This is a genomic window from Marivirga sp. (assembly GCF_035704835.1).
GTDB lineage: Bacteria > Bacteroidota > Bacteroidia > Cytophagales > Cyclobacteriaceae > Marivirga.
Genome location: NZ_DASSWQ010000024.1, coordinates 1 through 57,671, shown reverse-complemented (window position 1 = coordinate 57,671; position 57,671 = coordinate 1). Strand labels below are relative to the sequence as shown.

The following is a 57,671-nucleotide window of genomic DNA, read 5'->3' as shown; positions in this document are numbered from 1 at the left end:
AATGGGCACAGTATTCAATCTATAGTACAAATCTTCCCTGAACTTTCCTTTTTCGACTGCTTGAATTAGGTTTACATTTGTAGCAGCTACTACCCGAACATCGGTTTTCACCACTTTTGAAGAGCCTACTCTTATAAATTCCCCATTTTCCAACACCCTTAACAAACGCGATTGTGTTTGGAGCGGCATTTCACCTATTTCATCTAAAAAGATTGTTCCACCATCCGTAACTTCAAAATATCCCTTTCTTGCATCATAGGCGCCCGTAAAAGAGCCTTTTTCATGCCCGAAAAGTTCGGAATCAATGGTTCCTTCAGGAATTGCTCCACAGTTCACAGCAATAAATTGTCCGTGTTTTCTGGCACTTAATTGATGAATAATTTTAGAAAATGATTCTTTACCCACACCGCTTTCTCCCGTTATGAGCACCGTCATATCGGTAGGAGCAACCTGCATGGCTACTTTTATGGCAAAGTTCAAATGATCGGAATTTCCGATTATGCCAAATCTATTTTTGATAGTTTGTATATCCAATGCAAATAGTATTTAAACTGCCTTACCAATTAATGTCGCACCTGTACATTCGTCCACATACACCTCTACATAATCTCCTTTTTTATAATTTTCTCTTGGGAAGATAACCACTTTATTGGCTGAATTTCTTCCTTGTAATTGTTCTTCAGATCTCTTTGAAGTACCTTCTACTAAAACTTTATGGACTTTGTTTATTAATAAGTGATTTCTTTCTGAAGAGTGCGCTCTTTGTTTATCTATGATTTCCTGCAATCTTCTTTTTTTAGTTTCCAAAGGCACATCATCCTCATATTTCTTTTCAGCTAAAGTGCCTGGTCTTTCAGAATAATAAAACATATAAGAGAAATCGTATTTCACATAGTCCATCAAGGTTAAAGTGTCTTGATGTTCTTCTTCTGTCTCCGTGCAGAAACCTGAAATCATATCAGAAGAAATCCCACATTCTGGTCCTAAAATAGCACGGATGGCATCAACCCGGTTGATGTACCACTCTCTATCATAAGTACGGTTCATCATTTTTAAAATGCGTGAATTTCCGCTTTGAGCAGGTAAGTGAATGTATTTACATATGTTTTCATACTTTTTCATGGTATGTAACACTTCATCCGTAATGTCTTTTGGATGAGAAGTAGAGAATCTAACTCTCAAATCAGGAGAAACATTGGCTACCATTTCAATCAAATTGGCGAAATTGATAACTTCAACTTCCTCTTTTTCCTCAATTTTTTCTAATCGTGCTTTATTGTTAATTTCTTCAGACCATTTATAGGAATCCACATTCTGACCTAACAGTGTCACTTCTCTAAAACCTCTGTCAAATAAATCTTGTGCTTCTTTCACAATTGAAAAGGGGTCACGGCTTCGTTCTCTACCTCTGGTGAATGGCACCACACAGAAAGAACACATATTATCACAACCGCGCATGATCGATATAAATGCAGTTACACCATTTGAATTTAGTCTAACAGGACTGATATCCGCATAAGTTTCTTCTCTGCTCAAGAAGGTATTAACTGCTTTTTCACCCTCATCAACCGTTTTTACCAAATTAGGTAAATCGCGGTAGGAATCAGGTCCAGCTACGATATCAACCATTTTCTCTTCTTCTAAAAGTTTGGTTTTCAAACGTTCGGCCATACATCCCAAAATTCCGATTTGCATTTCAGGCTTGCTCTTTTTTACTTTATTAAAGTCTGTTAGCCTTTTTCTAACAGTTAACTCAGCTTTTTCTCTGATGGAACAAGTGTTGAGAAAAATTACATCGGCATTATTGAAATCATTGGTCGTGTCAAAACCATTTTCTTTCATAATGGAGGTGACAATTTCGCTATCAGAGAAATTCATCTGACAGCCGTAGCTTTCAATATATAATTTTCGGCTTTTGCCTGTATTTTCTTCTTTAGATACCTGAACAGCACAAGATTCATCCGTTTTGGTCTCTTCTGCAATGATGTCCAAATCTTTAATCAATTCACTCATATTATGTAATTATAAAGTGCTTTGTATATTGTTAATTTATAACTGGCAAAGGTAGCCAATAATTCTTGAAAATGACATTATGGCAGTAGTTTTTCCTACGGAAATTTAATGTTCTAGAGAATACCGAGTGTTTTTTCTATTGCTTTGGCTTTCAAAAGACATTCTTCATATTCAGCTTTTGCATCGGAATCGTAAGTTATAGCACTTCCGACTTGATAATTTACCGCTTCGGTTTCTTCATCATAATAAATACTTCGAATCAAAACGTTGAAGTCGAATTCATTTTCTCCATTAAAATAACCTATACTTCCTGAAAATACATTTCTTTTGCTGTTTTCATAGTCTTCAATCAATTGCATAGCCCTGATTTTGGGTGCACCCGTCATGCTTCCCATCGGAAATGCATTTCTAATAACATCCACAGGATGAATTTCACTTCTCTTTTTGGCTGAAATAGTGCTTATCATTTGATGCACTTGCTGAAAACTGTATATACCAAAAATCTCTTCTACTTTAACACTTCCGCTTTCTGATGACTTGGCTAAATCATTTCTCACCAAATCCACTATCATCATATTTTCGGCTCGTTCTTTTTCACTTTCTGATAATTGCTTTTTCTTATCCTTATCCTCTAGCTCTGTTTTTCCTCTGCTTGCAGTTCCTTTTATGGGTTGGCTAATGATTTTATTATCTTGTAATTTGATAAATCGTTCTGGAGAAGCTGAGATAATATATTTTTTGTCCATTTTTAGAAAGGAAGCAAATGGAGCAGGGGAGTTCTTGCATAGCTGTTGGAATGCTTGAATAGGATTTAAGTTTTGGCCAGTTGCAGAATAATTCATGCAGTAATTGATTTCGTATATATCACCTTCTTCAATGTGGTTTCTCAATTGATTTACTCTATCAATATATTCCGCTTTACTTGTCCAAGTTTTTAAATTACTAATCGAGGTTTTTATATCATTTTGAATAGTGTTATTATAAAGTACGTGTTCAATTTCCTGTTGAAAATATTCAGTTTTTTGACTTTGAATAATTAGGTGACTTCCATCAAATGAAATCAAGCACTCAGGAGTGAAGAAATTCATGAGTTCCCAATTGATAAAAGAAGCGTTGTCACTGGATAGATTTTCTATTTCATTCTTTAAATCGTATCCCAAATAGCCAAATAGCTTTCTCTCAGGATTTCTTTTTAAATAAGCTTTTAGAGATTGGAAATATGGGGAAATCAGCTTTAATTTCTTATTACTAACTGCTATGCTTTTAGGAAATGCACCAAAAGGATATTGCTCAACTTGTTGTGGATTGAAAATAGCAACATATTGAAATTGCATAGTCCATTTCAAAAGAGAATTCCAGTAATCAGGAAATGACGAGATGTCGATTTTTATGGATTTCAATGTGGGTTATTTTGCTCTTAAAATTGTAAAAAAAAAGGTTGCTAAAAAAAATAGCAACCTTCAATTTTATCTTAAAAGGATATTAATTACATATTTTCAGCTTTTGCATCAATTTTAAATCCAATACCCACAGTATTGTAGATGAACTGGTCTTTAGCTTTGTCTACAGCTTTAGATTCATCACCATACATTAAGCCCCATTTGGTTCTGTCAATGCTAAAATTAGAGAATGCTGTAACTCCATTTTCTGTAACGTCAACTTTTGCAGGAACAGTGATGGCTAAAGTTTTGCCTCTCATTGTTAAGTTTCCAGTTATTTCATGAGTAGCACCTTCTAATTCATAGTCAGGTAATTCCATGATTTTTTCGTTCTCAGCTGGCTGCTCCATATTATCTTGATAAGAATCATAACCAGCAGCTGTTTTTTCTGGATTTAACGACTTAACAGAAACTAATTCGAAAGTAACTTGCGGATGATTTGCAGCATCAAAGAAATCGTCTGATTGTAAATGACCAACTAATTTGTCATGATTTTCTTGGTCATCTTTCAAATCGGTAATGGTGATTTGATTTAAATCAAAAACAAATTTTCCACCAGTAACTTCACCGTCTTTAACTGTGATAGAACCATCAGAAAGAGCAATATTTCCATAATGCCTTCCAGTAGGTTTTGTTCCTACAAATTCCATTTCAGCTTCGTCTGCCGAAACTGCTATTTCCATACCTTCAGCTTCGGTTACTTCCTCTGCTTCACTTACTTTTGCTTCATCTCCTTTTGGATTTGAAGTACATGCTACTGCCATTATAACGGCTAGAGCTAATGCGCTTGTTGTTTTTAAAATTTTCATAGATTAGTGGTTTTTAATGATTCACACGAATAACGCTTGAACTTTTATAAAGTTTATAAAATTATGAAAAAAATACACTAATATGAAATGTAGATACATATATAACTTTAAAACAATTAAAAATGGGAATAATAAAAAAATGCGATGGTAAAACTCCTTCGATTGGAGAAAATACTTACATAGCAGATAATGCTGTTGTAGTAGGTGATGTAATTATAGGTAAAGAATGTAGTATATGGTGGAGTGCTGTAGTGAGAGGTGATGTAAATAATATTAAAATTGGAGATAAAACCAATATTCAGGATGGTGCTGTTATTCATTGCACCTTCAAAAAAGCCTCCACCACAATTGGTAATAAGGTTTCCATTGGACACAAAGCAATTGTCCATGGTTGCACTATTGAAGATTCTGCCTTAATTGGAATGGGAGCAATAGTGATGGACAATGCGATTGTTCAAACAGGTGCAATAGTGGCAGCTGGTGCTGTTGTGTTAGAAAACACAATTGTAGAGTCTGGATATATCTATGCTGGTGTACCTGCCAAAAAGGTTAAAAAGATAGAAGGTGAAATGCAAGAGATTTTCGAAAGAACAGCCAAAAATTATACGCTTTATAAAACTTGGTTTGAAGAGTCGTAAATCCAATGAAGTAAATTTTAGAAATACGCTGCATGACTACTACTTTTGATAAGGATTTAATATTGCTCTATATTGGGGCGCATTTTGAAAAATATCTTTATTTCAATTGCATGAGGAAACGATAAAGAAGTAAAATTAATATGAAGAATTCAAAAATAGTGGGTTTAGGTCATGCTGTTCCCAAAACAGTTGTAACCAATGAAGATATAGCGAAGTGGATTGATACAACGGATGAATGGATTACAGAACGGACAGGAATAAAGGAAAGACGTTTTTTTGATCCTGAAATAGAAGGCTCTTTAGCTAAAATGGCCAAAACAGCAGCTGATATGGCCTTGAAGAATGCTAAATTGAAAAATGAAGATATTGATTTCATCATTTTTGGCAGTATTACGCCTGATTATTTCTTTCCGGGCTCAAGTGTTTTGCTACAACGTGAAATGGGAATGGGAACAATTGGTTGCTTGGATATCCGAAATGCATGCTCTGGTTTTGTGTATAGTTTGTCGGTAGCTGACCAATTTATCAAAACCGGAATGTATAAAAACATAATGGTAGTAGGTGGTGAGATTCAGTCAACTGCTATTGATATGTCTGACAGAGGACGTTCTACAGCTGTGATTTTTGGTGATGGGGTAGGTGTTGCCATTATGAGCGCTTCTGAAGAGCAGGGTGTTTTATCTACTCATCTTCATGCGGAAGGAACATATGCCGAAGAATTATATGTGAAAGATCCTGGTAGTAGCCGGCATAGAGAGGAAAGACAACCTGAGCAAATATTAGACACTTCAGGATATAAAGTCTATATGAATGGAAATATGGTTTTTAAGCATGCTGTTGTTCGTTTTCAAGAAGTTATCAATGAAGCATTAGAAGCGAATAATTTGAAAGCTTCGGATATTGATATGCTTGTTCCTCATCAAGCTAACTTGCGAATATCTAAATTCATTCAATCCAAATTGGGATTGTCTGATGATAAGGTTTATAATAATATCCAGAAATATGGAAACACTACTGCTGCATCTATTCCTATTGCATTAAGTGAAGCTTGGCATGAAGGAAAAATAAAAGAGGGGGATTTAGTCTGTTTGGCTGCTTTTGGAAGTGGGTTTACATGGGGCTCAGCCCTTATAAGATGGTAATTATTTGATATCAAATATTATTTTTCTATTTAAATTATTAGATTTAAGAAAACAGAAAGAATCATGATAACACAACAATATAATCCGAGTAAAATTGAAGTTGAATTGGCAAAAGCAATTAAGGAATTGGCTCCTGAAATAGAAGCTAAACTAAGTCAGTTTAAAATCACTGAGATTGAAGATAAAATCAAAGCTGATAATCCTATGGTGAAGATTAAGTTAACGGATAACGATAATGACAAGCATGAAGTAGTCTTAAAAATCATCCAAAAGCCTGATCAGGTTTAATTATCGAAATTAAAATTTCCTGGGGTGGATTATTTAATTCACCCTTTTTATTTATGTCAAAATTCACCACCCAAGAATTAGATTTGGCCTCGGACCCTACCATTCTCTTGATTAAATACAGAATGATGGAAAAAGTATGGGATTTCCTGGAGGAGATGCAAGAAGAAATTAGAATTCAGTTGCTTCCTTTTCATAATAAACTGCCCAAAGAATTAAATCTAATCCATGGTAAAATATCCAAAGGAGAAAATTATAAGCGTTTACCTTTTATGATGCTTGATTTTCCTGCCTTTTTTACTAAGGAAGATATTCTGGCATTTCGAACCATGTTTTATTGGGGGAATTTCATTTCTTCTACTTTTCACTTGCAAGGAAAATTTATGAAAGATTATGGAAAACCTTTAATTGAAAGGTTTAGAGATGCTGATGGGGTCTATTTTTGTGTGAATAACTCACCGTGGGAATACGATTATAAATCAAATAATTATGTACTCTTAAAGGAATTGAGGCCTGAAGAGATTGAAGATCACCTCCTAAATATGAGTTTTATAAAGCTCAGTATTAAATTTCCCGTAGAGAAAATGCCAGATAGAAAACAAAATATGATAAATTTCCTATTGGACGGATTGAAAGTAATTCAAACAAATTGAAAAAGCTGCTGTTTGCAAACAAAAGAAAAAACTATGTTTGGATTATTTAAAAAGAAGTCAGAAAAAGAAAAGTTAAACGAAGAATATAAAAAACTTTTAGCAGAATATCATAAATTGAGCAGTATTGACAGAAAGAAGGCAGACCAAAAAATGGCAGAGGCTGAAGAGGTAGCGAAAAAAATGGATGCCATCAAAGAATAAAATAATTTAGATATGAATTTAGTACACGCTCCTTTTTATCAGGGTTATGTTGATTTAGTGAAAGGTAATATTGAAACTGAACTCAAACACCAGATAAGCGAAATATCTGTTTTAATCAATAATGTTCCAGATGAGAAATGGAAATACAGATATGAAAAAGGGAAATGGACCGTGGCTCAATTATTACAACATTGTATCGATACAGAGCGAATTATGGTGTTTCGTGCACTTTCTCTTGCTAGAGGGGAAACTGCCTCACTTCCAGGGTTTTCTGAAAACGATTACGCTGCTATCTCCGAATATGCTCGTCAGGATAAATCAAAAATGGCTGAAGAATTTTATCATTTAAGAAAAAGTCACTTATCTTTATTCCAATCAATGCCTGAAAAAATTTTAAAAAAAGAAGGAGAAGCTGATGGTAAACCCATTTCTGTTATGAGTTTGTGGTATATCACGGTAGGGCATTGGAAACATCATCAGAAGGTGATAGCAGAAAGATACTTTTAAATAAACTTTTTCAAATGAACTTTTTAATCAAATTACTTTTATCATCATTAGCAGTAATTGTATCTTCTTACATACTCCCTGGAGCACATGTAGAAGGTTTTTTTGACGCACTTGTAGTCTCCTTATTTTTAGCTCTTTTCAGTGCTACTCTCAAACCTTTATTAATTATCCTTACAATTCCTGTCACTGTATTTACTTTAGGGTTTTTCTTACTGGTAATCAATGCTTTAATGATTATGCTGGCAGATTATGTGGTGGATGGTTTTTATGTAGAGGGCTTTTGGTGGGCATTATTGTTTGGAGTCATATTAGCAATTGTCAATAGCATTTTTGAAGCGGTTAGTAAAAAGAGTGAATAAGTTTTAATTTATTGTGATTTTTGAAAAAATATTGTAATTTATTTCCTCAATACTAACCAGTAAACTATGAGTGCTCAAAATCCAGGCTTTGATGCCGCAGAAATTGATAAATTGAAGCAGAAAATTGCTCAGCAGAAAAATAAATTTGTATTGGTTGATACAGATGACAATAATGATGAGTATAAGCATTTTCGCTTTACAGGAATGTATGAAGGAAAAGAAGTTATTTATGATGCAGTAATTTACACATTGCGCCTTCATCATGCTAGCGAGGTTTATGAATTAGCTGAACACAAAGCCGCTCAGAAATTCCCTAATTTCAAGCCCATTAAATTTCAAGAAGATGAGAATGGCGATCTAAGGACATTAGACAATGTTGAAGAAGAAATTGGTCTTTACATTGCAGAAATGATTGATGATATTGAGGATGAAGAACTGGTAAAAGTTCAAGAACATGTAGATATGGATAATGGTGGGGAATTTGGTATTGGATTGGATATCGGTTTGAATGTTGAAGAGGTTGATGATAAGGTGATGAATAAATTTGTAACCGATTTTAATGAAGATAATCTGAAATTAGATGACACCTTATACTCTTTTGTTTCGGATGAGGAGGAATATGATGTAGAGTAGTTGCATTTCAGTAAAATCTATCTTTTTATAAATTATAAGAGTCTTTAGTACTTAATCAATGATTGTTTTAAGATGAGCAAAAAGAATATTATTTATATAACAATGATCATATTGGGTCTTGCTTTAAATTTTTCTTTAGAAAATGAAGGCGTTGATTTTCTGACAGGTCTTTTGATAGGTGGGGGAGTTTCTTTACTATTTACCTCTAAGTTTAAAACTAAGGTCACAGACTAATTTTCCGATATATTAATATCCTATCTCTTATTTTATTTTTGTTGTAGAATTAAAGGTGTCAAGACATAGCCAAATTGATTTTATTTAGTTTTTATTTCTGATATTTAGTTAGCGTCTAGTATATAACCCTATAGGTCAATTTCGTAATCTTTTATCTTTTATACTCGTACAAAAGAATATAATTCTGATAAACTATCATTTTTTAACCTTAAAACTACACTATGTTACGATGGATTGTAATTTTTCTAATTGTTGCGCTAGTTGCAGCTGTATTAGGATTTGGAGGCATAGCCGCTGGAGCCGCGGGAATAGCAAAAATAATTTTTTATATATTTTTGGTATTACTGGTCATTTCTGTAATTGCTAGATTAGTAAGAGGCAGGTGACAAGGTGTGAAATTATCAAATAAAATAAGATGCTGACTCGAAAGAGTTAGCATTTTTTTATTCTATAGTTTTAATCGATTATTACTTTTATCTAAGAATTTTAAACACACTGAAATTCCTTCAGTTATCTTAGCATATGCTCAAAATCGCTTGGAGAAAAGAATACGCTCATCCACTACCTGAAAATCATCGTTTTCCAATGGAAAAGTATGAATTGCTGCCAGGACAGTTGCTTTACGAGGGTACTGTGTCAGAAAGTAATTTCTTTTCACCTGAATTGCTGTCCGAGGAAGATATTTTGGCCATTCATAAGGAAGAATACTGGCAAAAGCTAAAAAATTTGTCATTAAGCAGAAAAGAAGAGAGAAGGACAGGATTCCCTCTATCCGCTGCCTTGGTGGAAAGAGAGCGAATAATCAATCAAGGAACTATTGATGCAGCTAACTATGCTTTAGAATTTGGAGTTGCTATGAATATTGCAGGAGGGACACACCATGCCTTTACAGACAGGGGCGAAGGTTTTTGCTTATTAAATGATATAGCCATTGCAGCTCATTATTTATTGAAGAATAGCAAAGCTAAAAAGGTTTTAGTTGTTGATTTGGATGTACACCAAGGCAATGGAACCGCTGAAATTTTTCAAGACAATCCAAATGTTTTCACCTTTAGTATGCATGGAAAAGGGAACTATCCAATGCATAAAGAAACCTCAGATTTGGATATTGAATTGGAAGATAAGACGGATGATAAGACCTATCTCAATATATTAAAAGAGACACTTCCCAAATTGATTGATGAACAAGAGCCTGATTTTATCTTTTTTCAATCTGGAGTAGATGTTTTGGCTACAGACAAATTGGGCAGATTAGGAATGAGTATCGCTGGATGTAAGGAAAGAGATAAAGTAGTTTTTGAACTTTGTTATAAAAATGAAATTCCCGTTGTAGCTAGTATGGGAGGAGGTTATTCAGAAAAAATAGCTCATATTATTGAGGCTCACGCCAATACTTATCGGTTAGCTCAAGACATCTACTTTTAATAATCAAGACCTTTATTCAAGAATTTCGTATCTTTAGTGTATGTCAAAAGAAAAATCTCTTTTTCGGCAAAGTGTAGTATTTGGTAGCTACATTATTTTAATCCTATGGCTGGTTAAAGCTGCAGAATGGGGATTTGCTACTAATTTTGCTCATTTTGGCATCATGCCTCGTCATTTATTAGGGACAATAGGGATATTCACATCTCCATTCATTCATGGTGATTTTTTGCATTTGCTCTCCAATAGTTTCTCTCTGATGCTATTGATAATCATATTGTTTTTCTTTTATGATAAAATAGCCCTCAAGGCATTGCTATATATTTATATTGTAACCGGAGTTTTTGTATGGATAATTGCTCGTGAAGCCTATCATATTGGCGCAAGTGGAGTAATTTACGGAATAGCTTCTTTCATCTTATTCAGTGGGCTATTAAGGAAAAATCAATCTTCTTTAGCCCTTTCCTTTGTAGTACTATTATTATATGGTGGAATGTTCTATGGAGTATTACCACAAGACAGTCATATTTCTTGGGAATCGCATCTGATGGGCTTATTAAGTGGTCTTTTAGTTGCACTATGGATGAAAAATGAATTTGCAGGACAGGCAGAATTGAAATTGTATTTTGAAAAAGATTGGGAAGAAGAGGAGTTTGAAGATGACGGTGAGCATTACAATTTTACCAACCCAGACCACCAATTTCTATATGAATATAAGGAGTCGAAAAAAGAGCAAGAGAACAAAGATGAAAAATTAGGATGAATCCAAAATCTATTCGCTTTGCACTTTAATTTGTTTGATTAACTTTGCAAGCGTTTATAAAACCTAATCTAAATTTTAAAATTCGTGAAATGAGCATTAATAATTTAAACTTGGATTTTAATACCAATAAGTTTAAATTTTAATGAGAATTCCATGTGACCTAAAAAAACTCTTAAAAACAGATGAAAAACTTATCATTAGTACTTAATGTCATCTTGATTGCTGCAGTTGCTTATTTGTTTATCGACAAATTCACCGGTAATGGAGAAGTGGAAGATAATACTTCAACAGAACAAAAAGATGATAAAATCTATCAAAATGTAGCCATAGCTTATGTTCATTCTGATTCTTTATTAGCAAAATACGATTTCATGAAAGAAATTGAATCGGAATTAGGCGAACTTTCTCAGAAATATGAGAAAGAATATCAGAATAGAGCTCAAGGTTTACAAAATGAAATCAGTGATTTCCAAAGAACTGCTCAAAACCTGACAGTAGCTCAAGGGAAAGCTTTGGAAGAAAACTTAATGAAGAAACAACAGAATTTAAGGATTTATCAAGAAGATTTATCCATGAAGTTGCGTCAAAAAGAAGCTGAATTAAATAATGAGTTATATAAAACCATCAGTGATTATTTGAAAGAATATGGCGATGCAAATAATCTTCAATTGGTTTTGACTTACTCAAGAGGTAGTGATGTATTATATGCGAACGAAGGATTGGAAATTACAAATGAAGTAATTGAGGGTTTGAATAAAGCTTATAATGAGAAAGCTGATACTGAGGCTTCAAAATAAAAAAATTAAAATTTAATTGCTTTAGCCCGTTCCTTAAATGGTGCGGGCTTTTTAATTTTCCTAAATTTAAAACATTAGGAAAGTTTTCGAGTATTCTTAATACTTTACTTCAATTAATTTGAATTAAGGTTGAATTCCCATTATTTTTGACAAGTTTAATAGAAATCGACATATATGGCTGAAGTAATAAAAATGCCCAAAATGAGTGACACCATGGAGGAGGGAGTGATTGCCTCATGGTTGGTTAAAGAGGGCGATGAGGTATCATCAGGAGATATATTGGCTGAGGTAGAGACCGATAAAGCCACAATGGAATTAGAATCTTACGAAGACGGAGTCATTTTATACATCGGCATAAAGGAAGGTGATGCTGTTCCCGTTGATGGTGTAATCGCTATCATAGGTGAAAAAGGTGAAGACATTAAAGATTTATTGAAAGAAATCGAAAATGGAGGGAGCTCTGATAAATCTGAAAAGTCAAAGGAAAGTAAATCTGAAGACAAAGATAAATCGGATGATAAGAAATCAGAAAAAGACAGTGAAGAAAAAATTGATGCTTCAGATGTAAATGCTACCCTTATCACCATGCCTAAAATGAGTGATACCATGGAAGAAGGCGTAATTGCTTCATGGTTGAAAAAAGAAGGCGATACGGTAGAAGCTGGAGATATCTTAGCTGAGGTAGAGACTGATAAAGCCACTATGGAATTAGAGGCTTATGAAGATGGAACATTATTATATATCGGAATAAAAGAAGGTGATGCTGCCCCAATTGATGGCGTTATTGCTGTGATTGGTGAGGAAGGTGCTGATTATGAAAAATTAATAAAAGCCCATGAGCAGAAATCTTCAGGCGGAGGAGAAAGCAAGAAAGAAGATAAAGAAGAAAGGTCTGAAGATATAAAATCATCTGAAAGCAAATCTGATTCAGGAAGTCCAAAGCCGACCCCTCCATCAGAAGCTGTTAATAAAGAGAAAAGCGGAAAAGGAAAAGATAACGGGAGAATTTTTGCGAGTCCATTAGCTAAGAAAATTGCCAAAGATAAGGGAATTGATTTATCTGAAGTTGATGGTTCAGGAGGGAATGGAAGAATCATCAAATCAGATGTTGAAAACTTTACTCCTAAGCAAAAATCTAAAGAATCTCCAAAGAAAGAATCATCATCTGAAAAGTCAATGAGTATTCCTCAAGTAGTGGGTGAAGAAAGCTATGAAGAGGTGAAAGTGTCTCAAATGAGAAAAACGGTAGCTAAGAGACTTTCCGAGAGTAAGTTTACGGCTCCGCACTTCTATGTGACCATGGAAATAAATATGGATAAAGCCATGGAAGCTCGTAAGAGCATCAATGAAGTGAGTCCAGTGAAAATATCTTTTAATGACATGGTGATTAAAGCTGTAGCTTCATCCTTACGTCAACATCCTAAAGTGAACAGCTCATGGATGGGAGATAAAATCAGAAGGAATAATCATATTCATGTGGGAATGGCAGTAGCTGTAGAGGAAGGTTTATTAGTACCAGTAATTCGTTTTGCCGATAATAAATCATTATCTCACATTGCAACAGAGGCTAAAGATTTTGCTCAAAAAGCAAAAAACAAAGAATTAGAACCAAAAGATTGGGAAGGTAATACTTTTACAGTTTCTAACTTAGGAATGTTTGGTGTGGAGGAATTTACAGCAATCATCAACCCACCTGATGCTTGTATTTTGGCAGTTGGTGGAATAAAACAAACTGCGGTTGTGAAAGATGGTCAATTAGTTCCTGGAAACGTGATGAAAGTAACGCTTTCTTGCGACCACAGAGTGGTTGACGGAGCAGTTGGTTCCGCATTCTTGCAAACGTTAAAAGGATTGTTGGAAGATCCAGTAAGAATATTGATTTAAAAATTATATTAACTTGTATTATGAAGTCTCGTTGTTTTATAGCGAGACTTTTTTATTAATAATATTTAAGCCAAAAATTTAAGATGTCAAAAATAAGATCAACAACCGTATGTGCGGTAGTCCATAAAGGCCAGGTAGCCATTGGAGCAGATGGACAAGCAACAATGGGTAATACTGTTGCGAAAAGTAATGTAAAAAAAATCAGAAAGCTGCAGAACGGTAAAATCATTACAGGTTTCGCTGGCTCCACAGCTGATGCTTTCAATTTATTAGAAAAATTCGATGAAAAACTCAATGCATTTGGAGGCAATATGAAACGTTCTGCCATCGAATTAGCCAAAGACTGGAGAACAGACCGTTATCTTAGAAAGCTGGAAGCCATGATGATTGTAGCTGATAAAGATGAGGTTTTAATTATTTCCGGGACAGGTGATGTATTGGAACCTGATAATCAAATTGCGACTATAGGTTCTGGAAGTATGTTCGCACAATCTGCTGCAATTGCTTTGAAGAAGCATGCAGGGGATAAATTATCTGCTGAAGAAATTGTACGGGAAAGCTTGAATATAGCAGCTGATATCTGTATTTATACTAACCATAATTTGGTAGTGGAAACGATAGGTTAATTTTTTAAGAGTTAACCCTTTACACAGTTTTAAAAGTAAATTTTATAAATTAATGTACTATGAAGTTTTATCATAATCCTAAGTGCGGAAAAAGCAGGGAAGCTTTGAAACTATTGCAAGAAAAAGGAATAGAACCTCAGATTATTGAATATCTAAAAGAAATTCCAAGTCATGCTGAACTAGATGATGTCATTAGGAAACTTAATATCTCTGCGGAAGAACTATTAAGAAAAAATGAATCAATTTTTAAAGAAATGTACAAGGGAAAGAAATTATCCCAATCTCAGTGGATAGAGGCCATGATTGCTGAACCCAAATTAATTGAAAGACCTATTTTTATTAATGGCAATAAAGCTGTGGTGGGAAGACCCCCAGAAAAAGTATTGGAAATAATTTAGTAGTATAAATTTTTGAATTGAAAAGGGTGATAGACTAAAAGGTTTATCACCCTTTTTTTATCATTAATTTAATTTCAACTTAATCTGTTAACTTTTCAATTAAACAGTAATGTAACTGGTAGATTCATTAAAAAGATTAACCGCCTCTGTAATTTATATTACTTTTTATAGCTATAATTTCTAAATTAAAAAATATACAGACTATCTATTATAGATTTAATCTATAGTATAATAAATATTATAGATAAAAATAATCAATTATTTAATCGTAAATTACAATTAATAACTAAAAACAAATTTTTATTATGGAACATATGAACAATCTCGGAGATGTAGGAAAGTGCCCCGTAATGCATGGTGGAAATACCAAAATCGGTGGTAATGGAACTGTCAATAAAGATTGGTGGCCAAACCAATTAAATTTGGGAATTCTACATCAACATTCTTCAAAGTCAAATCCATTAGGAGAAGATTTTGATTATGCTGAGGCATTTAAAAAAGTAAATCTACCAGAATTAAAGAAAGATATCGAGAAGGTTTTGACTACTTCTCAAGATTGGTGGCCAGCAGATTACGGTCATTATGGTCCGTTTATGATTAGAATGGCATGGCATAGTGCTGGTACTTACAGAACAGGTGACGGCCGTGGTGGTGCAGGAACGGGAAACCAAAGATTCGCACCCCTCAACAGCTGGCCTGACAATGGTAATTTAGATAAAGCAAGAAGATTACTTTGGCCAATTAAGCAAAAATATGGTAATAGCGTTTCTTGGGCAGATTTATTTATCTTGACTGGTAATGTTGCCTTAGAGTCCATGGGATTCAAAACATTTGGTTTTGGCGGTGGACGTGAGGACATATTCCAGCCAGAGGAAGATATTTACTGGGGAGCTGAGGAAACCTGGTTAGGAAATAACAGATATACTGGAGAAAGAAAGTTAGAAAATCCGTTAGCCGCAGTGCAAATGGGATTGATTTATGTGAACCCTGAAGGGCCAGACGGAAATCCTGACCCACAAAAATCTGCTAATGATATCCGTGAGACTTTCAAGAGAATGGCCATGAATGATTATGAAACAGCAGCATTAACAGCTGGTGGTCATACATTTGGTAAAACGCACGGTGCTGGAGATGCAGCTTTAGTCGGTCCTGAGCCAGAAGCAGCTCCAATGGAGCTAATGGGTTTAGGTTGGATGAGTAGCTATAAAAGTGGAAAAGGTAGAGATACCATAACTAGTGGATTGGAAGGATCATGGACACCAACTCCAACTCAGTGGGACATGAGCTATTTTGATGTTCTATTCGGTTACGATTGGGAATTATCTAAGAGTCCAGCAGGAGCACATCAATGGGTGCCAAAAAATCTTGCAGATAAAGATAAAGCTCCTGATGCAGAAGATGCTTCAATGAAAGTTGGTATTATGATGTCTACTGCTGATATGGCCATGAAAGTTGATCCTGATTACCGCAAAATTTGTGAGCACTTTCACAAAAACCCTGAAGAATTTGCAGATGCTTTTGCCCGAGCCTGGTTTAAATTAACGCATAGAGATATGGGTCCGAAAGTGAGATATTTAGGACCAGAGGTTCCAGCGGAAGATTTAGATTGGCAAGATCCAATTCCAGCTGTTGATTATGAAATAATTGACAGTAAAGATGTTAAAGAACTTAAAGCTCAGATTTTAGAAACTGGTCTTTCTGTTTCCGAGTTGGTTTATACTGCATGGTCATCGGCTTCAACTTTCAGAGGGTCTGATAAAAAAGGTGGTGCAAATGGAGCTAGAATCGCATTAACTCCTCAGAAAGATTGGGAAGTTAATCAACCGGCTCAATTATCTAAGGTGTTAAATGCACTTACTGATATTCAGAATAAATTCAATGAAGCGCAGCCTGGAAACAAAAAAGTTTCTTTAGCAGATTTAATTGTACTAGCTGGTTGTGCAGCAGTTGAAAAAGCAGCTAAAGATGCTGGTCATAACATCGAAGTTCCATTTACTGCAGGTCGTGCCGATACTACTCAGGAATTAACGGATGCAGAATCTTTCGAATGGTTAAAGCCTGAAGCCGATGGATTCAGAAATTACAGAAGAGCAGCTTTTGTAGTTCCAGACGAAGAAATGTTAATCGATAAGGCTCAGCTTTTAGAGTTAAGTGCTCCAGAAATGACTGTTTTGGTTGGTGGAATGAGAGCACTTGGTGCTAATTACAATAATACAAAACATGGTGTTCTGACTAATAGTCCTGGAAAATTGACAAATGATTTCTTTGTAAATATTACAGATATTAATACCATTTGGTCTCCTGCAAAAGAAGAAGATACTTTTGAAGGTAAAGACAGAAATAGTGGGAATGTGAAATGGACTGGGACTAGAGTAGACTTAGTATTTGGTTCTAACTCTCAATTAAGAGCGATATCTGAAGTGTATGCACAAAATGATGCAAAAGAAAAATTCGTTAAGGATTTTGTGAAAGCATGGGATAAAGTAATGAATCTTGATAGATTTGAAATAAAATAAATTTATTTCAATTACAAATAATAAAGGCAACTCATTAGAGTTGCCTTTTTTGTTGATGTGTTTTCAAAAATTTTAATCTATTATTTATAAAACTAAAGATTTTATTTTTTTAATAAATCCTCGAACGTTCTGGCTACTTTTTCGATTTTAGGTTTGGAAACATTGACTATGTAACGGTCATTTGGATTTTTCTTTTCGTAATCTTGATGATAATCTTCCGCTTCCCAAAATTTAGTGAACGAAGTGAGCTCAGTCACGATTTCATCATCAAATTTGGGAGCTAGATCATTCATTTTTTTAAGCGCTAAATTCTTTTCTGTTGAATTGCGATAAAAAATTGCTGAACGATATTGCTTTCCCACATCAGGTCCTTGTCTGTTAAGTTGAGTAGGGTCGTGAGCTACAAAGAAAATATCCAAAAGTGTTTCATAATTTATGACTGATGAATCATATAAAACCATTACCGCCTCAGCATGATTGGTTCTGCCGTAACTTACTTCCTTATAAGATGGATTTTCTTCTTCACCACCAGAATATCCCGATACGGCTTCTTTAACTCCTTTGATTTGTTCAAAAGCAGCTTCAACACACCAAAAACATCCACCTGCAAAATATGCAGTATCAATCGCTTCAGGATTTTGAATGGTTAAGGCTTCAGATGCTGTAGTTTCTGATTTTTTAGTTTCTGCTGCACAAGCAAAAAAAAGAATACTTAATATTACTATAGCTGTATTTCTAATCATTATTATAATTTTAATTTGCTCAGAGAACGGCTGGAGGTGCCATTTAGTTTGAATAAAAGTTAAATTTTAGTCTTATGTCTATTTAATTTCAATCGTTCCTGCTTTCTCGTATTCCGTAATTTCTTTTCTTAGCCAGTCAGGAATTTCAATTGTCTTGTTGGTTTTTGTATCAAACATTACTTGAACTGATGTTCCAACCGTATGCACAGTTTTATCATCAGTGGTAATCATATATTCCAATACGAAACTCTTTTTGCCCATTTCTTTAGTTCGAACCCAACATTTGGTTTTAGGCATTCCGATTTTTAATTCTTGTAAATAATCGCAATTAATATTGGCTAGCAAGAACATATTTTGATGCCAATCCCATTTGGGCGAAGCTTCTAACATATATCTGCCTCGGGCAATTTCAAAGTATTGAATGTAAATAGAGTTATTGACATGGGCTAGTGGGTCTAAGTCAGTCCATCGAACTTGAATATCTTCTGAAAATTTAAAATGATTAGGGTCTACTGTTGGTTTCATTATTTTTTAATTAGAAAGTGAAATTAGTACTTTAATTCTATGGGCATATAGAAAATGGTAGAACTATAGATTTTAAAAGCCTTATACAACCTGAAATGGAGTGGTTTTCTCATTTATAGTTTTTTGTTTCGATTATAGTTTAATCCATTTTTTTTCATTGGAAGACTGAATAGCTTTCTCAATAAAAAGCATATCTCTTACACCATCTTTTATATTAGCTTTCACGAAATCTGTTTTATTGTTTGTGTTTTGAATAGTATCAAAAAAACCTTCGTAAATTCTTTGAAATGCTTCTGTGAAATAGGAGGAATGGCCAGGTAAGTTAACTTCATTTTCTTCTATCAATTCCTTATCTAAACCTTTGATAGATTCTTCTTTAAAGTCGGGATATTTAATGGTAATTAGATTAGGTTGATTGTGATTCCAAATTAAACTAGCCTTGCTTCCATAAATTTTCACGCTCAAATCTTGATCTTCACCTGTACAGATCTGACTTGAAGATAAATATCCTTTAGCACCATTGTCCATTTCTAGAAGTACATTAGTATCATCATCAATTTTGCGACCTGGAACTAATATGGAAACATCAGCCATAAGAGATTTTACTTTTAAACCACTTACAGATTCTAATAGATTAAAGGCATGTGTGCCTATATCGGCAATAGTTCCGCCTTTTCCCGATTTTTCAGGGTTAGTGCGCCAGCTTGCTTGCTTATGACCTTCTGCTTCAATAAGTTGAGATAACCATCCTTGGGAATAATCTACTTTCACTTTTCTAAGGTCACCTAAATGTCCAGAATCAATTATTTCTTTGGCCTTTTCTAAAAGTGGGTAGCCTTTATAGGTGTAAGTCATAGCGAAATGACCTTTTGCTTTTTCTACAACTTTTTCAAATTGCAAAGCCTCATTGTAATCAAAAGCAAGGGGCTTATCACAAATGACATGAAAACCAGCTTCAAGGGCTAATTTTGCAGGTTCAAAGTGAAGAAAATTGGGCGTTACAATCGTTACAAAATCTATTCTTTTATCCTCATCTAATAAAGCTTCTTTTTTGATCATTTCAGAATAGCTTTCGTAGATTCTATTTTCATCCAGACCCAACTCTTTTCCTTTTTCAATTGATTTTTCCTTAGTAGAACTGAAGGCACCGCAAACTAATTTTGCTTTTCCCGAAGCAGTGGCTGTTATTCTGTGAATGTCGCCAATCATGGATCCTGGCCCGCCACCAATCATACCCATTTTTAATATTTTTGTCATTTTTGTATCTTTTAGGAGAATGTAAACTTTGGTGTTGATTGAAATTCTATTTTACTGAGAAAGTAAATCAGTATCAATTCATTTTATTCTATGTTAAAAATCTCTTTTTAATTTCTGATTGCTTGAAACTAAACAATAACTTACTTAATATTAAATTTGATTCTGAAAAATTAAGTAATGAAGAGAAGAGAAGCCATTAAGAAAACAGCATTAGCTTTAGGGTTTGCAGCAACTTCACCTCTGTTAATACATTTACTTCAATCATGTGATAACAAAAAGCCTCTGACCTGGAAGCCAAGGTTTCTTGATGAAAAGCAAGCATTGTTGGTAGCGGCATTAGTTAACCAGATTTTACCCAAAACGGATACTCCTGGAGCTTTAGATGTGGGAGTTGATAAATTTGTGGATAAAATGGTTGCTGAAGTTTATCATGAAAAACAGCAAAAGCAATTTGTTAAAGGGCTAGAAGATATTATGAAGATCAGTGAATCAAAAAATGGTAAAATTTTTACAGATCTAGATGATAAATCGCAGTATGATTTTTTATATGATTTAGAAAATGAAATTCATCATTTATCTCCTGATTCTTCACCTCAAGAAAAGCCATTCTTTTTAATGTTAAAAGAACTGGTACTTTTAGGATACTTCACATCAGAAGAAATTATGACTAAACATTTAGATTATCAACCCATCCCTGCGCAATTAATTGGTTGTGCACCAATGAACTCAAATCAAAAATTAAGAGTAGGAAATTATTTCTAAGCATGAGGAAGGAAAAGAATCAGTATGATGCCATTGTGGTAGGCTCAGGTATATCGGGTGGTTGGGCAGCAAAAGAATTATGCGAAAAAGGCTTAAAAACTTTAGTTCTTGAGAGAGGTAGAAATGTTGAACATATACAAGATTACCCCACCATGAATAAAGCTCCCTGGGAATTCGACCATAGAGGAAAAGAATCTCAGGAGGTGCAAGAAGATTATTATGTTCAGAGCAAAACCTATGCTTTTGATGAAGGCACTAAACATTTCTGGGTAAATGATAAAGAAAATCCCTACACTCATCCTGAAAATAAGGAATTTCGCTGGATTAGGGGGAATCATGTTGGGGGACGATCTCTAACATGGGGGCGACAAAGCTACAGATTATCTCCTATGGATTTTGAAGCAAATGCCATAGATGGAGTAGGAGTGGATTGGCCAATACGATATGAAGATTTAGCACCATGGTACGATAAAGTAGAAGAGTTTATAGGTGTTTCAGGTAGAAATGAAGGGTATTCACAATTGCCTGATGGTAAATTTCAACCTCCAATGGATATGTATTGTGTAGAGGAAAAGGTGAAAGGAGCTATTGAGAGAAATTGGGATGATCGATTTATGACCATTGGTAGAACGGCCAATCTCACGCAAAATAAACACAATCGTTCTAAATGTCAATATCGAAATTTATGCAGCAGAGGTTGTCCTTATGGGGCTTATTTCAGTAGTCAATCCTCTACACTTCCTGCAGCGGTGACTACAGGCAATATGACTTTAAGACCTAATTCTATTGTAGAATCGGTTATTTTGGATGAAAATACCAACAAAGCCAAAGGGGTAAGAATTATAGATGCAGAAACTAACGAGTATCATCAGTATTATGCAAAAGTCATCTTTTTATGTGCTTCTACATTAGGTTCAACCTGGATAATGCTGAACTCTAAAAGTGACCGTTTCCCTGAAGGCTTGGGCAATACGAGTGGTTCATTGGGACAGAATTTGATGGATCATCATTTTGAGGTTTATATAACTGCACAATTTGATGATTTTAACGATAAGTATTATACAGGTTACAGGCCAAACGGAATTTATATTCCTCGTTTTCAAAATATAAAATCAAGGCATCCCGATTTTATTCGAGGCTACGGATTTCAAGGTGGAGCCAATAGAAAAGGTTGGGGTTATGGAAATCGTTTAGCAGGTTTTGGAGCTGAATTTAAAGATGCTCTCATGAAACCAGGACCTTGGGAAATGTTTTTGATGCCATTTGGGGAAACATTACCGTATACAGATAATAAAGCTACCCTTAATGAAAACGTACGAGATAAGTGGGGACTGCCAACGCTGCATATTGATTGCGAGTTTAAGCAAAACGAGTACAGTATGCGAAAAGACATGATGAAGACTGGTCAAGAAATGATGGAAGTAGCAGGTGGTAAGAATATTGAAGCTGTGAATTTACTAGCTATCCCAGGTTTTGGAATCCATGAAATGGGTACTGCCAGGATGGGCCGCGACTCCAAAACCTCTATGTTGAATAAGCATAACCAATTACATGAGGTGCCGAACGTTTTTGTTACAGATGGGGCGGCCATGACATCTTCTGCTTGTCAGAATCCTAGTTTAACTTATATGGCTTTAACTGCCAGAGCGGTAGATTTTGCGGTGTCAGAATTAAAGAAGATGAATTTGTAATTACTTATGGAAATATCTCTTACTACACCAGCTCTACTTTTTCCCACCATTTCATTATTGTTATTGGCTTACACCAATCGTTTTTTAGCTATAGCGAATTTGATTAGAAGTTTGCATGCTCGCTATATGAATGAACAGGATGTTAACATTAAAGCACAGATTTCAAATTTAAAAAAGCGTGTTATTTTGATTCGTAATATGCAATTGCTAGGGATTTTATCTTTGTTTTTTTGTGTGGTCAGTATGTTTACTATTTATCAAGAGTATCAAATGGCAGGAAATATCATTTTTGGATTTTCTTTAGTTTTACTCATGATTTCACTTTTACTCTCCATAGTAGAAATCCAAATAAGTGTAAAGGCCTTAAATATTCAAATGGAAGATATTGAGAAGTAGATAAATATAATTTAGTTGATAAAATTGCTTTTTGTAACCTTAATATCATTCGTACTTTAGCATAACCGCCTTGCATTCGTATAACTTTACACATAGTTATTTTTTAGGTAATTTGGCATATCTACTTTTACAATCCATTTTAAACAGCTACAATTATGGTGATTTCATTGCGGTGTGCTGCAAAAGAATGAGCAGCGTGTATTTGTTCAAGATTTAAATAGGGATAAGTTTCAAGAATTTCTTTTTCGCTCATCCCTGAAGCAAACTATTTTAGAACATCACCTACAGTAATTCTGGTGCCTTTTATACAAGCATTTACAAATCGGATATTAGGGTTGATACTTATATATTCTTGAATATTTTCAATCATGATTCTTTCTAATTTAAAACGATGATTTAAATACTTAGTTAATTACTAAAGTACAATTTTAAATCATCATTGGTTGAAATTAATTTTAATTGATTTATCTGTTATCAAATGAAAAGGATTTATTTTCATTAAATTCAATCAATTTCATTAATTCTATGTTATGTGCATGTGCAATCTCAAGAAATAAAATATCCTAATTCAGCCCTTAATTTAGCCCGAAAAACAGGTGATTCTTTAGCAGATAAAACAGTTAAAGATTTATTTGAAAACGGCTTTAATCCTTTATCTAATGAAAGCTATAATAAGCTGATTTTCAACCATCAGTCCATTCCCGATGAGTTTCCAAAAAGCTTAAAGCACTTTTTTGCGTCATTCAGGGACTATCAAATTGATGAAAAGTTAGCCCAAAGAGGAGCTGATTTTTATGTGGAGCATGCTTCTGCCATTATGCTATGCTTAGGAATGCTTTCTTTGCCTTATTGTTATGCAGCGGCTGAAGGAGCAAAAGTGTTGAGTTTTTCTAAAAGGATATATGAGCAGCCAGAAAAGCGACTTACAGAAACGGCTGAGTTTGTATTTGATGTTTGTAGTCCTGAAGCTTTCACTTCGCAAGGAAAAGGATTTATCAGCATAGCTAAGGTTAGATTAATGCATGCAGCAATTCGATATCATTTATTGAAAAGTGATAAATGGAATGATGAACAAGGAACTCCTGTTAATCAGGAAGATATGGCAGGAACAAATCTTTCTTTTTCTTTAATTGCGATTAGAGGTCTGAGGAAGTTAGGTTATACTGTTTCAGCTGATCAATCCCAAAATTATATTCAGTTTTGGAATTTAATAGGAAAGATGTTAGGTGTCCATAGCGAATGGCTACCAGGTACAAACCATGAAGCTTTTATTCTAGAACAAAAAATAAAGAATCGAAATTTTCGAAAGTCAGTAGAAGGGGAGATGCTGGCCTTGAATTTGCAAAACTACATTAAAAGTCAACCATTACCCTTTAATTTTCCAAGCGAAACGATGATGTCATACCTATTGGGAGAAGACATTTGTAAAATGATAGCCCTGCCTTATGATAATCTACAGGTTGATTTGCTAAGCAACATTAAAAATTTAAACGCCATTAAAAATGTGTTTCCATCTAATCATAAAAAGGAATTCATAAACTTAAAAAAGCAATTTGGTGAACGTAACTTCCAAAATGTCCCTTTTAAGTTTTTGACTCAGCTAGAAGGATAATTCTTTAAAAAGTATGTCGATTTTGTTCTAAATACCTCTTAAAGCAATTTAATCAATACTTCTTTTATCTATTCTTATTTTACTATCTCAGGATGAGCTGGTATATTTTTGTTAAATTCTCACATTTTCTAATTCTCTATAGATTTAGTAGATTTATATCGTTTTATCATTCTATATTTGTGTTGATTTAACTTTGAGTATGGACTTTCAAACTATTGCGACTTTAACGGTCATTATATTAGCGATAATTCTTTTTGTTACAGAAAAGCTTTCAGTTGATTTAATTGGATTAGTGATTATCTGTGCTTTAGTAATTACGGGAGTGATTAGCCCAGTTGAAGGAATTCAAGGCTTTAGCAATACCGCCACTATTACGGTAGCTTTTATGTTTGTGATGAGTGCTGCACTTTTAAAAACTGGAGCTCTCCAGTTTGTAGCTTATAAGCTTTCTGCTATTTTTAAACGTAGCTTTAGATTAGGTTTAGTATTAATGATGCTTTTGATAGCGTTGATCTCTGCTTTCATCAATAATACACCCATAGTGGCAGTTTTTATTCCTGTTGTGATTCAGATTGCTAAAAGCACGGGCAAAAGTCCTTCACAGCTTTTAATTCCACTTTCTTTTGCTTCAATTTTCGGAGGTACTTGTACTTACATTGGAACTTCAACCAATGTATTGGTAAGTGGTATAGCTCAAGATTTTGGTTTTGAAGGGTTTAGCATGTTTCAGTTACTGCCGTTTGGTTTTATATTAGTTGCCGTGGGAACTTTATACATGATGCTAATTGGCTCTAGAATTTTACCCAAAAATCGACAAAATGAAGAAAATTTAGAGGAAAAGTTCGGGATGAGAGAATATCTTACTGAGATTGAACTCCAAGATAATACAGATTCTATTGGTAAGACCATTATGCAAAGTCCATTGGTTACTGATTTGAAAATAGATATTCTTGAAATTAATAGACAAGGTATTCGCTATAATTTACCACAAGGAGATTTTATTTTACACTCGGGTGATATTCTAAAAGTCCGCTGTAATTTGTCCAATATTAAAGAGCTAAAAAGCAGAGCTAAGATACTAGAAGGCTCTTCCGTAAAGATGGCAGGCGATAATTTGCAAGGGACGGGTACTTCTTTAGTAGAAATGGTCATCAGCGCCAACTCCGAATTTGATGGAAAAAACCTACAAGAATTGGATTTTAGAAGACGATTTAGAGCTTCTCCATTAGCAATTCGCCACAGAGAAGAGGTTTTGCATGAGGATTTATATGATATCAAATTAAAAGCAGGTGATGTTTTATTAGCTGAAGTAAAATCTCATTATGTAAAAGAGTTACGTAAAAAAGAAATGAGTCAAAATGCACCATTTGCTTTGCTCTCTTCCGATATAGTCATAGATTTTAATAAAAAGCAGTTTTATATAGTAACTACTGTTTTGGCTATTGTGATTGCATTAGCCACTTTTGGTATTTTAGACATTGTAATTTCTGTTATGGCTGGAGTGGTAACATTGGTGTTGCTTAATGTAATGAATATGAGAGAGGTGTATAAAGCCATTAATTGGAAAATCGTATTTTTATTGGCTGGAGTTTTAAGTTTTGGTGTAGCCTTAAGCAATACAGGTTTAGATCAGAAGATTGCAAGTGGACTGTTGAGTCAATTGGGCGATTTTGGACCTGTTATCGTACTCAGCGGTTTATATTTCGTTACTTCCATGTTAACTGAATTGATGTCTAACAATGCTACAGCAGCTTTAATGGCACCCATTGCTATTGCAATCAGTATTCAATTAGGCTTGGTACCTACGCCTTTTTTAATGGCAGTGACCTTTGCTGCCTCGGCAAGTTTTATGACACCAATTGGCTATCAAACCAATACTATGGTGTACACTGCAGGAAGTTATAAATTCACTGATTTCACTAAGGTGGGGGTAATGTTGAATTTGCTTTTCTGGGTGTTGGCAACAGTTTTCTTACCGCTGATATTTCCTTTTCAACCGATTTAAAGGTTTCCTTTTAACCAACAATCTAAACCATCTGTAAACATGTGGAATAGAAGACCAATTGCAACTAAGCGACTTCTTTTAGGAAATAGTAAAAAGAAATAAATCAGAATGGCATAATAAGAATGCAGTGGATGGAAGCCTATGCTACATCTATCGGGGTCAAAAATAGGAGAGGCCAAAAGATGATCTAAATCGACCAGCATTGTACCTATTAAAATTAAGTACGCATTTCTCCAGTTTTTTGCATTATACAATTTTGCTATTCCCAGAGGAGCTATGAAATGTAAAGTATAGTGAATGAAGGTTGCAATCATTTTATAGGAAATGGTTTTGTAAAATTTATAAGCTTACTTTCTAACATTTAGGTCTAAATTATTGAATTCTTTAATAGAAGCTATTTTATGAAACTATTTTCGATTAAAGACTTGTATATAGGATTAGATTGTAAAGTAGAAGGATTTCCGATAATAATCAATTTCCTCTTTGCGCGAGTTAATGCAACATTTAAACGTCTATAATCACGTAAAAAACCAATATTTCCTTCCGAATTGGAACGCACTAAACTAAGAATGATTACTTCCTTTTCTCTTCCCTGAAAACCATCGATAGATTTAATTTCAACATGATAATCTTTAAGAGCAGATTTTAAGCGACTTACTTGTTGATCATAGGGAGAAATAATCCCTATATCTTCCGGAAACAAGCGTGATGATAATAAGACATCTGTAATTTCTTTTGTAATTTCTATTTCTTTCTTATTAAACCAAGAATGACTTTCAGCTAATTGTTCTTCCTGTCCATCAGTGCAAGCAATAAATACGATTGGCTTTGAAGCCTTAACAACATCTTCAATGGAAGGATTTATATAAGGATAAGGCTCAAACCCTGGTAAATCCTTGAGACTGTGCTTGGAAACTGAAGGGTGCGCTTTAAGCTGATTTGCATAGAAGTTTTCATTTGAAAACCTCATAATATCTTGGTGCATTCTGTATTGAATAGTTAAGATATCAATTCGATCCTCTGGCAATTCAGCTTGAAACCTTTCAAATAGACTAATACTTAGTTCATTTGCCTCCTTTGCTTTCACGGTAGGTGGAAGTTGCTTATGGTCTCCCGCTAATATCCATTTTCTTCCCTTCACTAGGGGAATTAAAGCTTCAGGCTCTGTGGATTGAGTTGCTTCATCTATACACACTACATCAAATATAATATCCTTCAATAACTCGCTTCCCGCAGATGAATTAGTCGAACAAATTACGGCACTTTTCTCTAGAATGCTTTCGATTGCTTTTGCTTGTAATGTTTGAGCTTCTTCATAACCCTTATTGATATCTTGCTGAATTTTTATCCACTTCGCCATCTTTCTCAGCTTGGCAGTTTGTATTCCTCGGTAAGGTTTTTTAGAACTAGCTAATTGTATTATTTTTTGATCGCTTAATCCTCTACTGTTTTGTCCAGAGGCTGGTACATAATCCTCTTGTTCTTTTTTTAATAACTGAATTTTATTCCATATACCATTTGCTTGTTGATAATCTGGGTGATCTTGAAGCTGTACATCTAAACTTAAATTGAGTAAATTTTCATTCATTCTAATTGGATTACCAATTCGAGTTGATGGGATTTTTAAGTCTTGTAACTTCTCCAAAATATTATCTACAGCCGTATTGGAAGGAGCGGTAACGAGAATCTTTTTCTCCTTCTCAAATAATGCTTTTATTAAATGAGATAGGGTAGTAGTCTTACCTGTTCCTGGAGGTCCATGAATTAGAAAAATATCATTTGATGCTAAAGCTTTTTCAATAATTTCCTTTTGTTTCTTATTTAAAAATTTACTTGAATAAGGTATAGGTTTTTGGTTTCCTCTTTCTTGAAATAAGTCAATATTAGATTTTATATATTCTTGTTGATTGGGTCGCTGATCAAGCACCGAAAGCGCATCCAACATTCTTTGAAAAGTGATATCATTCGAAAAAAGATCAAGTCGGAGATTTCTTCCAAATACTAAAAAAGGAGGTGCTTTACTATAAGCGATTGTGATACTCCTTTTTGTTTTACTTACCACTGTAGCCTGCTCTTCTTTTCCGGTCGGTTTTTCCTTGGAAATTATTACTACATCTCCGTTGGAAATTTCATTATCTGGTAGACCAGATCCGCGAACAAATTTGACCAAATAAGCGCCTCCAACACCCGTACCAGAATCCTGTCCGGATAGACCAAGTATAGCTCTTCCTTTTGATTCTCTTTGCCTAGCCGATAGCATGAGAATTTCATTAAGGTGAAATTCCATTTCAGCTTTTCTTTCTTCCTGAATTAAGCGTCCAAAATAATTTTTGTATTGTGCTATCTCTGTGAACCTTTTCATTTTTGATATTGATCTACTTGGCTTCACAAACTTAAGTAAAAGAGTATAGTTTTAAGAACTTATTTAATCAAGTAGGAGAGAATGGTAAAGTGCAATTTTATTAATAAGTGTAATTTGTGATACGACCTCCTTTTTGAAAATCCCGCCTCACAGACCTGTCTTTTTACGGTCATTATTCTCTCAGCATAAATTGACTTATTTTGATATTGGAGATATTCTTATCGAAATCTTATTTAAAGTGCCAAATATTGGATTTTTTGGAGTGTTTGTTATCGCAATAGATTATTTGGTTAAAATATTTCACTTCATGTAAAGTTTGGATAGAATTATATAATATGTTATAAATGAGATTTTAATGAATTTTAAATCTAGTAATACTTTAATTAACTACCTGAGTTTATATTTAATTGTAATGTACTCAACGAAATAATATTCTGCTTTTTTAGAAGTCCTAAAATGCAATGGTTTACTGGTTGTTTGTATGGTTTATGATGATTTGCAATAATTTTGTAGGATAGAGTAATTTGTATTAAATCCAGTTTTTGAGGATTGATATTTTTGTAGAGGATTCAGAGTCATGGACTTTATGAAGATATTGATTGTTTTAAGAGTTGGTTATGAAATTGTAGTATTATTGAAATAATATAATTTCAGTTTTCGTAAAATACTTTTGCCTGATTTTAGAGGTTTAACATTTGTAGTTTTTTTGATTACTATTATTTCATGAGAAAAGTAATTCTAATATTAATTACTCTTCTATTCTTTAGTGTTTTCGCTTTCTATTTTTGGGCGAGTTCAAGTTTTAATAATTCCGATGACTATAATCAAATTGTTAGTTATCATCCGGTTTTGGAAAATACCTCAAATACTTTTTCAACTATGACCTACAACATTGGCTACTTATCGGGGATGAAAAACAATCTACCAATTGATAGATCGGAGTCTTTATTTTCTGATAATCTTGCGCAGTCTATAAAGTCGTTAGACGAGCATAATTTTGACTTTATTACTTTACAAGAAATTGATTTGGGAGCCAATCGAAGTTACAATTATAATCAATTTGATAGCTTGGGTTTTTTCTTAAGTTTTGCTCAGGGAGCTTATGCCGTAAACTGGGATAAACAATATGTTTCATTTCCGTAATTCCCTATTCGAAACCATTTTTGTCAAATGCATTCTGGGCAGGGGATACTTTGTAAAATGCAAATTATTTAGAATGAATAAGGTGTTTTAGATCAGCCGGAAAGTGCTCCTTTTTACTATAAAGTATTTTTTGTCTAGACAGACTTTTGCAAATATGTAAAGTACAAATTGGTAAAAGAGAATTACTGATTATGAATGTTCATTTGGAAGCCTTCGATCAAGAGACTAGAGATTTACAAGCACAACAGGTTTAGCAAGTTTATATGGAATGGTCAAAGGCTTTTCCTGTTATTTTAATGGGAAATTTTAATAGTCGTTCTCCCTTTGCAACTGAAAATGAAGAAGAAGAAAAAACAATAGAATTGTTTTTCAATTGTGTAGATATTGAGGAAGCAATTTCAAGAAAACGATATTTAGAAAATGAATCTCATTTTTTTACGTTTGATACAGGTAAACCATACGAAAGATTAGATTATATATTTTATGATAAAACTAAGATTCGCCTGATAGAGTCAGATGTACTGCGCGAGGCTAAATCTATTTCAGATCATCTACCAGTTTGGATGACTTTTGTTTTGATAGAATGACAGTTTTCAATTATTCTTCTTAATTTCAACTTTCCATAATTTAGCAATAAAATGAATATTAAGATTCAAAAACACTGGTCAAGGTTGGAAGATGCAAAAGCTTATTATGATGCTTTACTTCAAGTATTTAACGAAGAGCAATTAAATTTCCATTCCGAGCAAGGTTCTTGGTCAATGTTGGAAGTAATGCAGCATCTTTATACTTCAGAAAATATTAGCTTGCAGTTCATGCAAAATTTTGATTTCAATAGAAAGGATGAAAAAGTAGGATTGAAAGCTGAAATTAAAACTATGCTTTTGGTCAATCGATTGAATTCTAAGAAAAAGTATAAAGCGCCTAAAGTTTTATCCGAAAAGAAAGATAGTTTAAATATCAGTCATGATCCTCGTGAATTTTCTCATCAATGGGATAAGCTCAGAAATGATATGCTGATGTTTTTAAAAGAGTTTCCTGAAAATAAGATTAAGCATTTCGTATTTGCTCACCCTGCAGTTGGGAAGCTAAATGTTTTACAAACGATTCAGTTTTTTGTAGCACATTTAAAGCATCACCAGCATCAGATTGAAACGATTAATCACCATAAGGATTTTCCTAAATAATCTACTTGATAGGAGATAGCTCATGTTTTATCGAAAATATTATTTTTCTTCAGTAATTAGATGCTAAAAATTCCGTCTTTATTTATATTGCTGAAAATTTCACTTAATCATAAACCATGATCCCAGAATTAGAAAAATTAACTGAATCTGAAATTGACATCTTAAAGAAAATACCGGCTATGGTCACTATTTTAATAGCTGGTGCTGATGAAGAAATTAGTAAAAATGAAATAAAGGAGGCTATTAATTTGACTAAGATAAAGCAAAGCAAAGCTAGAAAAGAATTAATAGGTTATTACCAACTGGTAGCTCCTGACTTTGAGAAAAGTTTAAATGAGCTGCTTAAATCCTATCCTAAAGAAACAGAAGTAAGAAGTAAACTAGTAATAGAGGATATAGAGAAATTAAATGGTATTTTAAAGAAGGTAGACAAAAACTGGGCTTTTCAATTTGTGGAATCAATGAAAGATATAGCTAAAAAAGTTGCTGAATCAGCTGGGGGCGTTTTTGGATATTTATCTATTGGATATGAAGAGTCTAAACTTATTGATTTGAAAATGATAAAAGTACCTAATTGAGGTACTTTTTTTTATATACATAATTCAATTTAGACTTATGCTTTATTAGGTTTCTGGATTTTTCTTAGGATATATTTTAACGTTTTTGGGTTTTCTTTAATAACAGAACTAAGAACATTTGAGCCGTGACCATTCTATCAAAGCATTATTTTCACCACTTAACAAATCCTATTTTTTATTTTCAGAAAATCCCTCTAATTTCCGCAAATGGAAAACGATAAAGAGTTGGAAAATAATGATCCTCCCGTTCTAGGGAAGTGGAAGAATTTCTACTGGTTATTGATTATCGTATTAGTCAGTTTGATTGGTATATTTTATGCTATAACCCGATATTTTGAATGAGCGCTTTAGATTGGATTGTCCTTTTCGGAACACTTTTATTGATTGTCGGATATGGTGTTTATAAAACAAAGGGTAGCAAAAACATTGAGTCTTATCTGAAAGGAGACAATAGCATGAAATGGTGGACTATAGGTCTTTCCATTATGGCTACTCAAGCCAGTGCCATCACTTTCTTATCCACTCCTGGGCAGGCCTACGAAAGTGGAATGGGTTTTATTCAGTTTTATTTTGGTTTACCAATAGCCATGATAATCTTGAGCATCTGGGTTTTGCCTATCTATTACAAATTAAAAGTTTACACTGCATATGAATATTTAGAATCCCGCTTTGATTTAAAAACAAGGATTTTAGGAGCATTTTTATTTTTAGTTCAACGAGGCTTAGCTGCAGGAATTACTATTTATGCACCGGCTATAATATTATCCTCTATTTTAGGGTGGCCATTAGTGTACACTACGATTATCATAGGATCTTTAGTAATTATTTACACCGTAAGTGGTGGTACAAAGGCAGTGAGTCAAACCCAAAAGCATCAGATGATTGTCATGATGGGAGGAATGATAGTGGCTGGGCTTTTTGTCGTAAAATTACTTCCTGAAGATATTGGTATAGTGGAGGCAACAAAAATAGCTGGTCATTTGGGGAAACTTGATTTGATTAACACGGAAGTGGATTTAGAAAATCGCTATACTTTATGGACGGGTTTAATAGGAGGCTTGTTTGTAGCCTTATCGTATTTTGGAACCGACCAGTCACAAGTAGCGCGATATTTATCAGGTAAAACATTGACAGAAAGTAGATTAGGATTAATGTTTAATGGTCTACTTAAAATTCCAATGCAATTTATTATTCTCTTTATTGGGGCATTAGTATTTGTATTTTATCAATTTAATCAGGCACCTGTTTTTTTTAATGAGGCAGCAAAAGATGAAGTATATCTAAATGAGGAGCAAAAAAGTAAGTATCAAGCTGTAGAGCATGAGTATGCAAATTTATTTGAAGAGAAAAGAAGGCTAATTCTATTGTTATCAAATGCTGAAGGTGAGCAAATTGATGTTTTAAAAGAAAAAATCACGGTTATCGATAATCAGGAAGACGAATTACGAGATGAAGCTAAGACTATAATCAAAGCTACTAACCAAGATTTAGAAACTACGGATACTGATTATGTTTTCATCACCTTTGTAATGGAAAACTTACCTAAAGGAATAATTGGGCTTCTATTAGCCGTAATATTTTCTGCAGCTATGTCTTCAACGTCCTCCGAATTAAATGCACTAGCATCTACAAGTATTATTGATATCTATAAGCGAAATATTTACAAACATGGTAGTGAAAGGCATTACTTAATTGCCTCTAAGCTATTCACTTTATTTTGGGGAATAGTAGCTGTGTTTTTTGCAACTTTTGCAGGTTTATTAGATAATCTGATTCAAGCTGTAAATATATTAGGCTCCATATTTTATGGAACAATTTTAGGTATTTTTTTAACAGGATTTTTTATAAAGTATATAAAGGGAAATGCTGTGTTTTTTGGTGCAGTAATAGCACAAATTATAGTTTTATATTTTTATTTCTACAGTGAAATGGCCTATCTCTGGTTTAACCTCTTAGGTTGTGGGTTGGTAATTATCAGTGGTTTTTTATACCAGTATATCAAAAACAGAGGATAAAACTGATAGGTAGATTCACCCCTAGATAAGCGGTTGTACAAATTGCGAATATTTATTTTGGAGAATTTGTAGGTTCACAATCATTTATAATATTAGGGCATTTAACTACTCTTAACCTTATTCAATCGAAATTATAATGCTTATAACTTTAACCACCTATAATTTTTATATATTTGGAGGTTACCCTTGGTAATTGTATTTTTCAAATCTATATGAAGTTATACAGTAAAATAATCTTTTCTTTTCTTCTTTTAGTGGTGACTCATAATTTGATAGCTCAAGATCCTGAATTGGCTAAAATTTACCTAGAGCAAGCTGATCAGGTATATGCGGAAGCAAAAGATGCAATTGAGATCGCTAAAGATATTTACATTCAGGCTTCCGAAGCTGATACGATGAATGTAAGAGCCAATTATATGGCGGGTGTTCTCTACTTAGAAACTGTTAATAGAGACTACTCTACTAAATATTTTGAACGGGTAAAAAGACTAGATCCAAGATTTCGATTCAACATTGATTATTTGTTAGGAAGGGGATATCAATATGGTTTAGAATTTGATAAAGCCTTGCAATATTTTAATGCTTACAAAGAACACTTACTTTCCAATAAAAGCTATAGAGGCGCAGATAAAACATCTGTTTATGAGGTGAATGATCGAATTGAAGAGTGCAGAAATGCGCGTGAAATTATTGGTATGCCATCGTCTTACACAATAGAGAATATTGGTGAAAATATTAATTCCACATGGCCAGATTACGCACCTGTTCTGAATGAGGATGAGACCGTATTGATTTTTACTTCAAGACGACAAGAAGCAAATACCAATGAAAACGTGGACAAAGATAACTTCTATTATGAGGATATTTATATATCTAAAAAGAAGCAAGGACAATGGGGTAAGGCTGAAAATATAGGTCAAAACGTTAATACACTCTATCATGATTCTAACCTATTCTTAAGCAGTGACGGAAGGACACTTTATATCTATTCTGATGAAGGAAATGGAGATATTTATTTTAGTCAAGAAAATGAAAATGAGGAGTGGAGTACCCCCAAACCTTTAGGAGGAAGAATTAATTCACAAGGATTTGCTGAGCAGTCAATTTGGGTGTCGGACGATAATGAATTTATGATGTTTGCTTCCAATAGACCAGGAGGTCAAGGTGGATTTGATATTTATGGTTGTTACAAAGAAGACGGGGAATGGAATAGACCTTTCAATATGGGACCTGTAATTAATACGAAAAGTGATGAAGATGGACCATATATGGCCAAAGATGGGGTTACTTTATATTTTAGCAGTAAAGGGCATAAAGGGTTCGGTGGGTTTGATGTGTTCACCACCCAATTTAATGATGAAACCGAAAAATGGAATACTCCAGAGAATCTAGGGTATCCTGTAAATACAGTGGATGATGAAGTATATTTTCATCCTACATCAGATGGAGATAGAGGATACCTTGCTTCTGTAAGAGAAGAAGGTTTAGGATTCACGGATATTTATATGGTAAAACATGTCGGTGATTTGGAAAAAACAGCCAAATCGAGAATTTCTAAATTGAAGCAAAAAGAAAGTGATTTAAATTCTAAAGAGTTAGAAGTTAGGCAACGATCAATTGATTCAGTTTTAAATATTCCAGCTTATCAAATTTATTTTGATTTGAACTCTACTGCTGTAAATGAAGAATTTCAAAAGAGATTAGATGAAATGGCTAATTACTTAAAAACCCATGAAAGCTTAGGGATTCAAATTTCGGCTTTTGCTTCATCAGATGGTAATCCAAAATATAATTATGAATTATCAAATAGAAGAGCTCAATCAGTTTTAAATTATTTCTTGGAAAAAGGGATTGAATCAGATAGACTTGCAGCGAGGGGCTTTGGTGTCTTGACAGGTACTGAAGATAAATCTCGAAAAGCAGAAGTGAAAATTAAGGACTTGTCAGGATTTGAAGAAGAGTGAACTTCTATTTTGGAAGTTCACTCCTCACATAATTTATAATGAGTCAATTAAATCTTGGTTTCTTTTTACATATCCAAAGTCACCTGAACTATTCTTTTTTGCTAACTCTATAGATTTCTCAGCAACTTTTTTAGCTTCTTTTTTATCTCCCATTTTAGCTAAAATTTGCGCTTTTAAATGTAAGTTCCAAAATTGGGCGCTATTGTTACCTGTCGCTAAATAAGCATCAATCCAGCTTAAAGCTTGCTTTAAATCCTTATCGTTAGTATAATAATAATTAGCCGCTGTGATTAAGTTTCTAGGTTCTACTTTTGTGTAGCGCTCTATTTGTGCCATTACCATATCATCATATGATACTTCAAACGGAACTTTCAAACTTACATTTTCCCAACGAAAGTGAATGTTGGCAGAGGTATTGTCTGGGCTAATATCAGAAATTTGATAAGTCAAAGTTTCTACCTTTTCATCCAATTCTTCTACTTCTTGAATGACAGACATAACTTCTTTTGAGTTATCATAATTTCCAACATTTCCTCCGATAGAAAGGTCGCTATACAGTTTAAATTCCCATTCTTCCTCACCAGGTACCATAAAAATGAGGTATTTACCTGCTTCAATTTTGTTTCCTGCCAAAACTACATCAGTGCTGAACTCTAATACGGTACCACTGTTTGCACCAGCTCTCCATAAAGTTCCATAAGGCTGTAAGTAATCTGCTCCATCTCCAAAAATCTCTCTACCTTTTACACTTGGTCTAAAGTAATTAATGGAAACATCAGTTAACCCAACAGTAGTTTCCACTTTAGCAGCAGGTGATGGCTGTGGCATTGTGATTTGAGATTTTGCCTCAAATGCGACTATCATCATAAGTGATAATCCGATTGATAAAATTGTTTTTTTCATAATGATTGTGATTTTATTTAATTTGATTGCTATTTAGGAATCAAAAACTACATTTCTTAATGAAAGTTGCAAAAAAAAGATTGGATTACACATTTTTTGAAAATACTGATGTTGTGGAACTCGCTAAAATGTTGTTAGGAAAGGTGATTTGTACCAATATCAATGGAATTTATTGCGAGGCAATGATTACTGAAACTGAAGCTTATGCAGGTAGAAATGATAAAGCATGTCACGCGCATATGGGTAGATTTACGAACAGAACTTCCATGATGTATGAGCAGGGAGGAAAAGCTTATGTTTACCTATGCTATGGTATTCATCATTTATTTAATATCGTTTCCAACAAAAAGGGTCAGGCCGATGCTGTGCTAATTCGTTCGGTAGAGCCAGTTTCAGGACTTAAATACATGATGGAAAGAAGAAATGTGACAAAAGTTTCGCCTCAAGTTTTTGCAGGACCAGGGAAAATAAGTCAAGCTTTAGGAATTTCGAAGAAATATAATTCTGAGGATCTAGTGGTAAGTGAAGAACTATTCGTAGTAGACCATGAAATTCAAATAAATGATATTGTTTCTACGACAAGGATTGGAATTGACTATGCCGAAGAAGATGCCTTGCTTCCTTGGCGATTTTATATTTCTGGAAATAAATATGTAAGTCATCCCATATAATGCTTATTTTTTTTAAATTGACTTATTAAATCAATAACGCTATGGATAAATTCTTATGCCCTACGGATTTCTCAGAATATTCAAACAATGCACTTGAATATGCAGCAAAATTGCTACAGGTGAGAAAGGGAACGATGACTTTAATTCATATATTTTCTGAAAAAGAATTTACGCATGCCATTGAAGGAGAGAAATCAGAATTTGATGATTTAAAAGAATATGCGAAAAGTAAACTAAGTGGTTTAGCGGCAGAAATCGAAAATGAATATGGGTTTGATTGTGATTTCGTGCTTTCTATTGGAGAGGTAAATAATAGCATTTCAAAATACGCTGAAAAAAATGATTATGATTTAATTGTTATGGGCACACAAGGAAATGGCTATGATAGAAAGACAATAATTGGTAGTAGAACAATGAGGACGGTTGAGAAATCTAAAGTTCCTGTTATGACAATTCCCCTGGAGGCCGAATTTAAAGGGTTAAATTCCGTTGTTTATGCATCAGATTATTCTGAATTCGATAAAATTACAATGCAAAAATTGGTGAGTTTTATTTATAGTTTTAAAAGTAGAATTCGATTTGTACATGTCAGTCATTCTAAAAATGTAATGAGTGAAAAAAGTTATGAAGAATTTAAAACTGAACTTTCAAGTTTCCTAGGCTACGAAAAAATTAGTTACTATTTGAAGGAATATAAAAAGAATATCAGTTCTGGAGTTGAAGAATTTGTGAATGAACAACAAGGAGATTTGTTAGTCTTACTGAAAAGAAAGAGGAATTTTTTTGAAAAAATTATGGGAAATAGTGTTTCAACTGAAATTACCTATTTAAGCACTCATCCTTTATTGATTTATCATGAAAAATCCTGATTCACTTTGGAATGGTATTTTATTGATAATTTAAAAAGATGTATTAATTTTCATTAGTTTAAAGATTTTTATATGCTATTTTTAGAGTTTGATTTAATGAATTACTTCTGAAATCACATTTTTTAATTCTATAAATCATTCAATCAATTGATAAACAGATGATTAGCATTGTGTGTGATCAAATCCGTATTTCTTTTATTATGGAGTGCAGGTTAAGGATCGGATTGATTAAAGTCAATACTTTTGTTATTTTTATAAAATATTTTTAAGAATTGAGGTAAGTTTTTAATAATTTAATTATTGTAAGATAATTTGTATTTTAATGTCTTAACAAGAAAAAACTAATGTGGCAATGAAAGTATTGTGGTTAACACTTATAGCATTTTGTTTATTAGGGAATAATGTTAAATCTCAGGATAAACCTGTGATAATTGATTCCTTAGAAAGTGTGTATGATGATATAGCCCCAGTATTAACTCCTGATGAAAATTTATTGTATTTCACTAAGAAGAATCATCCTGAAAATTATGGTGGCGAAAAAGATCCTGGAGATATTTGGTTAAGCACCAAAAATAATGACGGTACATGGTCTAAACCGGAAAGAGTAAAAGGGCCGCTAAATAATAGTGATTACAATTCCCCAATCGGTATTACACAAGATGGAAACATCATGTATGTTGTAGGGAATTATAAAAGTCCGCGTAAAGGAGGAGTTTCCTACTCTCGTAAAATTGGTGAAAACTGGAGTGAACCACAACCAATAGACATACCATATTTTAAGAATAAATCGGAGCATCTATCTGGTAGCCTAAGTAAGGATGGTAAAATAATGGTACTTAGCTTGGAAAGCTTTGGTTCCAGAGGAAATGAAGATATATATTACACATTTCGAAAATCATTAGATGAATGGACAGAGCTAAGGAATCTTGGAGTAGATATTAATACAGAAGCTCAAGACTTAACACCTTATTTGGCTTCCGATAACAAAACCCTTTTTTTTAGCTCAAATGGCAGAGGTGGAAAAGGAAGTAGAGACGTATTTTATTCCAAAAGAAAAGATGCTACTTGGACAACCTGGTCTGAAGTAAAAAGTGTTGCTGATATAAATACGGAAGGAGCAGATTGGTACTTCAAATTAGTCTCTGATGGAAATTTAGCGCTCTTGGTCAATACGGTAAACAGTGTAGGTTTGGGAAATATTATGCAAACTGAGAGCCCAAATGATATTATTATTGAACCTGAGGTTGAAAAAAGCATGACAGCTTCAACTCAATCCGTAATAGCGATAAATAGTAATGCTCAGCGAAAACCATTAGTTAAGGAAAAAGTACAAGTTCAATTTAAAATTGTGGATGGATTTACAGGAGCTGAACTTAAGCCTCAGCTTTTAATTAAAGGGATAAATGAAAATAGTAAGAGTTCTTATTCAGAGATTATTATGAATAAAAACTCATCTTATAAAACTCATCTTAATAAAGATTCTGTTTATACAATTGATATTTCTGTAGAAGGATATTTAGATGATCTTCGAACTCTCAAAACCGATACAATATCAGATAATTCTATCGTAACACTTGAGCTTTTAAGTTTGGAAAAGGGTACCACAATTCAACTCAAGAATGTTCTTTTTGTAAGAGGCACAGCAGACATTAAGGATGGCTCATTTGAGGAGCTGAATAGAGTTTATATGATGTTAAAGAAAAATCCTAATGTTGAAATTGAGCTTTCAGGTCATACAGATAATACAGGAAGTGCTAAATTAAATATAGAATTGTCACAACAACGTTCTGATAGGATTAAAGAATATTTAGTGGAGAAAGGAATTGATTCCAAAAGATTAGAAAGTAAGGGGTATGGAGGAGCAAGACCGATTGCAAGTAATAAATCTGAAGCAACAAGAAAGTTGAATAGAAGAGTAGAGTTTACAATTATCAAAATTTAATTACTACATGGTGAAGGATGAAGTAAGCTTGAGGGAGAGAAAGGCTGCAAAGCTTAAATTACTCATTTTAAGTCTTGTGAAAAAATTACTTATCAACCGCAGTTTTAATGATATTCATGTCACTGATATTTGCAGAGAAGCCAATATATCCAAAGTTACTTTCTTTCGGTATTTCCCACAAAAGGAAGATATTTTATTATATTTCATGAGAGTATGGGCCTATGAAGTAAATGTTGAATTGCAGAAGAATCAAATCAAAGGATTAGCAGCGGTGAAGTATATTTATGATAGATATGGTGACCTTTGTGAAAATTACAATTCCTTAATTCTTCATTTTATTAAATATCATGCGGCCTCAACCAAAACACTCAAGCCAATTAGTATTAAGAAGGCAGAAAAAATTGTTCTATTTCCCAATTATGAAGATGCTCATAAAATTGAGGTACTAGCATTTGATAAATTACTTGAAAAATATTTATTGGAAGCAATTTTTAGAACTGATATTACAAAGAGTTCAAATGTGAATGATTTAGTGAGTATGTTATTAACTACAACCTATGGTTCAATATTGGTAGCTAAAATGAAGCAGCTACCAGTCAAGGCTTTATTGAAAAAAAATGTTTTTTCTGTACTAGAAACTTTCTGATTAAATCGTAATCCTCCTTTTTCCTTCATCATTTTTCAGTATTTTTACTGACAAAAATTAAATATGGAAATAACCAAGTTTTTAAAACACAATTACAGACACTTCAATGCTGCTGCATTAATTGATGCTGCAGAAGGCTACAAAAGTCATATAGAATCAGGAAAAAAAATGTTAGTTTCTTTAGCTGGAGCAATGTCTACAGCAGAATTAGGAATATCATTTTCAGAAATGATTCGTCAAGATAAAGTTCAAATTATTAGTTGTACGGGTGCCAATTTGGAAGAAGATTTAATGAACCTAGTGGCACACAGCCATTATAAGAGGGTTCCCAATTATAGAGATCTTACTCCTCAACAAGAATGGGATTTATTGGAAAAGGGTCTGAACAGAGTAACAGACACTTGTATACCTGAAGAAGAAGCATTTAGAAGATTACAGCAACATATTTTTAAAATATGGAAGGAAGCTGAAGAAAACGGGGAACGCTATTTTCCACATGAATTTATGTACAAACTGATAAGGTCAGGTGTACTAGAACAATATTATGAGATCGATCCTAAAAACAGTTGGATGATTGCAGCTGCTGAAAAGAATCTACCTATTATAGTTCCAGGATGGGAAGATAGTACCATGGGTAATATTTTTGCTAGTTATTGTGTGAAAGGTGAGTTAAAACCATCTACCATGAAGTCAGGAATTGAGTATATGACGTACTTGGCAGACTGGTATAAAGAAAATGCAGGAACTGAAGGTGTTGGATTCTTTCAAATAGGAGGTGGAATCGCTGGTGATTTTCCTATTTGTGTAGTACCTATGCTTTATCAAGATTTAGAATATACTGATGTTCCATTTTGGAGCTATTTCTGTCAGATATCTGATTCAACAACTAGTTATGGATCTTATTCTGGAGCAGTACCAAACGAGAAAATTACCTGGGGTAAATTAGATATCGATACACCTAAATTCATTGTTGAATCTGATGCTACCATTGTAGCTCCATTAATTTTTGCAATTGTGTTAGGTCAGTAAACTTAAACATACATTTAAGCTTAAAACCTGTATAAAATCATTTGTACAGGTTTTTATTGCTTAATATTTGAGAATAAATTCCTGTAAGTTGTCAGAACGCTCCATTGTTAGTTTCTTTCTTAATCGGTAGCGCGCAATTTCTACTCCTCTAACAGATATGTTTAAAAGATTGGCAATTTCTTTTGTACTGAGGTTCATTCTTAAATAAGCACTTAATTTCATCTCTTGAGGACTTAGGTCAGGGTAATTGCTCTGCCATCTTTTGATGAAATCACCATGAACTTTATCGAAATGAATGGAAAAATGTTCCCAATCATTATCAGCTGCAATATTTTTATCAATATTTTGTACAACTCGACTGATTTCGTGTTTTACTTCTTGATTTTTACTTCTTTTGGCTATATTATTTAAATGATTTTTAACACTATTGATAAAACTGTTTTTATTAATAAGATGCATTGTAGAAGTTGCCAACTCCTTGTTTTTCAACTGAATTTCAGATTTTAATTTTTCGTTTTTCAAATTTTCAAACTTTTGTTCAGAAGTTTTTAATTCACTATCTATTCTGGTAATTTCTTTTTCCTTTTCTTCTGTTATAATTTCAGTTTTCTTTTTAAATCGAAATTCAAAAGCATAATAAATAATTATTGACAAGACTAACCCTATGAATAAATAAAATCCATAGGCCAAATTTGTTTTATACCATGGCGGTAGGATAGTGAATTCAAATGTAGAGACTTCGCTTGTTTGTCCGTATATATTTTTTGCTTTTACATGAAAATTATATTCTCCAGCTGGAAGATTAGTGTATTCCTTTGAGCTTCTAATACTCCAATCGCTATATGATTTCTCACTATTTTCTAACCAATATTGATATTCATTTTGAAACTGCCCATTCATAAAAGGAGCACTATATTCAAAGTGAATAGAATTTTCTCTATAAGGAATTTTAAGAGTATTATCAGATTGTTCAAAACTTACTGTTCCATCCTGAAATTTTCTTCCATAGGTTAGTATTGAGTCTCGGCTGTTTGAAATGCGAATTTTAGTAAAGATTACATTAAATGAAATATCTTGGAGTTTTTGCTGAGTATTATCAAAGTAAATGAATCCTTCTTTAGCTGCGAAAAGCACTTTGTTAGCTTCCAAAGCAATAATATTGTGTAAGTCATCATTCAACACATTTTTCAATTGATTAAAAACTGCAGTGTGCTTTTTATATTTCCCATTGCTTACCTTTTCCAGTACTCCTGTCTCAGTCATACTTACAAAGTATATATTACCTATAGGGTCTTCAGTAAAGCTTACAAATTGTGTGTTTCCTTCAAAATATGGTGCAAGAAAATTGGAGGGGATAAACTGATCCGTTTCTTTATTATATTCATAAAGCCCATTTTCAGTTGAAAATATTAATTGATTATTGAGGTTCCATACGTTAATTAAGACTTTTGACGGCAAGCCACTCTTTTCACTGTAGTAAGTAGTTTCTACACTATTGAGATCTTCCTTTAGTTTAATTTTATAGACACCTTTATAGCCATGTGTCATCCAGATGTTTCCATCTTCATCTTCTTCCATTACTCGAGATGATTCTTCAAATCCATCTAATTTCCGAATAAATTTTAGTCCAGAGGCTGATTTTTCAAAGAGTGCTAAACCTTTGTAGTTCCCTTGTAAAATCAGGTTAGGATATTTTTTTAAATCTAAGAAAGTCCATGTTCCAGGAATATCAGCTATTGATTTGGCTTTACCATGATCAATTTCAAAAGTGCCTGCATGATGCCCCATTATAATGGAATTATTGATATTTTGAATATTATAGACCTGACCAGAAGTGTTTTCTACTTTTGAATATGTGTTGTTTTGACTATAAATATTTTTGAAATACAGTCCATTATTAGTTCCTAGGTAAAGTGTGTCATTTTTTAACAAAGCATCATAGCCAGTCCCTGGAAGTCCCGATTGTTCATTAAGATGTTTAAAAGGAGAGTTCAAGGCAATAGAGGAAATACCATTATTATGTCCCAGCCACAAATTTCCTTGAATATCTTCATAGACTGAAAGAACTGTTCTGTTTTCAATTCCTTTACCTTTTGTTAAATTGATTTTTATATTTCCTTTCGAATCTAAAATGTACAGTCCTTCATTTTGAGTTCCAACAGCAATTTCGCCAGATTTTAATCTTAAAATTTGATTAATATAGGCTGTTTTAAAAGTTTTTTGAATTTTTCCATTCCAAATAGTTATTCTGCCATCATTTTTAATAAATATTCCATTTTTTAAAGTACTAATTAAGATTTGGTTATTATTCAATTCAATCATTCCACTAATGGTCATTTCCTTGAAAAAACCTCCGTTTAAAGTGCTTTGAATCTTTCCATTTTCTATAATAGATAACCCTCTTTTGGAATGGTTAAGATATAATTGATTGTTGACCATGAAGAAATTATCGGGGTCAGTTTCAGGATCTACGATTTTTTGTAATTTTCCTTTCAAATTATAAATAAAGATTTCATCAAATGTGCAAAATAGGAGCTGATCATTCTTTTTAAAAATTCTCCATGCTTCATCAAATCCTCTATAAGATTTAGGGACACTATCGGCTAAGCTGATGAAGGTGAGTTGCCCTTGCTCATTGGGAATGTAATAACCAAAATCGCCCTGAGATGCTATATAAATCTTCCCATTTGTATCTACAAATACATCTCTATTTTTGGTGCCTGATTCTAATGAATATTTATTCCAATTTGTTCCGTCAAATTCTAAGAGACCAAAATTATTAGCTACATATAACAATCCATCTTTACTCTGAGTAATTTTCCAATTTTGAATTCCACCATGATAATCTTGACTGGAATAATATTTATAAAATGGAAATCCCAGCGTTTGTGCATTTACTAAATATTTAGAAAAAATTAAAGGGAATAGAATAAATAATAAGCGGATTATTGCTCTCATTTTCTTTTTGTTAATAAATTACAATTTAGTAAAAAATGATAATATTGTAGTAATATGGGTGAAAATAGTGTAGTAAAAAACAGTTGATTTGTTAAGTGTGAATATTGCCTCTATTTCATTTATAACCTGTTTTAGGCTGTGATTTGATGTGTTTTTGAGATATAGGTTAAATCAATATGATGTAATTATGATGTATTGATAAAATTTGCATAACATATTAATTATTGCTCATTTGATTATGCTTTTGTGAAAAGCTAAAGAAATTACTTAACTCAAAAATTAAACGACTATGAAGCACATTTTAACCTTAGCTGTAATTCTCCTATTCAGCTTTGTAAGTTTTGCACAGGACAGAACGGTTTCCGGAACGGTTACTGATGAAAATAACTCTCCCATGCCAGGGGTGAATATTATTATCAAAGGAACCTCAGATGGAACTACTACCGATATTGACGGTAATTACAAAGTGAATGTTGGACAAGAAAGTGTTTTAAGATTTAGTTTTATTGGATATTCGACCGTTGAATATCCAGTGAATAGCAGGTCTGTATTGGATGTACAATTAGAGCCTAACTTTGAATCATTGAGCGAAGTAGTGGTGGTTGGATATGGAAGCACCACAAAAAAGGAATTAACAGGGGCGGTCGTGAAAGTAGATGGTTCCAAAATTGAAGAAAGAAATGTTCCCAGAATAGACCAAGCTTTGCAAGGTCAATTAGCTGGAGTTAAAATTTCTACTAATTCTGGAGCGCCAGGTGGTTCGTCTAATATTAGCATAAGAGGTGTGTCCACTAATGGCAACAATTCACCTTTGATTGTAGTAGATGGAATTATATATGAAGCAGACGGATTGAATGCATTGAATCCAAATGATGTTGAATCAATCAATGTATTAAAAGATGGAACAGCTGGTATATATGGTGTAAGAGCAGCGAATGGTGTGATTATAATTGAAACTAAGAAAGGGAAAAAGAACACTAAGCCTTCCTTAAATTTTAGTGGCTATTACGGTGTTCAAAGAACTGCTAAGAAATTAGATCTTTTAAATGCTACAGAGTATGCGATTTTAAAAAATGAGGCTTTTGTGGCTGGCAATCAAACTCCCCCTTTCAACAATACTAACTTAGGTGAAGGGACCGATTGGCAAGATTTGGTTTTTAGAGATGCTCCTATTCAAAATTATAATTTAAGTGTAAGTGGTGGTACTGATAAGACTACTTATAACGTAGGTGGCTCGTACTTTGGGCAAGAGGGTATTGTAGGAGGAGAAAAAGCTTTCTTTGAACGTTATAATGCCAGAGTGAATTTCACAACTGAAATTCTGCCAAAATTGAAACTTACAAATGTGTTATTATATACTAATGAATATAGTAAAACCATTCCACAAGGTGGAATAGGATCGGTATTGTACAACGCTACCAATGCCTATCCAACAGAACCATTAAGAACTGATGGAAGATATTCCTACCTAATTAATGTGGCAGATATTATAAATCCAGTTGCTCAATTAGAGAATACATACAATGATACAAGAGTTAATAAACTTGTAGGAAAACAAGAACTTACATATGATATTACTGATAAATTATCAGCCAATGCGAGAATTGGATATACCTATTCGCTTGTTGATTTTAAACAATTCAATCCATTGGTATGGTATGGAAATGGAAAGAATCAAAATAGCGCAATTAATGAAAATTTAGATCCGAGAACAACTTTGATAGGTGAACAAGTTGGTGGTGTTCTTTTGGAGCGTGGTGCAAGTGTAACAGAATCAAGAACAACCTATTTAGATTATCTTTTTGAGGGTTTTGTGAACTATGAAACGCAAATAGGGAGTTTGCATAATATTAAATCTACAGTTGGTTTATCTTTAAATGAGACTTCATTTCAGTCTCTTTCTGGAACAGCATTTAATATTCCCAATAACTCGCTAGATTTAGCTGATATTTCTACCAACCAAGCAGTAAGTGGTTATTTGAACCAAGTAAGTTCAGGACAAAATGTGGATAGATTAAATTCATTATTTTTAAGAGGGGAATATGATTATGGTAAAAAGTATTTATTCTCGGGTATAATAAGAAGAGATGGTTCTACCAGATTCGGTTCAAATAACAGATTTGGTTATTTTGGTTCGTTATCGGGAGCATGGGTGTTGTCAGATGAAAGTTTTTTTAATGTAGATGCAATTGATTTTGCCAAATTAAGAGTAAGTCACGGATGGTCAGGAAATGACCGAATTCAACCTTATGTGTATAGAGCCAATCTTGGTGGGGAAGCACAATATGTTTTTGATAATACGATTGTAAATGGCGTTGCAATAGGAATTGCACCTAACCCAAGTTTACAATGGGAATCAACCCAACAATCTAACATTGGATTAGATTTATCTTTGTTTAATAGCATTGATATCGGAGCTAACTATTTTATTAAAACGACTCAGAATTTATTAATACAAGCTCAGGCATCAGCAATATTAGGAACTTATGGTCCTGGAAGTGCTCCACCATTTGTAAATGCTGGTACTGTTCAAAATAGAGGAGTAGAGTTAGATTTTAATTATGAATTTAGACCTACTGATGATTTCAGCTTGAACGTTAATTATAACTTCACTTATTTACAAAATGAAGTAACAGAACTTCCTGCAGGAACTGATTTCCTTCCAGGAGTAGGGTTTGGTGTAGGTGGAAATACGGCAACTAGATTTGAAGCAGGATTTCCGGTTGGCTATTTCATAGGGTTTGAAACAGATGGGATTTGGCAAACCGCGGAAGAAATAGCTTCTAGTCCTGTTGTTCAACCAGAAGCTCAACCAGGAGATTTGAAATTTGTTGACCAAAATGGTGATGGTGTAATTAGCTTTGGTGATAATTCAGATCGAACCATGCTAGGCTCTCCTAATCCTGATTTCATTATGGGATTAAATTTAAATGCTAGATTCAAAGGTTTTGATTTAACTGCAAATATAACTTCGGTCATTGGAAACGAAATCATCAGAAATTACGAGAGACAACAGCCTTACGCAAATCAATTAGCATATAATATCAATAGATGGACAGGAGAAGGTTCTACCAATGAATATCCGAGATTAACAACAGGTAGAACAAGAAATAATGAGTTCTCAGACTTTTATGTGGAAGATGGTTCCTTTGTGAGAGTTCGAAATATTCAAGTTGGATACAATTTGCCGAGCAACATATGTGAAAGAATGAATATGACAAGCATGCGGATTTACATTGGATCACTTAATCCTTTTACCCTTACAAAGTATATGGGTTATGATCCAGACATTAGTTCGGCTAACCCTTTAGCGAGAGGAGTTGATTATGGTCAATATCCTCAAGCCAAATCATTGATGGGTGGTTTTAATATTAAATTTTAAATAACGATATCATGAGATTATATAATAAAATATTCATTTTTTTTATACTGCTTTCGGGTGGTGTAATCTTCAATGCTTGCGATGATAGGCTTGATTTGGAACCATTGTACGCGCAAGATGCAGACTCATATTTCAATACGCCAGAAGATTATAATCGTGCATTGATAGGTGCTTACGATTTAATGCAGACTTCTTACTTAAATCTATGGATTGGTGAAATTGCGTCAGATAATGCAATTGCAGGTGGGGAAAGTGTTAATGACACGCAAGGATTACATGAAATTGAATCCATGACACATAATGCTGTTAATAATGAATTGAGAAGTGTTTTTCAATTCAATTATGCAGGAGTAACAAGAACCAATTACTTATTCATTAATCAAGATAACATTGATTTTGCTGGTAAAGAAGTATTGTTTGGTGAGGCTCATTTCCTTAGAGCTTATTATTATTTTCAGTTGGTGAAATATTTTGGTGATGTACCATTAATAATTGATAGATTTTTAGGTGCTGATGAAGTGAATACTATTGGTAGAACACCAGCAGCCGAAGTTTATGCTCAAATTGAATCTGATTTATTGCAGGCTTCAGAAAGTTTGGAATGGACGGTTTCAGTTGAAGGTAGAGTTACAAAAGGAGCAGCACTCGCATTATTAGGAAGAGTATATCTTTATCAGGATAAATTTCAAGAAGCTTCAGAAGTATTAGAAAGAGTTATTATGGAGGGTCCATACAGTTTAATTACTACTACCACAAGTGAAGAATATGCAGATCTGTTTAGTGTCAATCAGGAAGGAAATTCAGAATCCGTTTTTGAAATTCAATATTCTGGTCAAGAGGGTGGTTCTTATGATTGTATTGTTTGCTTAGAAGGTTTTGCGGCAGTAGGTTTTCAGGGTATCAGACAATATGACGGACCAGTTTACGGGGATGGTAATAGTTATAATTTACCAACTGCAGATTTATATAATGCATTTGATGCCGCTGATATAAGACAAGATGGAACCGTTCTAAATTTAGATGAGTTCATAAGTGAACAACCTAACCCTGATGAAATTTCTTATGCAATTGGGGGAGGTGGTCATACTGGCTTTTATAACAATAAATACATTAAAAGACTGGATGAATTAGGACTACCTGATACTGACTTGACTAGTCCAGTTAATTACAGACTTATTAGGCTTCCAGATGTTTATTTAATGGCTGCTGAAGCGTTTAATAGAAAGGCTGGACCAGAAGATGCAAAGGCCTTAGGATATTTAAATGACGTAAGAGAGCGAGTAGGAATGCCTACTTTAAATTTAGCAGGAGCGCAATTAACAGAAGCAATTTGGAATGAACGTAGATTAGAACTTTCTGGAGAAGGATTTAGATTCTGGGATTTAGTGAGAACTGGAAGGGCTGCTGAAGAAATTGACGGATTTGTGGCTGGTAGACATGAATTATTCCCTATTCCACAGATAGAAATTGATCTAGCAGGTGGAAACTGGGATCAGAATCCTAATTATTAACCAAGAAATTAATATTACTAATATGAAAAAGTATATAATCAATTTATTCATACTCTCATTACTTATAGGCTTTTCGGCTTGTAATGAGGAGTTTGTACTTGAAGAAGCACCTTCTGCAGCAGAAGCTGAATTTGAGGTGACACAATCTTCAAAAGGTGAGAATTATGTAGTCCTATCCAATTCGTCAACAGGATTTATTAAAAAATGGGATTTCGGTAATGGAGCAAGTGCAGAAGGTAGCGAAGTGGAAGCATATTTTCCATTTGAAGGTGAATATGAAGTAACCTTAACAGTGTATTCCAGCGGAGGCTCTGTTAGCTCTTCCCAAACCTTGGATATAACAAGTACTGATCCATCCATATGTAATGTAGAATTTTTAGAATTACTAACTGGAGGTTGTGACCAACCCGAAGGAAAAACTTGGGTTATTGATGCTGAACGTGCAGGTCATTTTGGTGTAGGCCCGCCAAATGCTGCAGGTCCTGATTATTATGCGGCAGCAGCTAACGAAAAAGTTGGTGGTGGTCTTTATAATGATGAATACACATTTATACTTAATAATTACCAATTTGTTCAAGAGATGAATGGAGACGTTTATCTTAATCCTGCTCAAGGTTCAAACTTTACAGGAGCTGTGGAATCTCCGGTAGGAGATCTTATTGCGCCATATGAAGCACCAGAGAACATTAATTACTCGTTTTCAGAAGATGCAGCAGGTAATCCTGTAATTAGTTTTAATAATAATGGTTTTATTGGATATAACACAGGAGTTAGTACCTACACAATTCTTTCCATATCGGAAAATGAAATGTTTATTCGTTTTAACGATGCTTCTACCCCTGATTTGTCATGGTTTCATCGATTAATAAGGAAAGGGTATGCACCAATTGCAGCGAATTTCACAAGTGCAGTTACAGAATTAACAGTAAACTTCACCAATACTTCTTTAAATGCAGAAACGTATATGTGGGATTTTGGGGATGGAACGACAAGCACAGAAGAAAATCCTACTCACACTTATGCAGCTGATGGTACTTACCCTGTAACTTTAACAGCAACCGGTCCAGGACAATCTGCTACTGTTACCCAAGAGGTAACTGTCTCAGCGGCACCTAAAGAATTCCCTTTTACTTTTGAAGAAAGTAATGTACAATTCGGTGAATTTGGAGGAAGTGTTTTCAGTGTAATAGATAATCCGGATCCTTCAGGGATAAATACTTCCTCTCGAGTAGGTCAATTCCAGAAGGGAACAGAATTTTCATTTGCTGGATTAGCGTTATTATTAGATGAGCCAGTCGATTTTTCTGAAAATACTACTTTATCCATGAAAATTTGGTCTCCGGTTGCTACCAATGCAATATTGAAATTAGAAGTTGCAGGAGATCCCAATACTTTTACGGAACAAAATGTTAGTATTCCTGTGGCAAATGAATGGGTAGAATTAACTTTTGATTTTTCAGGAGCTCAAAATAATCTTCGTAATCTGGTGATTTTTGCAGATACTGAAAATAACAACGGTGGTACTTTCTACATTGATGATATAGGATTTGCGACAGAAACTGCTAATGAAATTACGTTAGACCTTTTGACTGGTGAAAATCAAAAAGCATGGAAATTACAAGCTGGCCCAGGTTCTTTCGGAGTAGGCCCAGCAAGAGGTAGCGATGCTTTTTTCCCTAATGGTGCCGATATTTCTGGTGACAGACCTTGTTTATTTAATGACCAATTCATTTTCAAAACCGGCGGTCAGTATGAATATAATACCTTGGGTGATATTTATGCAGAAGGATATATGGGAATTGCCGAAGGTTGCACAGATGATACGGCATTAGAAGGTACAGATGCAGCAGCGTGGGGTCCTGGAAGACATTCTTTCTCTTTAACCCCAGCTACCGAAACAGAGCCTGCTTACATTACAGTAAGAGGAACTGGAGCTTTTATAGCTTTACCGAAAGCGTTTAATGGCGGAGAATATCAATCAGCTCCACCAAATATGGATGCTGCCGTTACGTATGAAGTAATCGATTATACAAAAGATGCTTCAGGAGAGACTCTGTCATTGGCAATAGATGTTGCAGGTGATGGTTCAGTATGGTGGAACTTTGTATTAGTTCCTGCAAATTAAGTGAGAAATGAAGTGGGGGTATTTCTCTCACTTCATTTTTTAATTATGGTTATTAAGATTACTTATAGTTTAAGATAAAGTAAAATGATATTAAGATTTCAAACTCTATTATTTACATTTTTGCTCATTGCTTGCGAACCTATGGAACCAGAAATGGCTGCTCTAAGTCCAAGTAATCTATCATTTGAAGTTATGATTGATGAAAGTATTTCCAATAGAGTGACCGTTGAGGCAACAGCGGATGATGTAAATTACTATATGTTTTCATTTGGCGATGGTTCTGAAAAACTAAGGGAAAACAGTGGAACTGTAACCTATTCCTATGAAGAAGCTGGAACTTATACTATTGAGGTTTATGCACACACTACTGCCGATGTTTTCATATCAGAAACGAAAAATGTAGAAATTACAGTAGAGCAAACTTCTGATTTTGAAGATGAGGGTTTTGTCTCTCCTACAGAATATGCAGGATATGAATTAGTTTGGCAAGATGAGTTTGAAGCAAATGAATTATCAAATGACTACACCTTTGAAACTGGTACTGGTAGCAATGGTTGGGGAAATAATGAATCCCAATATTATAGAGAACAAAATACTCGATTGGAACAAGGCTATCTGATAATCCAAGCTAAGGAAGAAAATTTCGGAGGAAGTGATTATACTTCTTCAAGAATCATTACGGAAGGTAAGAGAGAATTTAAATATGGTCGATTTGATATTAGAGCTAAAATGCCATATGGTCAAGGTATTTGGCCTGCCATTTGGATGTTAGGTGCAAATTTTAGAGAAGTTGGCTGGCCAAACTGTGGGGAAATTGATATCATGGAAATGATTGGGGGACAGGGCAGAGAAAGCACAGTTCATGGCACTGTTCATTGGCAAAGTAATGAAGGTTATGCCAATTATGGACATAGTAAAACCCTTCAAGGCGAGACTTTAGCAGAACAGTTTCATGTTTTTTCTATCATTTGGGATGATAATTCAATTGAATGGTTAATTGATAATCAATCCTATGGCTCAATAGATACCACTCCGTCTCATTTAGATGAATTTAGAGAAGAATTTTTCTTTATATTTAATGTAGCCGTAGGGGGTAACTGGCCCCAGTATCCTGATGAAACCACTGAATTCCCACAGGAAATGTGGATAGATTATATCCGAGTGTTTCAGCAGCCATAACTTTTATATCCGCCCACAACCATAAAATTTAATGAACATGATACGATTTTTCTGGAATTTTATATGGATTTCTATTGCCTTAACTTTTTTAAATTCGTGCTCAAATCCACAGGGAGAATCCAAGTCGCGAAGTATAATAGAAACTAGGGTTGATTCTGTTCTTTCCTTGATGACGCTGGAAGAAAAAGTTGGTCAGTTAAACCAATATAGTTTAGGAAGTGAATTCACAGGTCCTGGCAATAAAAAAGGACAAGATAGTATTCGTTATCAGCAATTGATTTCTGGTCAAGTTGGTTCTGTTCTTAATTTATTGGGTACAGCTAATACACGAAAAATGCAAGAATTAGTCGTTAAGAATTCACGATTAGGAATTCCTTTGCTATTTGCATATGATGTAATACACGGTTATAAAACCATGTTTCCAATCCCTTTAGCTGAAAGTAGTTCATGGAATTTAGAGTTGATGCAAAAAACTGCACAAGCTGCAGGAGCAGAGGCAGCCGCTTCAGGTTTGCATTGGACTTTTGCGCCTATGATTGATGTAACCGTTGATGCTCGCTGGGGAAGAGTAATGGAAGGAGCAGGAGAAGATCCTTATTTGCAGTCTGAAATAGCAAAAGCCAGAATAAGAGGCTTTCAAGGTAATGATTTAAGCCATAATAAAACGATAGCCGCAACTGCCAAGCATTTTGCAGGATATGGTTTTGCCGAAAGTGGAAAAGACTATAATACAGTCAATATCAATCAATACATTTTGCATAATCATATATTACCGCCTTTCAAAGCAGCAGTAGAAGCTAATGTCGCTAGTTTTATGAATGCTTTTAATGATATCAATGCTGTTCCAGCCACAGCAAATAAATACTTGTTACAAGATATTCTTCGAGAAGAGTGGGGATATGATGGAGTAGTCGTATCTGATTGGAATTCTATTGGGGAGTTGGTAAATCATAGGGTCAGTCCAGATTTAAGAGATGCTGCCAAAAAAGCTATTATAGCGGGAAGTGAAATCGATATGGAAGGAAATGCCTACGTACAAAACCTTTCAGATTTAGTTGAAAATGGGGAAATTGATGAAGCTCTAATTAATGATGCCGTTCGTCATGTTTTAAGATTAAAATTTGAACTTGGTCTTTTTGAAGATCCTTATAAATATTCAGATGAAAAGCGGGAAAAGGAAATTGTAGGAAATCAACAGCATCATGAGTTGTCTGAGCAAATGGCTAAGGAGTCTATTGTTCTGTTAAAAAATGATCGGAATATTTTACCCCTTAAGAATTTTAAGACTATTGCAGTAATAGGACCATTAGCTAAAGATAAAGACACTCCACTAGGAAATTGGAGAGCTCAAGCAGTTGAAAACTCAGCTGTTTCATTATATGAAGGATTAGAAAAAGCTTTGCCTTCCGATACTAAGTTAAATTATGCAGAGGGTGTAAAGTTATCTATTGGTCCTAATAACTTTTTTCAGGAACAAGTTATCAATGAGGAGGATCGTTCTGGATTTCAGGAAGCCAAGCTATTGGCTCAAAATTCTGACTTAGTGATTATGGCGTTAGGTGAAACTGCTTACATGTCAGGAGAGGGTAGAAGTAGAGCAAATATTGGATTACCTGGGTTACAAAAAGAGTTATTAAAAGAAATAGAGGCGATTAATCCAAATATTGTTTTAGTGTTGATGAACGGCCGCCCATTAGAATTGACATGGGAAAATGAGCATATTCCTGTCATATTGGAAGCTTGGCATTTAGGGCAAAGAGCTGGTACCGCCATTGCAGAAACTTTAATTGGAAAGAATAATCCTTCTGGTAAGTTAACTATGAGCTTTCCACGTCATGTAGGACAACTCCCAATTTATTATAACCATAAAACCACTGGTAGGCCATCAACTGCTCCAGGGCAAGTTTTTTATAGTCACCATACTGACGTTGATAATTCACCACTTTATCCATTTGGATACGGACTGAGTTACTCGGAATTCGAATATAGCGAAGTAGAATTATCACAAAAATCAATGACTGAGGAGGATAGTATTACGGTATCATTGTCCGTTACTAATATCAGTGAAATTGACGGTCAAGAGATTGTTCAGCTTTATATTCAGGATTTAGTGGCTGAGGAAACCCCACCAGTAAAATCTTTAAAAGCATTCCAAAAGCTAAAAATTAAGGCAGGAGAATCTGTTAAAATCAATTTTACTATCCAAAAAGACATGCTTTCATATTATAAATCAAATGGAGAGGTCGCATTAGAAAAGGGAAAATTTAAAGTCTATGTAGGGGCTAACTCTACAGTTCAAAACCACAAAGAATTTAGTTTAAAATGAAGTATATATATGCAATAGGACTTTTATTCATTTTTATTCAATGTACACAAAAGGATAAAAATTTAATTTGGTCAGAAGAATTTGAAGGGAATGGATTGCCAAGTGAAAATAGATGGACTATTACGGAAGGTAATGGATGTCCTGAATTGTGTGGTTTTGGAAATAATGAAGCACAATTTTATACCAAAAGCGCAGAAAATCTAATTGTAGAAGATGGTAAACTAATCATTACTGCCTTAAAAGATGAGCAAAAAGGATTCACATCAGCAAAAATAAGTACTAAAAATCATGGCGATTGGCAATACGGTTACTTTGAAATCAGAGCAAAACTACCCAAAGGAAAAGGTTCTTGGCCAGCCATCTGGATGTTACCAACTATAGATGGTAAAATGCAATGGCCAAGAGATGGAGAAATTGATATTATGGAGTATGTGGGCTATAATCCAGGAACTGTTTATGGTACTATCCACACGGAAAGTTATAATCATGTAAAAGGAACTGAAAAATCTGATTCCATAAAATTAGATGATGCAAGCGAAGCCTTTCATATCTATGCTATTCATTGGACGGACCAGAAAATTGAATGGTTGGTAGATGGAAAACCCTATCATGCAGTTTATAAAAATGGAGATGGGAAAGCAGGCTGGCCCTTTGATAATGAGTTTCATTTAATTTTAAATCTGGCAGTAGGTGGAAACTGGGGTGGGAAGTATGGAATTGATGAAGAAAGCTTTCCTCAGAAATTTGTGATTGATTACGTAAGAGTCTATTCACAAAAACCTGATTTATGACATAATTAAAACATAGGTGATTAAAATTTACACTGGCAATAAAATTTACGGTATTTTGATATCTGAACATCAATTATTTTTGGTAATATAGCTTTTCACATAAAACTACTCTTGAAAATGTCAAAAAAGGGACTTTTAATTTTGATAGCAGCCGTAGCCGCCTTAGGTGGTCTATTATTTGGTTATGATACTGGCGTAATCAATGGAGCGCAGTTCTATTTCAGTAAATATTTTGAATTAGATGCCTGGATGAAAGGTTGGGTAGTAGGAAGTGCTTTAATTGGTTGTTTGGTGGGTGCTCTTTCAGCAGGTTATATTACTACCAAGATAGGTCGAAAAGCAGCGCTTATTATATCTGCAGTTCTATTTACGGTTTCTGCGCTAGGATCAGGCCTACCTGCATTTATGCAGCAATCGGTAGATTTATTAGTAGTTTTCAGAATTATCGGAGGATTGGGTATTGGCTTGGCTTCCATGGCAGCACCTACTTACATTGCAGAAATCTCGCCTAAAGATAAAAGAGGTATTTTAGTAACATTTTACCAATTAGCCGTAGTAACTGGTTTTTTTGTAGTCTTTTTAGCTACCTATTATATTGGAGAAGGGAATACCCCACAGGAAAATATTGAAACAGGTTGGAGATGGATGTTTTGGTCAGAATTAATTCCGTGTTCAATTTTCTTAATCCTGACGTTTTTTATACCTCGAAGCCCTAGGTGGCTTGTTTTGGTGGGTAAAGAGGAAGAGGCCCTAAAAGTTTTAAATACACTACATGAAAAAGAGGAAGCCCAGAAGGAAATAGATGAAATTAAATCTTCATTAAATAAAGAACGTAAAACGCAGCTAAAGGGGGCATCGGCATTACAAAAATCAGTAATTCCAATCATTGTTATAGGTTCTGTATTGTCTTTATTACAGCAATTCACAGGAATAAATGCAGTATTATATTATGGAGGCGACATTTTTGAAAAAGCTTTAGGCTTTACCCAAGAAGATGTTTTAGCGCAACAAATTTTACTTGGTGCAGTAAATTTTGTATTTACCTTCCTAGCAATGTTTACGGTCGATAAATTAGGAAGAAAGCCATTAATTTATATCGGAGCGGTTGGCATGATTTTAGGTTTTCTTTTCTTAGGTGGTTCTTTATATTTTGATGCTGTAGGTCTTATATCCCTGATTGGAATATTGTTATTTATAGGAGCTTTTGCCATGAGTATGGGGCCAGTTACCTGGGTTTTGCTTTCAGAAATGTTTCCTAACAAAATAAGAAGTACAGCCATGTCAATAGCAGTCGCAATCCAGTGGGCGGGTAATTTTTTAGTATCCCTCACTTTTCCAATTATTGTTGAAAGTGATGCAAATGCAAGAGGAACAGGTTTTTGGAATGGTGCATTGCCCTACGTGATTTTTATTGCTTTTATTGTTTTTCTAATTTTCTTTACAAAGAAATATATTATCGAAACTAAAGGGAAAAGTTTGGAACAATTGGAAGGTATTTGGGCTGAAAAGTATGGTAAAATCGAATCTTAATTATTCTTTTTTTCTGACTAATTGGAGCTCGAAAATTCTTTTCGAGCTTTTTTTGAAACTTTTTTTTTGAACTATTCAAATAAGCAGTACTAAACAATAAATTTATTATTTAGTCGACCCTTAAAAACTATTTAATACATTGATTATCAATTATTTAATTAATAAAAAGCTTTGATTTTTTTGCAAGTTTTCGTATTTTTCTGACAGAAACCTTGCAAATATTGATGCATGAAACCCATTAAAAAAGCTC

The 57,671-nt window shown here is 34.0% G+C and carries 51 protein-coding genes and 1 pseudogene (1 of these 52 running past the window's edge); 40 read left to right on the top strand and 12 right to left on the bottom strand.

The genetic code is table 11. The annotated features are described in order from the left end of the window. The 4 genes from VFM92_RS04895 to VFM92_RS04880 form a co-directional block, all read right to left on the bottom strand. Window positions 1-534: the 5' end (the start) of a sigma-54 interaction domain-containing protein gene (locus VFM92_RS04895; protein WP_414675565.1), read on the bottom strand. 732 nt of this gene lie to the left of the window's left edge; 534 of the gene's 1,266 nt are visible here — the first part of the coding sequence; it begins with the start codon at window positions 532-534; its stop codon lies off the left edge, out of view. Between the two features lie 12 nt (window positions 535-546). After that, window positions 547-2,013 carry a tRNA (N6-isopentenyl adenosine(37)-C2)-methylthiotransferase MiaB gene (gene miaB, locus VFM92_RS04890; RefSeq protein ID WP_325121072.1) on the bottom strand — a complete coding sequence of 489 codons (1,467 nt, stop codon included), beginning with the start codon at window positions 2,011-2,013 and terminating at the stop codon, window positions 547-549. 113 nt (window positions 2,014-2,126) lie between these two features. After that, window positions 2,127-3,413: an aminodeoxychorismate synthase component I gene (gene pabB, locus VFM92_RS04885; RefSeq protein ID WP_325121071.1), complete on the bottom strand. Its 1,287-nt coding sequence runs from the start codon at window positions 3,411-3,413 to the stop codon at window positions 2,127-2,129. Window positions 3,414-3,499: 86 nt separating this feature from the next. Next, window positions 3,500-4,261, bottom strand: coding sequence for a YceI family protein (locus tag VFM92_RS04880; protein WP_325121070.1), 762 nt, complete (start codon window positions 4,259-4,261; stop codon window positions 3,500-3,502). A 122-nt stretch (window positions 4,262-4,383) separates the two neighbouring features. Here VFM92_RS04880 and VFM92_RS04875 point away from each other — a divergent pair, with 122 nt between their 5' ends. The 16 genes from VFM92_RS04875 (at window position 4,384) to katG (ending at window position 17,319) form a co-directional block, all read left to right on the top strand. Continuing rightward, the gene (locus tag VFM92_RS04875; RefSeq protein WP_325121069.1) at window positions 4,384-4,899 is read left to right on the top strand and encodes a gamma carbonic anhydrase family protein; all 516 of its coding nucleotides are present in this window, start codon (window positions 4,384-4,386) and stop codon (window positions 4,897-4,899) included. A 140-nt stretch (window positions 4,900-5,039) separates the two neighbouring features. Next, window positions 5,040-6,041: a beta-ketoacyl-ACP synthase III gene (locus tag VFM92_RS04870; RefSeq protein WP_325121068.1), complete on the top strand. Its 1,002-nt coding sequence runs from the start codon at window positions 5,040-5,042 to the stop codon at window positions 6,039-6,041. Between the two features lie 63 nt (window positions 6,042-6,104). Continuing rightward, the gene (locus tag VFM92_RS04865) at window positions 6,105-6,329 is read left to right on the top strand and encodes a hypothetical protein (protein ID WP_325121067.1); all 225 of its coding nucleotides are present in this window, start codon (window positions 6,105-6,107) and stop codon (window positions 6,327-6,329) included. 53 nt (window positions 6,330-6,382) lie between these two features. After that, on the top strand, window positions 6,383-6,979 hold the full coding sequence (locus tag VFM92_RS04860; RefSeq protein ID WP_325121066.1) for a hypothetical protein: 597 nt from the start codon (window positions 6,383-6,385) through the stop codon (window positions 6,977-6,979). 12 nt (window positions 6,980-6,991) lie between these two features. Continuing rightward, window positions 6,992-7,180 (top strand): Lacal_2735 family protein, encoded by a 189-nt coding sequence (locus tag VFM92_RS04855; RefSeq protein WP_414675564.1) that lies wholly within the window; start codon window positions 6,992-6,994, stop codon window positions 7,178-7,180. Window positions 7,181-7,192: 12 nt separating this feature from the next. Continuing rightward, window positions 7,193-7,687, top strand: coding sequence for a DinB family protein (locus tag VFM92_RS04850; protein WP_325121065.1), 495 nt, complete (start codon window positions 7,193-7,195; stop codon window positions 7,685-7,687). A gap of 14 nt (window positions 7,688-7,701) precedes the next feature. Next, entirely contained in the window at window positions 7,702-8,046 is a 345-nt protein-coding gene (locus VFM92_RS04845; RefSeq protein ID WP_325121064.1) for a phage holin family protein, read from the top strand. Between the two features lie 66 nt (window positions 8,047-8,112). Beyond that, on the top strand, window positions 8,113-8,679 hold the full coding sequence (locus tag VFM92_RS04840) for a hypothetical protein (RefSeq protein ID WP_325121063.1): 567 nt from the start codon (window positions 8,113-8,115) through the stop codon (window positions 8,677-8,679). Between the two features lie 455 nt (window positions 8,680-9,134). Next, the gene (locus VFM92_RS04835; RefSeq protein WP_308348198.1) at window positions 9,135-9,299 is read left to right on the top strand and encodes a DUF1328 domain-containing protein; all 165 of its coding nucleotides are present in this window, start codon (window positions 9,135-9,137) and stop codon (window positions 9,297-9,299) included. Between the two features lie 136 nt (window positions 9,300-9,435). Then, window positions 9,436-10,338 (top strand): histone deacetylase, encoded by a 903-nt coding sequence (locus VFM92_RS04830; RefSeq protein WP_325121062.1) that lies wholly within the window; start codon window positions 9,436-9,438, stop codon window positions 10,336-10,338. A 40-nt stretch (window positions 10,339-10,378) separates the two neighbouring features. Continuing rightward, window positions 10,379-11,098, top strand: coding sequence for a rhomboid family intramembrane serine protease (locus VFM92_RS04825; protein ID WP_325121061.1), 720 nt, complete (start codon window positions 10,379-10,381; stop codon window positions 11,096-11,098). Window positions 11,099-11,280: 182 nt separating this feature from the next. Continuing rightward, window positions 11,281-11,895 carry an OmpH family outer membrane protein gene (locus tag VFM92_RS04820; protein WP_325121060.1) on the top strand — a complete coding sequence of 205 codons (615 nt, stop codon included), beginning with the start codon at window positions 11,281-11,283 and terminating at the stop codon, window positions 11,893-11,895. A 174-nt stretch (window positions 11,896-12,069) separates the two neighbouring features. Then, complete coding sequence (locus tag VFM92_RS04815) at window positions 12,070-13,779, top strand: pyruvate dehydrogenase complex dihydrolipoamide acetyltransferase (protein WP_325121059.1); 1,710 nt, start codon at window positions 12,070-12,072, stop codon at window positions 13,777-13,779. An 83-nt stretch (window positions 13,780-13,862) separates the two neighbouring features. Then, window positions 13,863-14,405, top strand: coding sequence for an ATP-dependent protease subunit HslV (hslV, locus tag VFM92_RS04810; RefSeq protein WP_325121058.1), 543 nt, complete (start codon window positions 13,863-13,865; stop codon window positions 14,403-14,405). Between the two features lie 59 nt (window positions 14,406-14,464). Next, window positions 14,465-14,803: an arsenate reductase (glutaredoxin) gene (gene arsC / locus VFM92_RS04805; protein ID WP_325121057.1), complete on the top strand. Its 339-nt coding sequence runs from the start codon at window positions 14,465-14,467 to the stop codon at window positions 14,801-14,803. A gap of 305 nt (window positions 14,804-15,108) precedes the next feature. Continuing rightward, complete coding sequence (katG, locus tag VFM92_RS04800; RefSeq protein ID WP_325121056.1) at window positions 15,109-17,319, top strand: catalase/peroxidase HPI; 2,211 nt, start codon at window positions 15,109-15,111, stop codon at window positions 17,317-17,319. A 101-nt stretch (window positions 17,320-17,420) separates the two neighbouring features. On the opposite strand, the gene msrA is transcribed toward katG, so the two are convergent. From msrA to VFM92_RS04785, 3 genes are all read right to left on the bottom strand, one after another. Then, window positions 17,421-18,062: a peptide-methionine (S)-S-oxide reductase MsrA gene (gene msrA / locus VFM92_RS04795; protein WP_325121055.1), complete on the bottom strand. Its 642-nt coding sequence runs from the start codon at window positions 18,060-18,062 to the stop codon at window positions 17,421-17,423. 78 nt (window positions 18,063-18,140) lie between these two features. After that, on the bottom strand, window positions 18,141-18,587 hold the full coding sequence (locus VFM92_RS04790; protein ID WP_325121054.1) for a thioesterase family protein: 447 nt from the start codon (window positions 18,585-18,587) through the stop codon (window positions 18,141-18,143). 132 nt (window positions 18,588-18,719) lie between these two features. Beyond that, complete coding sequence (locus tag VFM92_RS04785) at window positions 18,720-19,844, bottom strand: Gfo/Idh/MocA family oxidoreductase (RefSeq protein WP_325121053.1); 1,125 nt, start codon at window positions 19,842-19,844, stop codon at window positions 18,720-18,722. 177 nt (window positions 19,845-20,021) lie between these two features. Between VFM92_RS04785 and VFM92_RS04780 the strand changes: the two genes are divergently transcribed. The 3 genes from VFM92_RS04780 to VFM92_RS04770 are packed head-to-tail and all read left to right on the top strand — an operon-like array spanning window position 20,022 to window position 22,693. After that, window positions 20,022-20,606 carry a gluconate 2-dehydrogenase subunit 3 family protein gene (locus VFM92_RS04780; protein ID WP_325121052.1) on the top strand — a complete coding sequence of 195 codons (585 nt, stop codon included), beginning with the start codon at window positions 20,022-20,024 and terminating at the stop codon, window positions 20,604-20,606. 2 nt (window positions 20,607-20,608) lie between these two features. Then, window positions 20,609-22,297 (top strand): GMC family oxidoreductase, encoded by a 1,689-nt coding sequence (locus tag VFM92_RS04775; protein ID WP_325121051.1) that lies wholly within the window; start codon window positions 20,609-20,611, stop codon window positions 22,295-22,297. Between the two features lie 6 nt (window positions 22,298-22,303). After that, a complete protein-coding gene (locus VFM92_RS04770) occupies window positions 22,304-22,693 on the top strand; it encodes a DUF2721 domain-containing protein (RefSeq protein WP_325121050.1) in 390 nt (129 codons plus the stop codon). A gap of 139 nt (window positions 22,694-22,832) precedes the next feature. Here VFM92_RS04770 and VFM92_RS04765 read toward each other — a convergent pair. Further along, window positions 22,833-23,063 (bottom strand): annotated as a pseudogene (locus tag VFM92_RS04765) (DUF433 domain-containing protein). A gap of 162 nt (window positions 23,064-23,225) precedes the next feature. Between VFM92_RS04765 and VFM92_RS04760 the strand changes: the two are divergent. Then, window positions 23,226-24,305, top strand: coding sequence for an oxygenase MpaB family protein (locus VFM92_RS04760; RefSeq protein WP_325121049.1), 1,080 nt, complete (start codon window positions 23,226-23,228; stop codon window positions 24,303-24,305). 199 nt (window positions 24,306-24,504) lie between these two features. Next, a complete protein-coding gene (locus VFM92_RS04755; protein WP_325121048.1) occupies window positions 24,505-26,310 on the top strand; it encodes an SLC13 family permease in 1,806 nt (601 codons plus the stop codon). On the opposite strand, the gene VFM92_RS04750 is transcribed toward VFM92_RS04755, so the two are convergent. Both VFM92_RS04750 and VFM92_RS04745 read right to left on the bottom strand, forming a co-directional pair. After that, window positions 26,307-26,624, bottom strand: coding sequence for a DUF6122 family protein (locus VFM92_RS04750; RefSeq protein WP_325121047.1), 318 nt, complete (start codon window positions 26,622-26,624; stop codon window positions 26,307-26,309). The genes VFM92_RS04755 and VFM92_RS04750 overlap by 4 nt on opposite strands. A gap of 80 nt (window positions 26,625-26,704) precedes the next feature. Then, window positions 26,705-28,672: an IGHMBP2 family helicase gene (locus VFM92_RS04745; RefSeq protein ID WP_325121046.1), complete on the bottom strand. Its 1,968-nt coding sequence runs from the start codon at window positions 28,670-28,672 to the stop codon at window positions 26,705-26,707. A gap of 723 nt (window positions 28,673-29,395) precedes the next feature. Between VFM92_RS04745 and VFM92_RS04740 the strand changes: the two genes are divergently transcribed. The 7 genes from VFM92_RS04740 to VFM92_RS04710 all read left to right on the top strand — a co-directional run bounded on the left by VFM92_RS04740 (window position 29,396) and on the right by VFM92_RS04710 (window position 35,559). Further along, complete coding sequence (locus tag VFM92_RS04740) at window positions 29,396-29,815, top strand: hypothetical protein (protein ID WP_325121045.1); 420 nt, start codon at window positions 29,396-29,398, stop codon at window positions 29,813-29,815. A 263-nt stretch (window positions 29,816-30,078) separates the two neighbouring features. Further along, window positions 30,079-30,402 (top strand): endonuclease/exonuclease/phosphatase family protein, encoded by a 324-nt coding sequence (locus tag VFM92_RS04735; protein ID WP_325121044.1) that lies wholly within the window; start codon window positions 30,079-30,081, stop codon window positions 30,400-30,402. A gap of 51 nt (window positions 30,403-30,453) precedes the next feature. Next, window positions 30,454-31,002, top strand: coding sequence for a DinB family protein (locus VFM92_RS04730; RefSeq protein ID WP_325121043.1), 549 nt, complete (start codon window positions 30,454-30,456; stop codon window positions 31,000-31,002). A gap of 116 nt (window positions 31,003-31,118) precedes the next feature. After that, entirely contained in the window at window positions 31,119-31,580 is a 462-nt protein-coding gene (locus VFM92_RS04725; protein WP_325121042.1) for a hypothetical protein, read from the top strand. Between the two features lie 207 nt (window positions 31,581-31,787). Then, complete coding sequence (locus VFM92_RS04720) at window positions 31,788-31,922, top strand: hypothetical protein (RefSeq protein ID WP_325121041.1); 135 nt, start codon at window positions 31,788-31,790, stop codon at window positions 31,920-31,922. Further along, a complete protein-coding gene (locus VFM92_RS04715) occupies window positions 31,919-33,595 on the top strand; it encodes a sodium:solute symporter (RefSeq protein ID WP_325121040.1) in 1,677 nt (558 codons plus the stop codon). Before VFM92_RS04720 ends, VFM92_RS04715 begins: the two co-directional genes overlap by 4 nt. A 212-nt stretch (window positions 33,596-33,807) precedes the next feature. Beyond that, window positions 33,808-35,559 carry an OmpA family protein gene (locus VFM92_RS04710; RefSeq protein ID WP_325121039.1) on the top strand — a complete coding sequence of 584 codons (1,752 nt, stop codon included), beginning with the start codon at window positions 33,808-33,810 and terminating at the stop codon, window positions 35,557-35,559. 33 nt (window positions 35,560-35,592) lie between these two features. Here VFM92_RS04710 and VFM92_RS04705 read toward each other — a convergent pair whose 3' ends face one another. Beyond that, window positions 35,593-36,462, bottom strand: coding sequence for a DUF2911 domain-containing protein (locus VFM92_RS04705; protein ID WP_325121038.1), 870 nt, complete (start codon window positions 36,460-36,462; stop codon window positions 35,593-35,595). A 59-nt stretch (window positions 36,463-36,521) separates the two neighbouring features. Here VFM92_RS04705 and VFM92_RS04700 point away from each other — a divergent pair, with 59 nt between their 5' ends. The 5 genes from VFM92_RS04700 to VFM92_RS04680 all read left to right on the top strand — a co-directional run bounded on the left by VFM92_RS04700 (window position 36,522) and on the right by VFM92_RS04680 (window position 41,619). Further along, entirely contained in the window at window positions 36,522-37,133 is a 612-nt protein-coding gene (locus tag VFM92_RS04700) for a DNA-3-methyladenine glycosylase (protein ID WP_325121037.1), read from the top strand. A gap of 41 nt (window positions 37,134-37,174) precedes the next feature. Beyond that, window positions 37,175-38,002: a universal stress protein gene (locus VFM92_RS04695; RefSeq protein WP_325121036.1), complete on the top strand. Its 828-nt coding sequence runs from the start codon at window positions 37,175-37,177 to the stop codon at window positions 38,000-38,002. A 352-nt stretch (window positions 38,003-38,354) separates the two neighbouring features. Beyond that, window positions 38,355-39,944 (top strand): OmpA family protein, encoded by a 1,590-nt coding sequence (locus tag VFM92_RS04690; RefSeq protein ID WP_325121035.1) that lies wholly within the window; start codon window positions 38,355-38,357, stop codon window positions 39,942-39,944. Window positions 39,945-39,951: 7 nt separating this feature from the next. Next, entirely contained in the window at window positions 39,952-40,590 is a 639-nt protein-coding gene (locus VFM92_RS04685) for a TetR/AcrR family transcriptional regulator (RefSeq protein ID WP_325121034.1), read from the top strand. Window positions 40,591-40,653: 63 nt separating this feature from the next. Further along, complete coding sequence (locus VFM92_RS04680; RefSeq protein WP_325121033.1) at window positions 40,654-41,619, top strand: deoxyhypusine synthase family protein; 966 nt, start codon at window positions 40,654-40,656, stop codon at window positions 41,617-41,619. Window positions 41,620-41,679: 60 nt separating this feature from the next. Here the strand turns inward: VFM92_RS04680 and VFM92_RS04675 are convergent, their stop codons facing one another. Then, window positions 41,680-44,577, bottom strand: coding sequence for a two-component regulator propeller domain-containing protein (locus VFM92_RS04675; RefSeq protein WP_325121032.1), 2,898 nt, complete (start codon window positions 44,575-44,577; stop codon window positions 41,680-41,682). A gap of 289 nt (window positions 44,578-44,866) precedes the next feature. Between VFM92_RS04675 and VFM92_RS04670 the strand changes: the two genes are divergently transcribed. The 7 genes from VFM92_RS04670 (at window position 44,867) to VFM92_RS04640 (ending at window position 57,421) form a co-directional block, all read left to right on the top strand. Then, entirely contained in the window at window positions 44,867-47,959 is a 3,093-nt protein-coding gene (locus VFM92_RS04670; RefSeq protein WP_325121031.1) for a TonB-dependent receptor, read from the top strand. An 11-nt stretch (window positions 47,960-47,970) separates the two neighbouring features. Next, complete coding sequence (locus tag VFM92_RS04665; protein ID WP_325121030.1) at window positions 47,971-49,470, top strand: RagB/SusD family nutrient uptake outer membrane protein; 1,500 nt, start codon at window positions 47,971-47,973, stop codon at window positions 49,468-49,470. Window positions 49,471-49,492: 22 nt separating this feature from the next. Beyond that, window positions 49,493-51,595 (top strand): PKD domain-containing protein, encoded by a 2,103-nt coding sequence (locus tag VFM92_RS04660; protein WP_325121029.1) that lies wholly within the window; start codon window positions 49,493-49,495, stop codon window positions 51,593-51,595. Between the two features lie 84 nt (window positions 51,596-51,679). Next, complete coding sequence (locus tag VFM92_RS04655) at window positions 51,680-52,774, top strand: family 16 glycosylhydrolase (RefSeq protein WP_325121028.1); 1,095 nt, start codon at window positions 51,680-51,682, stop codon at window positions 52,772-52,774. A gap of 37 nt (window positions 52,775-52,811) precedes the next feature. Beyond that, window positions 52,812-55,100: a beta-glucosidase BglX gene (gene bglX, locus VFM92_RS04650; protein WP_325121027.1), complete on the top strand. Its 2,289-nt coding sequence runs from the start codon at window positions 52,812-52,814 to the stop codon at window positions 55,098-55,100. After that, on the top strand, window positions 55,097-55,891 hold the full coding sequence (locus VFM92_RS04645; RefSeq protein WP_325121026.1) for a glycoside hydrolase family 16 protein: 795 nt from the start codon (window positions 55,097-55,099) through the stop codon (window positions 55,889-55,891). Before bglX ends, VFM92_RS04645 begins: the two co-directional genes overlap by 4 nt. A gap of 111 nt (window positions 55,892-56,002) precedes the next feature. Next, complete coding sequence (locus tag VFM92_RS04640; RefSeq protein ID WP_325121025.1) at window positions 56,003-57,421, top strand: sugar porter family MFS transporter; 1,419 nt, start codon at window positions 56,003-56,005, stop codon at window positions 57,419-57,421. Window positions 57,422-57,671: the final 250 nt, after the last annotated feature.

Excerpts from the sequence above, each read along its gene's own strand:
- VFM92_RS04820 (WP_325121060.1), top strand. The coding sequence starts at position 11,281 with ATGAAAAACTTATCATTAGTACTTAATGTCATCTTGATTGCTGCAGTT.
- VFM92_RS04825 (WP_325121061.1), top strand. The coding sequence starts at position 10,379 with ATGTCAAAAGAAAAATCTCTTTTTCGGCAAAGTGTAGTATTTGGTAGC.
- VFM92_RS04850 (WP_325121065.1), top strand. The coding sequence starts at position 7,193 with ATGAATTTAGTACACGCTCCTTTTTATCAGGGTTATGTTGATTTAGTG.
- VFM92_RS04685 (WP_325121034.1), top strand. The coding sequence starts at position 39,952 with ATGGTGAAGGATGAAGTAAGCTTGAGGGAGAGAAAGGCTGCAAAGCTT.
- hslV (WP_325121058.1), top strand. The coding sequence starts at position 13,863 with ATGTCAAAAATAAGATCAACAACCGTATGTGCGGTAGTCCATAAAGGC.
- VFM92_RS04755 (WP_325121048.1), top strand. The coding sequence starts at position 24,505 with ATGGACTTTCAAACTATTGCGACTTTAACGGTCATTATATTAGCGATA.
- VFM92_RS04875 (WP_325121069.1), top strand. The coding sequence starts at position 4,384 with ATGGGAATAATAAAAAAATGCGATGGTAAAACTCCTTCGATTGGAGAA.
- VFM92_RS04705 (WP_325121038.1), bottom strand. The coding sequence starts at position 36,462 with ATGAAAAAAACAATTTTATCAATCGGATTATCACTTATGATGATAGTC.
- VFM92_RS04730 (WP_325121043.1), top strand. The coding sequence starts at position 30,454 with ATGAATATTAAGATTCAAAAACACTGGTCAAGGTTGGAAGATGCAAAA.
- VFM92_RS04645 (WP_325121026.1), top strand. The coding sequence starts at position 55,097 with ATGAAGTATATATATGCAATAGGACTTTTATTCATTTTTATTCAATGT.
- VFM92_RS04670 (WP_325121031.1), top strand. The coding sequence starts at position 44,867 with ATGAAGCACATTTTAACCTTAGCTGTAATTCTCCTATTCAGCTTTGTA.
- VFM92_RS04840 (WP_325121063.1), top strand. The coding sequence starts at position 8,113 with ATGAGTGCTCAAAATCCAGGCTTTGATGCCGCAGAAATTGATAAATTG.
- msrA (WP_325121055.1), bottom strand. The coding sequence starts at position 18,062 with ATGATTAGAAATACAGCTATAGTAATATTAAGTATTCTTTTTTTTGCT.
- VFM92_RS04680 (WP_325121033.1), top strand. The coding sequence starts at position 40,654 with ATGGAAATAACCAAGTTTTTAAAACACAATTACAGACACTTCAATGCT.
- VFM92_RS04745 (WP_325121046.1), bottom strand. The coding sequence starts at position 28,672 with ATGAAAAGGTTCACAGAGATAGCACAATACAAAAATTATTTTGGACGC.
- VFM92_RS04775 (WP_325121051.1), top strand. The coding sequence starts at position 20,609 with ATGAGGAAGGAAAAGAATCAGTATGATGCCATTGTGGTAGGCTCAGGT.
- VFM92_RS04835 (WP_308348198.1), top strand. The coding sequence starts at position 9,135 with ATGTTACGATGGATTGTAATTTTTCTAATTGTTGCGCTAGTTGCAGCT.
- VFM92_RS04815 (WP_325121059.1), top strand. The coding sequence starts at position 12,070 with ATGGCTGAAGTAATAAAAATGCCCAAAATGAGTGACACCATGGAGGAG.
- arsC (WP_325121057.1), top strand. The coding sequence starts at position 14,465 with ATGAAGTTTTATCATAATCCTAAGTGCGGAAAAAGCAGGGAAGCTTTG.
- VFM92_RS04690 (WP_325121035.1), top strand. The coding sequence starts at position 38,355 with ATGAAAGTATTGTGGTTAACACTTATAGCATTTTGTTTATTAGGGAAT.
- VFM92_RS04710 (WP_325121039.1), top strand. The coding sequence starts at position 33,808 with ATGAAGTTATACAGTAAAATAATCTTTTCTTTTCTTCTTTTAGTGGTG.
- VFM92_RS04740 (WP_325121045.1), top strand. The coding sequence starts at position 29,396 with ATGAGAAAAGTAATTCTAATATTAATTACTCTTCTATTCTTTAGTGTT.
- VFM92_RS04785 (WP_325121053.1), bottom strand. The coding sequence starts at position 19,844 with ATGACAAAAATATTAAAAATGGGTATGATTGGTGGCGGGCCAGGATCC.
- katG (WP_325121056.1), top strand. The coding sequence starts at position 15,109 with ATGGAACATATGAACAATCTCGGAGATGTAGGAAAGTGCCCCGTAATG.
- VFM92_RS04845 (WP_325121064.1), top strand. The coding sequence starts at position 7,702 with ATGAACTTTTTAATCAAATTACTTTTATCATCATTAGCAGTAATTGTA.
- VFM92_RS04665 (WP_325121030.1), top strand. The coding sequence starts at position 47,971 with ATGAGATTATATAATAAAATATTCATTTTTTTTATACTGCTTTCGGGT.
- VFM92_RS04720 (WP_325121041.1), top strand. The coding sequence starts at position 31,788 with ATGGAAAACGATAAAGAGTTGGAAAATAATGATCCTCCCGTTCTAGGG.
- miaB (WP_325121072.1), bottom strand. The coding sequence starts at position 2,013 with ATGAGTGAATTGATTAAAGATTTGGACATCATTGCAGAAGAGACCAAA.
- VFM92_RS04780 (WP_325121052.1), top strand. The coding sequence starts at position 20,022 with ATGAAGAGAAGAGAAGCCATTAAGAAAACAGCATTAGCTTTAGGGTTT.
- VFM92_RS04735 (WP_325121044.1), top strand. The coding sequence starts at position 30,079 with ATGGAATGGTCAAAGGCTTTTCCTGTTATTTTAATGGGAAATTTTAAT.
- VFM92_RS04700 (WP_325121037.1), top strand. The coding sequence starts at position 36,522 with ATGAAAGTTGCAAAAAAAAGATTGGATTACACATTTTTTGAAAATACT.
- VFM92_RS04865 (WP_325121067.1), top strand. The coding sequence starts at position 6,105 with ATGATAACACAACAATATAATCCGAGTAAAATTGAAGTTGAATTGGCA.
- VFM92_RS04860 (WP_325121066.1), top strand. The coding sequence starts at position 6,383 with ATGTCAAAATTCACCACCCAAGAATTAGATTTGGCCTCGGACCCTACC.
- VFM92_RS04715 (WP_325121040.1), top strand. The coding sequence starts at position 31,919 with ATGAGCGCTTTAGATTGGATTGTCCTTTTCGGAACACTTTTATTGATT.
- VFM92_RS04770 (WP_325121050.1), top strand. The coding sequence starts at position 22,304 with ATGGAAATATCTCTTACTACACCAGCTCTACTTTTTCCCACCATTTCA.
- VFM92_RS04790 (WP_325121054.1), bottom strand. The coding sequence starts at position 18,587 with ATGAAACCAACAGTAGACCCTAATCATTTTAAATTTTCAGAAGATATT.
- VFM92_RS04870 (WP_325121068.1), top strand. The coding sequence starts at position 5,040 with ATGAAGAATTCAAAAATAGTGGGTTTAGGTCATGCTGTTCCCAAAACA.
- VFM92_RS04725 (WP_325121042.1), top strand. The coding sequence starts at position 31,119 with ATGATCCCAGAATTAGAAAAATTAACTGAATCTGAAATTGACATCTTA.
- VFM92_RS04660 (WP_325121029.1), top strand. The coding sequence starts at position 49,493 with ATGAAAAAGTATATAATCAATTTATTCATACTCTCATTACTTATAGGC.
- VFM92_RS04695 (WP_325121036.1), top strand. The coding sequence starts at position 37,175 with ATGGATAAATTCTTATGCCCTACGGATTTCTCAGAATATTCAAACAAT.
- VFM92_RS04675 (WP_325121032.1), bottom strand. The coding sequence starts at position 44,577 with ATGAGAGCAATAATCCGCTTATTATTTATTCTATTCCCTTTAATTTTT.
- bglX (WP_325121027.1), top strand. The coding sequence starts at position 52,812 with ATGATACGATTTTTCTGGAATTTTATATGGATTTCTATTGCCTTAACT.
- VFM92_RS04655 (WP_325121028.1), top strand. The coding sequence starts at position 51,680 with ATGATATTAAGATTTCAAACTCTATTATTTACATTTTTGCTCATTGCT.
- VFM92_RS04750 (WP_325121047.1), bottom strand. The coding sequence starts at position 26,624 with ATGATTGCAACCTTCATTCACTATACTTTACATTTCATAGCTCCTCTG.
- VFM92_RS04880 (WP_325121070.1), bottom strand. The coding sequence starts at position 4,261 with ATGAAAATTTTAAAAACAACAAGCGCATTAGCTCTAGCCGTTATAATG.
- VFM92_RS04830 (WP_325121062.1), top strand. The coding sequence starts at position 9,436 with ATGCTCAAAATCGCTTGGAGAAAAGAATACGCTCATCCACTACCTGAA.